Origin of the sequence: Vreelandella sedimenti (assembly GCF_013416325.1) — a bacterium.
Classification (GTDB): domain Bacteria; phylum Pseudomonadota; class Gammaproteobacteria; order Pseudomonadales; family Halomonadaceae; genus Vreelandella; species Vreelandella sedimenti.
In genome coordinates, this window is the sequence record NZ_JACCGK010000011.1 from 112448 (window position 1) to 169351 (window position 56904).

Genomic DNA, 56904 nt, shown 5'->3' on the forward strand with positions numbered 1-56904 from the left:
AGGGTGCATTAGGATACCTTTACGCCTAGCTTGAGTTTTTCAATGGCATTAATCAGTGTCTCGCGCTTTGCCCGACCGTCCACATCTGCACCATGGCGCCCCACTTCGGCACTATCAACGCCATCAAGCATCATGAGCGCCGTGGTGATTTTGTTTACCTGATCGACCGATTTAACACCCTGGAATGTCAATGACTGCTGTGCCATAGCGTTTCCCCTATCTGTTGCCCTGTGCAAAACTGATACAAGAGAAAGAGTCTAGCACGCTAATGGTACCTTGCAATTAGTGTCGGCTGCCCGCACCTAATAGCACTAAAGACACTTTTACTTTTTCGCACTGAATGCATCACTATCAAACGCTTTCCCACTTTTGCAGGAGTTTTTATGGCGACCGTTACCGTTAGCACCCCCGCCCTTGGCAGCGTCCGCCTTAACCACTTAGCCGCGCTGGATGTGAAGGGGGCGGATGCAGAAAAGTTCCTTCAGGGTCAGACCAGCGCCCAGGTCAGTTTGGCCGACGGACACTTTGCGCCGCTCACCTGTTTCTGTACGCCTAAGGGCCGCATGCTGGCCAACGCCCAGTTAATGCGCTTGGGCGAAGAGCACTATCGGCTACTGCTCAGTAACACCTTGTTGGATAGCCTAGAGAGTCATCTTAAAAAATTCGCCGCTTTTTATCGTGCTGAACTAACCAGCCAACGCGACTTGGTATTCATTGGTGCCAGCGATGAGGCCCAATCGCTGGCGGAGCAGCTGGGCCTGACGCTAGCTGATCAAGTAGGCACCCACACCAGCAACGACCAGGCCTGCGTAATCCGCTACCCCGGTGAGACACCCCGGTGGCTGCTGTGTTTCGACAACGACATTCAAGTCGATATAGCGTCGGCTCAGGATGACCAAGCGAGCCGTAACGCTTGGCAGCTCGAGGATATTCGTAGTGGGCTGGCGTGGCTAACCGATACCCAGCAGGATCACTTCCTGCCCCAAATGCTGAACTGGGAAGCGCTGGGTGGCATTAGCTTTAAAAAGGGCTGTTATACCGGCCAGGAAGTCGTCGCACGAGCGCACTTTCGTGGTCAGGTGAAAAAGCGCTTGATGCTTATCAGCATAGAAGCCGCCTCACTGCCCGAAGCAGGTACTAACGTGGTTAATAGTGACGATAAAGCAGTAGGCGAAGTGGTGGTCAGCGCTTTTAATCATCAAGGCGGCGTTGAATTGCTGGCAGTCATGAGCACCAAAGTCGCCGAAGAAACTATTCAGCTCTATTTAGATGGGGCGCCAGCCACCCTTCTCCCCTTGCCCTATGCCATTGAGCGCGTTGACCCGGAACAGCTAGCGGTTAGCCTTAACGGCTAGGCTTTCTCTAGGGCTAGCGTTTCTTGCTAGGTTAAAGACAGTCCAAACAGTGTCGCGGCGGTATCACTGCTCTGAGCCGCGACCTGCTCCTTCGTTTGCCCGCGCAGTGCGGCAACAACGTTGCATACCTCTGCTACTCTACAAGGTTCGTTACGCATGCCCTGATAGCCGCTAAGCGGCATATCGGGGCTGTCGGTTTCCAGCACAAAAGCATCGTCAGGTAGTGCCTTAACGGTTCGCCGTAACCGCTTGGCACGCTCATAGGTGACTGCGCCGCCCAACCCCAGCTTGAAGCCCAGGTCGAGAAACTTGGTCGCTTGCTCAATGGAGCCTGAGAAGGCGTGAATCAGTCCTGCCTCTGGAAGCGCAAGCTGGCGAAGCCGCTTGGCGACCTTATCGTTGGCGTGGACACAGTGCACCACCACCGGCAGCGAATGCTGTTTCGCTAGCGTCAGCTGAGCATCAAAGTAGTGCCACTGCGCTTCAAGCGTGTCGGTAAAGCGGCCATCAATACCGCATTCGCCCACTGCGACTATCTCAGGGTGCTCAGCGAGCCAATGATCAAGCGCGTTAATATCCGACGCTTGATGCTCATCGACAAAGTAAGGGTGCAAGCCCAAGCATACCGACGTATCCGCCCGCTTGCCGAGCGCCAGCACCTGCTGCCAGCGCGAACGGGTCGTGCCCGGTACCATAAAGTGCGCGACACCCACTGCCTTAGCGGACTCGAATACCTCAGCCCGATCATCATCGAACTGGGTAAAATCGAGGTGGCAGTGGGCATCAATCAGCATTTGCATGCCTAACTATCAAAAATTTAGTGTTCGCGGGTAGGCTGGAAGCGAATATCCGGCCAACGCTCCTGAGTCATCTGCAGGTTCACCCGGGTAGGCGCGATGTAGGTGAGATAACCACCACCATCGATTGCCAGGTTGGCGCTGGCTTTACGCTTAAACTCTTCGAGCTTTTTGGCATCTTCACAGTAAACCCAGCGGGCGGTCTGTACATTGACGCCTTCGTACAAGCAGTCGACCTTGTACTCCTCCTTGAGGCGGTGGGCGACCACATCGAACTGCAGAGTTCCTACGGCGCCGAGAATCAGGTCGTTGCTATCCATCGGCATAAAGACCTGGGTAGCCCCCTCTTCGGAAAGCTGCTGCAGGCCTTTTTGTAGCGCCTTCATCTTAAGTGGGTCTTTAAGCCGTACGCGCTTAAATAGCTCGGGGGCAAAGTGGGGTATGCCGGTAAAGCGCATATCTTCACCCACGGTAAAGGTATCGCCGATCTGAATCGTACCGTGATTATGGAGACCGATAATATCGCCTGGCCAAGCCTCCTCCACTTGGGAGCGGTCTGAGGCCATAAAAGTCAATGCATCGGCAATCTTAACGTCCTTGCCAATACGCACATGGCGCATCTTCATGTTCTTTTCGTACTTGCCTGAACAGACCCGTAAAAAGGCGATGCGGTCACGGTGGTTGGGATCCATGTTGGCCTGGATTTTAAAAACGAAGCCGGTGAAACGATCATCATCGGAAGTGACTACACGAGTATTAGTTTCGTGGGCCTTGGGCGGCGGCGCGTACTCGACAAAGCCATCCATCATCTCGCGCACCCCAAAGTTACCCATAGCGGTACCGAAATAGACCGGCGAAAGCTCACCCCGGCGATAAGCCTCCAGATCAAATTCATGGGAGGCGCCACGCACAAGTTCTACTTCCATACGCAGCTCTTCGGCCTGATCTTCCCCAAGCACAGCATCCACTTTGGGACTATCCAACCCCTCAATGCGCTTATCCTCGGGAATACGGCTACCCTGCCCCTGGGTATAAAGATGAATAACGTCGTTATAGAGATGATAAACGCCCTTAAAGTGGCGACCCATGCCAATCGGCCAGGTCATCGGCGCACACTGGATATTCAGTACCGTTTCAACTTCATCCATCACCTCAATGGGGTCACGGATATCGCGATCCATTTTGTTGATGAAAGTGAGGATCGGTGTGGTGCGCAGACGACACACTTCCATCAATTTAATGGTGCGATCCTCAACACCTTTGGCGCCATCGATCACCATCAAGGCAGAGTCAACCGCCGTAAGCGTGCGGTAGGTATCTTCAGAGAAGTCTTCGTGACCGGGCGTATCCAGCAGATTGACGATGCGTCCGCCATAGGGGAACTGCATCACCGAGGTCGTTACTGAGATACCCCGCTCTTGCTCCATCTTCATCCAGTCTGACGTTGCATGGCGATCGTTACGCTTGCTCTTCACCGAGCCGGCTAACTGGATGGCATTGCCAAACAGCAACATTTTTTCGGTAATGGTGGTTTTACCGGCGTCGGGGTGCGAAATAATAGCGAATGTCCTGCGAAGCTCGGCTTCACGGGCTAATTGAGTCTCTTTCATTGTGCCTCTTCAATATAGGGTCCCATTCGCAGCACTCACTCAGCAGCTCTCGCTAACTGGCTACCGCGCGTTGAGCCATGTCCATTACGACAATTGTAACGCTTGGAGGTGGCTGTTGTCGCGGGTGGCGTCAAAGGTGACGCTCTTGAAAAAGACCAATAAAAAACGCTGAGCAAGTCAGCGTTTTAATCTTACAAAGTGGCACAAGGTCGATTTTAACCACACCAAAGCCGGGGGCTAGGCGAAGGTGTTGACCTGCGTACCGAGGGTGCCCTCTTTCGCTAGGTCTGGCTGCGCACCAGTATCGGCAGAAGCCATTATTTCAGTTACTTGATCAGCTTGCGTATCCAAAGCTTCTTTGAAAACCTGCATTTGAGCCTGTTCGGCGGTTTGCGCCTGATTCATATACAGCGATGCACTGACTGAACTGCTGATGCCTACATCCATATATCCACCTCATGGTGTGCAAATGTACTTATAAACTAGCAAAGCATTAGATCACGCGCAAAGATACCGTCTCTATTACTGGTGCTAGCGTATACTACTATCGGCTTAACTCGCCTGATCATTAATAAATAAAGCGCTAGTTAAAACCTATCGGCACGAAATGGTGCCATATCGATCGCCGTGGGCTGTCCTTCCATCATATCCGCCATTAGATGACCAGTAGCAGGCCCCAGAGTGAACCCCTGATGGCCATGGCCAAAGGCAAGCCACAACCCTGGATGCCTTGGCGCAGGTCCAATCACTGGCTTCATATCGGGCAAACAGGGGCGCGCGCCTTTCCAAGGGGCATCATCGCGTCGCTCGCCCAAAGGGAACACGCTACGTGCTACTTTCTCGGCGGCGCCCAATTGATTGACATCAGCAGGCGCATCCAAGCGATCCAGCTCAGCGCCGGTTGTCAAGCGAACCCCTGCGTTCATCGGCGCCAGCAGGTAGCCCACCTCGGCATCCATAACCCAGAAATTTAGCTTGGCTGGCGCATGAGGCGCGTAGTGCATGTGGTAGCCACGTTTTACAAAGGTAGGAAAGTGGTAACCCAGCTCTTTTAGCCAGCTCCCCGCCCAGGGCCCTAGCGCCACGACGACGTCATCTACTTCTAACGCTTCACCAGCGGTATTGACCTGCCAGCGCTCACCCATTTGCTGAACCGACTTGATATCCGACTGCAAAATACGCCCGCCATCATTACTAAACGCTTGGGCGTAAGCTGCGACCAACCCGCCTGGATCAGCAACCGTCCAGGGATCAAGCCAGTGAATTGCGCCGATAATGGTGTCACTCAAAGCAGGTTCTTTCTGCGCAAGAGCCGCCCTATCCAGTTGTTCAAACTGCACGCCATAAAGGCGCCGTGCCTCTTCGGCCTCTTTTACCCGTGCGGTAAGTTTTTCAGGGGTGCGGTATAGCTCAAGCCACCCCTGTCTGCGCACCAAGTGTTCAGCGCCCGCGGCATCAATCATCGGGCCGTGGGTTTTTAGCGAAAGCTGAATCAGTGAGGCGTATTCCGGCACGATTTTCTGGTAAGTCTTCGGTGCTGAGTTCATCCAGTAGCGCAATAGCGGGGAGGCGGCGTTGACCATACCCGCGGGGCGATAACGAATGTCTACCCGACGGTTAGGTAAAACGCTGAGGAGCGTTTTAACGTCGCGGGGAAAAGGGTAAGGCCTGACCGCTTCCCGCTGAATGATACCCGCATTGCCAAACGAGGTTTCGCGGCCAGGCTGAAGGCGATCTACCAGGGTGACTTCATGCCCACGCTGGCGCAGATGCCAGGCAATGCTGACACCGACCATGCCTGCTCCCAAAACTACCGTTTGACGCGCCATTTTGATGCACTCCCTTTTCAGCGTTTATGAACCACAATTGAAGACCTATAACTAATTGAAAAATATCACCAATCAATGCGCATTAACACAGTAGAAAACGCTATTTTATTTCTATAAATCAGTAATTAATACTGCCATAAGCATTAAAAAGGATGACTTCACTATTAGCGGCATAACAATTGCTTAGTTTCTATTAGGAAACCTGAATAGCAGTCGGTTAGCACCGGTGCAACGGCTCCCCCTCCCTCCGCTTAAAAAAAACAAAGCACCAAAAAGAAGCGCACTTGCACCAAAAGATACTAAGGAAAACACCATGCCTGCCACGCTAAATTTGGACAGCTCGTTGCTTGATATGCTCTGGGTGCTCTGGGCCGCTGCCCTGGTATTTGTGATGCAAGCTGGCTTTCTCTGCCTGGAAGCGGGCACTACGCGAACCAAGAACGCTATCAACGTCGCTATGAAAAACGTAGCGGACTTTGCCATTGCCGTCAGTGTTTTTTGGTTAGTCGGTTTTGGTCTCATGTTTGGCGACTCTCGCCACGGCTTAATCGGCACAACGCTGTTTGGTTGGCAGTTAGAAGCTTCCAGTCACTGGGTGATTACCGTTTTTATTTTCCAAGCAATGTTCTGCGCCACCGCCGCCACCATTGTGTCGGGCGCAGTGGCAGAACGTATGCCCTTTTTAGCCTATACCTGGACGGCCCTCTGGATAGCTTTGGTTATCTATCCGGTTTTTGGTCACTGGGCATGGGGTGGGCTTTTGGATGGCGCAGAAGGCTGGTTAGGGGCACTTGGATTTGTCGACTTTGCGGGCTCCACGGTCGTGCATAGCGTAGGCGGATGGGTCGCCCTGGCAGCGGTACTCTGTATTGGCCCACGCAAAGGACGCTTCAACCACGGTAAACCGCCAAATGCCTTCCCTTCAGGCAACTTACCACTCGCCATGCTAGGCGCGCTGTTTATGATCTTAGGCTGGTTTGGCTTTAACGGTGGGAGCACCCTGGCCGTTACCGAGCAAATACCCAGCATAATAGCCAATACTGTTTTGGGCGCCGTCGGCGGCATCCTTTCGGGCATGCTGATGGGGCTACGCACTCGGCGCTACGCCGACGTTATGTATGCGATTAATGGCGCCATTGCAGGCTTGGTCGCCGTCACCGCCAGCGCTCATGTGATCTCTTTATCGGCGGCATTTGGGCTGGGTGCGGTTAGCGGCGTACTGATGGTACTGACCAGCGAATGGCTACTAAGTAAACATATTGATGATGCAGTCAGCGCCATACCTGCGCACCTCGTCGCGGGCGTATGGGGTACGCTAGCACTGCCCTGGGTCGCTGACTTAACACTGATGGATAGTGGCTTGTCTCGATCAGCTCAGTTTGGCGTTCAGTTGATCGGCGTTGTGGTGTGCGGCGTTTGGAGCTTTGGCAGCGCCTGGCTACTGTTCCGCATTACCCGGCGCTTCCTACCCATACGCGTCTCACCTGACGCAGAAAAGATGGGCCTCAATCTCGCCGAGCATGGCGCCAAGAATGAGTTGAACCAGTTGCTTGAGCATATGCGCCAGCATGAACAGCAGGGTGATATGCGCCAGCGAATTGAAGCCGACCCGTTTACCGAAGTAGGCGAAATAGCGGCGAGCTATAATCGCGTAACTGCTGCCCTTGAAAGCGCCGTTGGACATACCCGCGTGATGCTTCGCAATCTCCGCGATGGCGTGATTACTTGGCAGGCAGACGGCACCCTGACCAGTCTTAACCCTGGGGCGGAGCAACTCTTCGAGGTCGACGCCAAACAGATTATTGGCCAACCTGTCTCTCAGCTATTGTCAACCCGCTCCCTCAGCCCCGGAGCACGCCATGAAGTTAAACGCCGCTGCGCAGATATGCAAGTGCGCTACCTGGAAGTACAAGTCAGCGAAGGAGCCAGCGGTTCCGCGTCAGAGCGTTCGGGTATGGTGCGCGATATTACCGAGCGCAAACAGCTGCAGGAGCAGTTAAACCGCGAACGCGATCTTGCCCGCACTACCCTGGCATCGATCGGCGATGGCGTTATTACCTGTGACGCTAGTGGCAACGTAACGTTTATCAATGCGGAAGCCAAACGCTTGACCGGATGGACACTCGAAGAGGCCATGGATAAACCCATTTACATGGTGTATCAATTACTCGAGGAAGCCAGTGGTCAACCGCTAAACAACCCAGCCCGGCAAGTGCTCACTCAGCTAACTCCGGTGCACTCCACCGAGCACTGCCTACTGGTGAATCGCGAGCACTCGCATACTCCCATCCAACACAGTGCTTCACCAATACGCTCGCGCAGCGGCATCACCTTAGGTGCAGTGGTCGTTTTTCAGGATGTTAGCCTCACTCGCCAGTTGACCGAACAGCTGAGCTATCAGGTCAGCCATGACAACCTGACCGACCTGCTCAACCGCCGCGCCTTCGAATCAGCACTGACTGCGTTACTTAATCGCGACGATGGCCACCATGTGCTGTGTTACCTGGATCTCGATCAGTTCAAAATCGTCAATGACACCTGCGGCCATCTCGCTGGAGACGAACTGCTGCGACAAGTGGCGTTAAAACTGAAGAACCATGTTCGCAGCAGCGATATCGCCGCCCGCCTGGGTGGCGATGAATTCGCTTTGTTGCTACCCGATTGCGGTATAGAGCGAGCATTGACGATTGCGGAAGCGCTTCGCTGCGATATTGAGCAGTATCGTTTTTCTTGGCAGGGCCATACCTTTGGTATCGGCGTAAGCATTGGTTTGGTTGAACTCAACGCCACTCAGCCCATGCAGTTGAGCCAGGCTCTCCACGCCTCTGACGCTGCGTGCTACGCTGCTAAAGAGGCAGGCCGCAATCGCATCCACTGCTATCAGCCTGACGATCATGCATTACTGGAGAAACACGGCGAACTCCAGTGGGTGCAACGCTTGCAAAATGGCTTGGATAACGACACCTTCCGCCTTTTCGCCCAGCCCATTACAGCCATTTGTGCCGATGGCCCTGGCTACCGGGAAATTTTGCTGCGACTTGAAGAGCAGGGAGAGATCGTCGCGCCCGGGAGCTTTCTACCCGCCGCCGAGCGTTATCATTTTATGGTGCGCATTGACCGCTGGGTGATTCGTAACACCCTAGCCTGGTTAGGTGATCAAAATCACCACACGACGCTTCCGTCTTATAGCTTGTGGGGGATCAATCTTTCAGGAGCATCACTTTCCGATGCTGATTTCTGCCGCGATCTGATTACACAAGTCGCCATGGCTAACCTACCCCACGGCACGCTCTGTTTTGAAATCACTGAAAGCACCGCCATTGCCCAACTCTCAAGGGTTAGCGAATTAATTGCCACCCTAAAGGAGTACGGCTGCCGCTTTGCACTGGATGACTTTGGCACCGGCCTCTCCTCTTTTAGTTATTTGAAGCAGCTACCCGTCGATTATTTGAAAATTGACGGTAATTTTATCCGCAATGTACATCAAGATCCGATTGATCGGGCGATGGTTGAGGCGATTCATGCCGTCGGCAAGGCGTTAGGGATTGAAACCATTGCTGAATGTGTGGAAACCCAGTCAACGCTGGATACTTTGCACCACATGGGGATCAACTACGCGCAAGGGTTTTTGCTTGGCAGGCCTGAGCCGCTCACCCATATGGCGGGTAACCGCATTAAGGTGATGCCGCGCTAGCTACGACAAGGGGAGTCTAAAAGCCGGAAACACAAAAACCCCAGTTAAGGGCATACTCTCTAAAAGAAAGGGTCAACTAAAAGGAAATTAAAAATAGCAGAAACGATATATGCTGGGGTAATGGGGTGGATGATGGGACTTGAACCCACGACCACCGGAGTCACAATCCGGGGCTCTACCACTGAGCTACACCCACCACAACCTAGGCTTTGCCGAAAATTGTCTTCGCTCAACGATTTTTCGTACAAATCCAAAAAACTGGAAACGCAAATATTGTCACTGGGGTGGATGATGGGATTTGAACCCACGACCACCGGAGTCACAATCCGGGGCTCTACCCCTGAGCTACACCCACCAAAGACAATCTTACGTAGAACAAATAGCATGCGCTTGAAGATATGATTCTGACAGGTTGTCACCACTGAATTAGGTGGCACGCCCAGCAGGAATCGAACCCGCAACCTACGGCTTAGAAGGCCGTTGCTCTATCCGGTTGAGCTATGGGCGCACATATAGTATTCATAAAATACGAATACCGATGAGCACTAGACCACAACTGCAGCTTGGAAAAGCAAACTACTACCTTTCATGCTAAGTGAATGGTCGGGATGGAGGGATTCGAACCCCCGACATCCTGCTCCCAAAGCAGGCGCGCTACCAGACTGCGCTACATCCCGATTTTTATCACCTTAGACGCTACCGTGCTGCCCGTCTCAAGCGAGGCATATATTACTATTTTTAATTTTAAAGTCAACCATTAAAGTGATTGTTCGTGAAGGCGCTTTGCCTGGATGCTCCAGCGTGCGAAAATTACCGCCTTTAAAGCGCTGTGGCTTGAGCGCTTTAATGCCTAGGCTATTTTTAACATTCACAGGGACTCCATTACATGACCGCCCAACTAATCGATGGCAAAGCCATCGCTGCCACTGTCCGCCAACAGGTTGCCGAAAAGATCGCTACACGCCGTCAAACCGGCGGGCGGGCACCGGGACTAGCCGTGGTTGTGGTCGGGGACGATCCCGCCTCTCATGTATATGTCAGCAATAAGCACCGCGCCTGCGAACAAGCTGGCATTCTCTCCTTTCAGCATGCCCTACCCGGCACAACCTCACAGCATGAACTGGAAGCCCTGGTTGATCAGCTCAACAGCGACCCGACCGTTGATGGCATCTTGGTTCAACTGCCACTGCCCAAGCATCTCGATGCCGAGCCCATTTTAGAGCGTATTCTGCCTGGCAAAGATGTCGATGGGTTTCACCCCTACAACATTGGCCGCTTAGCGCAGCGTATGCCCGCCCTACGCCCCTGCACGCCGAAAGGAATCATGACCCTACTGGCACAGAGCGATATTGCGCTACGCGGCTTAGACGCCACCGTTGTGGGCGCTTCTAACATTGTAGGCCGCCCTATGGCGCTGGAGCTGATGCTGGCAGGGTGTACCACCACCGTATGTCACCGCTTTACCCGCAACCTTGAAGATCACGTAAGCCGCGCCGACATTCTGGTCGTGGCCGTCGGCAAGCCGGGTATCGTGAAAGGCGAATGGATTAAGCCGGGCGCTATCGTGATCGACGTAGGCATCAATCGTCAGGAGGATGGCACGTTAAAAGGCGACCTTGATTTTGCCACCGCTGCCGAACGCGCCAGCTTTATCACCCCCGTACCTGGAGGCGTGGGGCCGATGACCGTAGCTACTCTGCTTGAAAATACCCTTGAAGCCGCCGAGAAGCACGATTTAGCTCCCCTAGAGCACGCCTGAGTTAAACACCACTTTTAATGTAGGAGCATGGCGCAGTGAAGCGTATTGGTATTATTGGCGCAATGGCGCAGGAAGTGAGCACCTTGGTGAGTCAGTTGGACAACCCCCAACGCTACGAGCACGCGGGTTTTGTCTTCCATACCGGCACGCGTTACGGCCTTGAGGTCATTGTGCTGCAGTCGGGGATTGGCAAGGTCAATGCCGCAGTAGGCACGGCTATTTTATTAGAGCGCCATCAGCCCGATGCCATTATCAACACTGGTTCCGCCGGTGGCTTTGCCGCCGATTTAGCCATTGGCGATGTAATCATTTCAGATGAAGTACGCCATCACGACGTCGACGCCGTGGTATTTGGCTACGAGATAGGCCAAGTGCCGGGAATGCCCGCCGCCTACTTGGCCGACAAATCGCTGCGAGAAGTGGCGCGCAATGCCATCGCCTCGTTAGGTGAAGTCCAGGTACGCGAAGGCTTGATCGCCACCGGTGACGCCTTTATGGCTGACCCTGTAAGGGTAGACGCTACCCGTGCCCAGTTCCCTAGCATGCTTGCGGTCGAGATGGAGGGCGCCGCCATTGCTCAAACGTGCCACCTCTACCAGTGCCCCTTCGTTGTGATCCGCGCGCTCTCTGACATTCCGGGCAGTGGCGACAACCACCTCTCCTTCGATGAGTTTCTGGAAGTGGCCGCCGACCACTCATCGCGCATGGTTGACCAAATGCTTAAGCAACTTGGCAACGTCTAACAAAGCTTACTAAGCGTTTGGAGCCGTCGACCGTTAAAGCGTCGACGGCGCTTGTTAAGACCTGACTTGTTAAGACCTAACCGCCCAGTTAAGCGTCTCCCCCGCCAGCAATGGAATAATTTTCTCTCCCTGGGCGTAAGAATAACTCTCCGGCAGTGTCCAACCCCGTCGCTCTAGCGTAATGGTATCTGCATTAGCCGATAACCCATAAAAACGAGGCCCATTCAGGCTGGCGAAGGCTTCCAACTTATCCAAGGCATCCATTTCATCGAAGGCGGTGGCGTAGAGCTCAATGGCCGCGGGGGCAGTATAGGCACCGGCACAGCCGCAGCTTGACTCTTTAGCCCTCTGGGAGTGGGGCGCGCTATCGGTGCCCAAAAAGAACTTATGGCTACCGCTGGTGGCTGCTTTAAGCAGCGCCTGGCGATGCTGCTCACGCTTTAGAATGGGCAGGCAGTAGTAGTGAGGACGAATCCCACCCACCAGCATCTTATTGCGGTTAAACAGCAGGTGATGCGCAGTAATGGTGGCAGCCACGTTATCCGGCGCCTGGGCAACAAACTCTGCGGCTTGCTGGGTGGTGATATGCTCACACACCACTCTCAGTGCTGGATGGCGTTCAAGCAGCGGTTTTAGCACTGTGTCAATAAACACCGCTTCGCGATCAAAAATATCGATCTCAGCATGGGTGACTTCACCGTGCACCAAAAGTGGCATGCCAACCTTAGCCATCATTTCGATAGTTGCGTCACAGTGGGCCAAATTGGTCACCCCTGAATCGGAGTTAGTCGTGGCACCCGCCGGGTAAAGCTTCACTGCTTTGACAATGCCACTTTGTGCCGCGCGCTCGATCTCTTCCGGTGGAGTTGTATCGGTGAGATAGAGCACCATTAAGGGCTCGAAGGTACTGCCCGCTGGCAAGGCAGCAAGGATACGCTGACGATACTCAAGTGCCTGAGCCGTAGTGGTTACCGGCGGGGTGAGGTTGGGCATAATGATCGCCCGCCCCATCTGCGCTGCGGTATGGCCTACCACCGCTTTGAGCGCCTCATCGTCGCGCAAGTGAAGGTGCCAGTCATCGGGGCGGGTCAGTGTTACAGTATCCACGGCATGTCCTGTAGTGGTGTTAAGTCGGGTAAAATACGCCATGTACAGTATACGCAATTGCGCGATGGGATAAATCCGCTCCTCAAGCGCCCACACCCCAGCCCAAGTATCGTATTATGGCGGCGCTGTTTTAGAGACACGGCTCTTTCAAGACCCAGATCTAACGGTTAGTTTTTGCAGTCGTTTATAAAAGTTAGTTTTTGACGCTAAGGATTCGGTTGTTTATGCAGAACGTGCGCCGCTATGCGGATATTATTGCCAGCCTGGAAGGATTGATGTGGCTAAGCCTCGCTTGGTCGATTTCGCTCTCCGTTCATATCGGCAGCACAGAACCCACTCTTGCTAGCTTATTGGTGATTGGTGCTCTAGTGGTTTTCTGCTGGGCTCATAGGCCACTGCGTTACCTGTTGCGCCGCTACCATATTCGCAAACGACGCACCGATATGTGGATCCATACCCTGGCCCTGCCGTTGCTGCTGGCGATGTTCTTCCACATCATGCTTGAAGCGTTATTGGGTAGCGCCTGGCTGCCGCCTAAAATGCTGCTGTTCAATATATTGGCGTCGGCTGGCTGGACAACCTACGTGATGACCCTGTTCATTAAATTTGTCATTCATGGCTTTAAAGCCAAAACCAAGTAAGCCCATCATGCCAACTGCCCTCCCCCTCCCGCTTTCTACACCCAACCGTAACTTGGTGCGACTGACTATCGTGCGCGGCATCACCTGGACGGGTTTTTTACTGGCTATTGTGGTGGGCGTTGAACTGCTCGCCTTCGATTTACCGGTTACCGCCGTGGTGAGCGTGGTCATTTCAATGGGCGTACTCAATATTGCCACTTGGTGGCGTCTGGGCCGTCCCCGTGCGGTGACGCACCTTGAGTATTTGCTGCATTTACTTGCCGATATCACCGGTTTAACACTACTGTTCTATTTCTCGGGCGGCTCCACCAACCCTTTTATTACCTACTACCTGGTGCCGGTTACCATCGCCGCCGCCACCCTGCCCTGGCGCCATGCCTGGATCATCGCCGCATGCTCCATGGCGGGTTACACCTTTTTAATGTTCTCCTACCACCCCATCCCGCAACTGGGCCATATCAATAGCGATAGCCCCTTGAGCCTGCATATACTAGGCATGTGGCTTAACTTTGGCCTCTCTGCAGGGCTGGTAACCTTTTTTATCTACAAAATGGCTCACGCGCTGCGTAGCCGTGATCAGGCACTCTCCCGAACTCGGGAAGCGGCCCTGCGCAATGAGCAGGTGTTGGCGGTCGCAACCCAGGCTGCGGGCACTGCTCACGAACTGGGCACACCACTCTCTACCATGGCAGTCCTCCTCAAAGAGATGCAGGCCGACACCCCCGCCGATTCGACGCTGGATCAGGACATTAACTTATTGCGCCAGCAGGTCGACGTATGCAAATCACGTCTACAAAATTTGGTCTCCAACGCTGACCGGCGGCGTATGGCAGAACCCGAAGTGCTCGACGCCGAAGTGTGGTTAGCGGGTGTTGTTCAGCGCTGGTTGGTGCTTCGTCCTGATGTGAGCCATCAGTTCGATGTGGCAGAAAAACGCGGTAGGCCTTGGCTGGCCGTCGATGCCACGCTCGACCAAGCATTGACCAATTTGCTCAATAACGCCGCTGACGCTAACCCTGAGCACATTGCCATACGCTTAGACTGGCAGAGCGAGAGCGTGGTGATCGATATTCGTGACCATGGCCCAGGTGTCGCCATGTCGATCGCCGACCAGTTGGGTGAGACGTTCATTTCGACTAAAAGCAAGGGCATGGGCATCGGCTTGTTTTTAACCCATGCCACCATCAATCGCTTTGGTGGTGGTGTAAGCCTGTATAATCACCCGGAAGGGGGTACGCTAACGGAAGTCACGCTGCCCCGCTGCGCAGCGCCAACTTAATCGCGCCCGCCCCAAGCACCGCCAGTTATGGATTGAGGACAACATGCAAACGCGAGAGCAACGCCTACTGATCATAGATGACGATGAAATGTTTTGTCATGTGCTGAACCGTGCCCTTACGCGCCGCGGTTACGACGTTATCGTTGCCCACGATGCCGAGCAGGCCCTGACCATGGCCGCGCAGCATTCACCCACCATGGCGACCCTTGATTTAAAACTGGAAAACAGCTCAGGCTTAAAACTACTTCCCGAGCTACTTGCCACCGTACCCCAGTGTCGCATTGTGGTGCTGACCGGCTACTCCAGTATCGCCACCGCAGTGGAGGCGATTAAACTCGGCGCGGTTAATTACCTGTGTAAACCGGTGGATGCCGACGATGTATTAACCGCATTCGAGCGCCAGAGCGGCGACCCGGATATTGAGCTTGCAGACAATCCGCCATCGATTAACCGCATCACCTGGGAGCATATTCAGAAAGTGCTGCAGGAGCACGACGGCAATATATCCGCCACCGCACGGGCACTAGGCATGCACCGCCGCACCCTGCAGCGCAAACTACAAAAACGCCCCGTACGTCGTTAAGGCCTGCAACAAAGCACCCCGCCAATCACATCAAGGTCACTGGCGGGGCCAAACTGATTAATTAATGCGCTGTCCAACCAAGATCAATATTAAAGCTTGAGCCAGTCACGGCACCGGCTGCGTCGGATGCCAGGTAAGCGACTAATTGCGCCACCTCTTCAGGCTCGATCAAGCGCTTGATGGCCGCCTGTTTGAGCATGACTTTTTCGATGACCTCCTGCTCATCCATACCGTGTAATTTAGCTTGGTCGGCGATTTGGTTATCCACTAACGGGGTTTTCACATAGGCAGGACATACCGCATTCGCAGTGATGCCTTGTTCACCGCCCTCTAGCGCCGCCGTTTTGGTCAAACCAATCATGCCGTGTTTGGCGCTGATGTACGCCGCTTTCCCCGGGGAAGCCACCTGAGCGTGTATCGAGGCCACGTTAACGATGCGTCCCCAGCCCTTTTCACGCATATGTGGCCACGCGGCCTGTGTCAGCAAGAAAGGCGCCGTCAGCATCAAATCCATGATCTGACGCCACTTCTCCTCGGGGAAGGTCTCAATCGAGGCAACGTGCTGAATCCCAGCGTTATTGACCAATATATCAACACCGCCAAAGCGCTTAACCGCATCCGCCACCGCCGCACGGCAGGCGTCAGGATCGGTTAGATCCGCCTGAAAGAAAGCCGCGCCGGATTTTTCAGCGACCGCCTTACCCGCCGGATTAAAATCGACGGCAAGCACTTGATGGCCTAATTCGCAAAAGTGCTTAACCACAGCGGCACCGATCCCGCTGCTAGTACCGGTTACCAGCGCAACTCGTGGCGTTGTAACGGATTGGGAAGTCATGGGCAATTTCCTTTTTCACTGCGTGGATGGAAGATACTGTTGGTAGAAATCCTGACAGTATAGCTGGCTGCGCTTAGGCGTTGAGCTCTTCATCGGGTTGCATTAAACGCGCCATCATTTGCTGCGCCAGCCTCGCAGCTTCCTGCATGCTCTCCAGCTCGCTCAAATCTCGCAAAATGGCGCGCTTATAGAGTCCGTAGCCGCCTGGCAAGCGCTCAAGTGATAGTGGGTATGTGCCTGAAGGCAGAGAAAGCGTAAGCGTATCCGCCAAAGGCTCGGTCAGCCGAGAGTGGTCAGGCACTGCGACCAACCACAGCTCGCAGGGCGTAATCAACGCCCCCACCATGTGCTTAGCGCCATGATGCTGAAAGCATAGCGCATCAACCCCTAAACGCGGGTTCCAGTCACTTTCGCGTTTAATGGATGGCAAGTGCCTATCTCGGTACGCCTTCGCCAGATCAGTAAGAAAGGTGTATTCGTCAGCGGTAAGCATGTGCATAGGCTTGTTGGTTTTCCCAGGTGATAACGGGCATTAATGGTTCGTGTAGCGAGCTGCTATTGGCGAAACGAGCTCTGCTCAGCCACAATGGGCGCGAATTTATCGCTAAGCCAAACGGCTATTTACCCTTCAGCTACTGTCTACCTGATAACTTACTCAGTTTATCGTAAAGGAGCACCACCTATGTTTGTGGTTATTTTTGGTCGGATGTCATGTCCCTTCTGCGTACGCGCAAAACAGCTTGCCGAGCATTTGGAAAAAGTCGGAAAAATTGAAGGCTATCGCTATGTGGATATGCCCTCTGAAGGCGTCACTAAAGAAGATATCGCCAAAACGGCGGGCAAACCCATTCACACTGTCCCGCAGGTATTTGTCGATCAAACCCATGTAGGCGGCTTTACTGAATTTGATCAGTTTGTCCGCGATCAACAGCTACTTGCCGTTTAACCGCTCGTTAATAGCCGTTGAACCCTTGCTTACCCCGCTTGCCTATACTGAGCAGTTATTTAATGGCTCACGCTAGGTGTGCCACTTTAGGCAAGGAGTTCACCATGCAGCGTCAGGAGTTCGTTCAGCAGCTGTGGCTTGACTATGTACATACCCATCCCGATATCGGCGCCCTTAGACTTTGGCCACTATCAACGGCGGCTGAGTATTTAACGCTGGTAACGCTCAATTACGGGCCCTTTGCCGCTGCCGCGCTTACCGGCAATTTAGCTCATATGGGCTATCGCGCCATGGGCCATTACGCCATGGCCGATAAAGGTCTATTGGTGCAACTACTCGCGCCAAGCGACGGCAGTAGTTGGCTGGTGCTGGCAGAACTGCAAATAGGCACATTGTCCAAGGCACCCCGGGAAGCCATTGAAGGGCTGGTGCAACAATCTCATCCTCAGGATTGCAAGGGGCATAATTTGCTCTGCCGCGGTCGCCCCTGGCCGATGCCTAGCTGGGCCCTTTATCAACAGCTACAGCAAGCGCACCCCTTGGCGGCCTGGATAGCGGTGATGGGCCCTCGCTTGCATCACGCAGGCTTTGATTGTGGGCAGTTGGGTGAGCCCTTGAAAACGCTGGATCAACGCCTAAGCGAAGTGGGCATGCCAAGCCTTGAGGGCCAGCAAAACGGTGTCTTCACGGTATCATCACTGCTTGATCACCGCTTCTACCCCACCACACCACAGAAAACAGTCTTCGCCAATGGCGATGAACATCGCCTCTGCCTAGGCGGCTTGGCGTTAGCCCAAAAGCACGTTGAAGATAATCACGAGCGTATTGCCGATTTACTGCTACCCCATCATACGCGCTGTGAAATGGCCTGAGACGCTAGCAGCAATGTCGCTAGCGTCTCACTGTGCACTTTATTTAACCCTCTAAACTTTGGCTGTTTATCATTCGTGCTAATGGGAGCGTGATTACTCGGCATCAAATGTCATTTCGGGTACATGGTCAGGCACAATCAGCTTGCCCGCCGTCTTCTCGACGATTTCCTCAACGCTTACGCCCGGAGCGCGCTCCTTGAGAATAAAAGCACCGTCTTTGATTTCAAGATAAGCTAAATCTGTCAACACGCGGTTAATGCAGCCTGCGCCGGTCAGCGGCAGTGCGCATTTTTCCAATAGCTTGGATTCGCCGTGCTTAGAGGCGTGCGTCATAGTGCAAATGATGTTGTCGGCACCGGCAACGAGATCCATGGCACCGCCCATGCCTTTGATCAACTTCCCTGGAATCATCCAGGAAGCGATATTGCCCTGCTGATCCACCTCGAAAGCCCCCAGCACGGTAAGATCCACGTGACCACCGCGAATCATTGCAAACGATTCTGCTGAAGAAAAAATCGCTGCGCCTGGGCGCGCCGTCACCGTCTCTTTACCCGCATTAATCATATCTGGATCAAGTTCGTCTTCGCTGGGGTAGCGGCCCATCCCCAGCAGCCCATTCTCGGATTGCAGCATGACATCGATGCCATCCGGGATGTAGTTGGCAACCAGGGTGGGAATACCAATGCCCAGGTTGACGTAAAAACCATCTTGAAGTTCGCGGGCGACACGCTGAGCCATCTGTTCTCGTGTTAAAGCCATGGTGACTTCCTCTTGTTGAATCGTTAAATGAGAAGCAAGTGTTGCGTTTGAAGGCGCGGCGTATTAGCTGCGCACCGTGCGTTTCTCTATCCGCTTTTCAAACGTGCCTTGAATAATCCGATCCACATAAATTCCTGGGGTATGGATCTGGCTAGGCTCAAGCTCACCTGGCTCAACAATCTCTTCAACTTCCACCACGGTAATTTTCCCCGCCGTGGCGGCCATGGGGTTAAAATTCTGCGCCGTATGGCGATATATTACGTTGCCATAGCGATCCGCCTTCCAGCCTTTCACTATGGCAAAATCACCTACAATGGCTTCTTCTAAAATACAGTGTCGGCCATTAAACTCGCGAACCTCTTTCCCCTCACCAATCGGCGTGCCGTAACCGGTAGCAGTATAAAAGGCGGGAATACCAGCGCCGCCTGCGCGCATTTTTTCCGCCAATGTGCCTTGAGGCGTTAACACCACTTCAATCTCATCGTTGAGCATTTGCTTCTCAAACAAGGCATTTTCACCTACGTAAGAGGCCAGAATTTTACTGATTTGGCGGTCTTCAAGCAGTATTCCCAAGCCAAAACCATCGACACCGCAATTATTGGACACCACGGTAAGGTCATTGACGCCGCGACGCTTGATCTCGGCAATCAGGTTTTCGGGGATACCGCAGAGTCCGAAGCCACCGGCGATGACGGTCATACCGCTCTCGATGCCTTCCATAGCCTCTTCGTAGGAAGCTACACGCTTATCGAATCCTGCCATTGTTGTGCCTCACATTGTTGTTGATGATCAGTATTATCGTAGATGAGTGCTGTCAAAAATTCGCGAACTGAAGCTTACGATAGTGCCAGTGTTGTGCGAGATGATATATTTGTTAAGTTTGTTTTTCTTATCAATTTATTTTTTAAACTTATAAAAGGCACTTTATGACCGTCAAACAGCTGCGCGCCTTTCTGGCGGTCGCCCAAACCCTCAGCTTTACTCAAGCCTGCGAGCGCCTGCATTTATCCCAACCAGCACTAAGTCTTGCGATTAAAGGCCTGGAAGAGTCCCTGGGTGGCAAACTGCTTATTCGGAGCACCCGCAACGTCAGATTAACCCCAGAAGGCGAGTCGCTACTACCGCTAGCCAAACACTTGCTGGCTCAGTGGGACAATACCGAGGAGCGCTTACGCCAACGTTTCACCCTTCAACTTGGGCGGCTGAGCGTCGCGGCGATGCCCGCCTTTGCTTGTAACTTACTCCCTGCGGCGCTGGTTAAATTTCGCCATGAACACCCCAAAGTCAATATTACCGTACACGATGTTATCAACGAGGAGGTTACCGCCATGGTGCGCTCTCGTCAGGTTGAGATGGGGATTGCTTTTTCACCGGAGGGAACCGGCAGCCTGCTCTTTACACCGCTGTTTGAAGACCACTTTGTGGCTGTCGTGCCACCTGACTCTTCGTTAATCCAGGCCTCTCAGTTGACCTGGTCAACGCTGCTCCACCACGATTTCATTACCCTTCAACGCCCCTCCATGGTGCGTCGCTTATTGGAACAGGAACTGGGCAAGCAAAATATGGAGCTAACGGTAGCCTTTGAAAGCCACCAGCTCTCAACAGTGGGGAGAATGGTCGCTGACGGCCTGGGCGTCAGTGCGGTGCCTTCCATGTGCATTCGTCAAATGCATGAATTGGGCGCTCGCTGCATACCGCTGACAGCGCCCGCTATCTCCTGCCGCGTCGGCATTTTGACCCACCAAGAGCTCTCCGTAGCCGCCCACGCACTGCGCACCGTTCTCTTGAACACCGTCCAAGCCCCTTCACTGCCGCTCGTATAAAACATCATCAAGCTAATGAATTGCTGTAGGTTTCTGCTGGGCAGCGTGGCTAGGATCCTTTAGCATTCAGTATTACGTTATTGGTCTGACGGCAAGGAAACGCGGTATGCCTATTTTAAAGGGGCTGATTAGCGCGCTGCTGCTAACGCTCAACACACTGTTCTGGGGCGTACCTCTCATTCTGCTGACGCTACTTAAAGTCATTGCCCCAGGGCAGCGGCTTAAGCAGTTAGTGTTGCAGGGGCTGAATGGCGTTGCGCTTAACTGGATAGGCGTTAACCTTTGGTGGATGCGGCATTGGCTCAAACCCGTGCTACACGCCAGCGTACCTGATAATTTGAGCCCACAGCAGTGGTGGTTGGTGATATCCAACCATCGCAGTTGGACGGATATCTTTATGCTGTTGATGGCGTTGCATCGGCGTATCCCCATGCCACGTTTTTTCTTAAAACGTCAATTAATCTGGATCCCCATCGTAGGGTTGGCTTTTTGGGCGCTAGAATTTCCTTTTATGCGCCGCTTTAGCCGCGAACAAGTCGCTAAAAATCCTAAACTGGCCACCATTGATCGAGCGGCTACCGAACGGATGTGTCAGCAGGCAAGGCTCTCGCCCATTGCGATTTTTAATTTTGTCGAGGGCACCCGTTTTTCGGTTGCCAAACGCGATGCCCAGCAGAGCCCCTACCGCCACTTATTACGCCCTAAAGCGGGCGGCATTGCTCAAGTACTTAGTCTGCTAGGCAACCAATTGGATGGTATCCTGGATGTGACGATCAGCTACGCTAACCCCTCGCCGACGTTTTGGGGCTTTTTATGCGGCAGAGAGGCACCCATAACATTACAGGCACGGCAACTCAGCATTCCTGAGTGGATGTACGCATCAGAAAACCACGAAGAAAAGCAGCATAAGGAACGCTTCCACACATGGATCAATGCACTCTGGTTGGAAAAAGATGGCATGCTGGACAGCCGAACCGATCACGCCTAGTCGGCTGGCTCATTGCTTGGCTGTTAGCGGGACTACTGACCGGCTGTTCCAGCGCTCCTCCATCGTCATCCCAGCGAGCGGCCGCTCCTAGCGCCAGCCAGATCAGTGGCGACTGGGTGCAGGTGCAGCGTGGCGACACGCTGGGTAAGCTGGCGGCCCGGGCTAACGTGCCACTGGAACGCCTGGAGCGCTTTAACCCAGGTGCCGATACGCGGCGCCTGGAAATTGGGCAACGTCTATTAATTCCTACCCAGCAGGAGCGGGCACCTTCCGGCGGCCCCTACCGCTATCAAATCCGTCCTGGTGATACGTTCTCGAGCATCGCCCGACATTTTGGCACTACCAGTGGCCGCATTCAGAGTGCCAACCCTAGCGCCTCCCCCACTAATTTGAGAATTGGCCAAATAGTCAGCCTACCCCTTAGCGGTTCAGCGGCGCGAAGTTCACCTAGAAGCTCAGCAAACAACAGCAGCTCTTCAAGCGCTAACAAGCCTGCCGCTGCACCTGCCAGCAGCGCACCCAGTCAGGCGCTACCCTCATCAGCCAGGCGCTGGCCCTGGCCGCTGGAAGACTATCGAGTGGTTCGCCGCTTCGGGCCAGACAGCCGTGGCACCCTGCAGCCCATGCTGCTGGCTACTCAAGCCGGGGCTCAGGCTAAAGCCGTTGCCCCTGGCGAGGTACGCTTTGCCGACGGTATGCGTCAGCTAGGTGAAGTGGTGATTGTGCACCATGCCGATAACCTCCAGACCGTATACGCGCTTTGCGAGCGCATTTTGGTCGAGGTAGGCAAACAGGTTAGCGCCGGAGACCCGCTTTGTGAGGTAGGTCAAAGCAGTGCCACCCAACGCTATGATCTACTCTTTGATCTGCGCCAAGGCGGTAAACCCATCGATCCCAAGCAGGTTCTGCGCTAAAACACTTGCTTGATAAACCGCCCTTCGTAATACTCTCCTTTATAAAGCAACGGCCCCTAGCTAAGCAGGGGCCGCGGGTAGATGGGCGCGCTTCTAGCCGCGATAGTAGCCCGGCTTTACAAACGGCGTGGGAGTTACCACCATAGGTAACTGTTTACCGCGTACCACCGCGAATACAGTACTTTGCGGTGCTTCCAGCTCGCGAGTGACATAACCCATCGCCACAGGCTTACCGACGCTGGGACCAAAGCTGCCGGAGGTAACGATTCCAACCTCATTGCCTGCCTCATCCACAAGCGGCGCGCCCTCACGCACCGGCGCACGGCCTTCAGCTAACAGCCCAACACGCTTGCGGGTGTGATCTTTGGCATCGACCTGATGAAGAATCACATTGGCGCCTGGAAAACCTCCGGGCCGATCACCACCACGGCGACGTGGTTTGCCAATCGCCCAGATTAGACCTGCTTCTACCGGGGTGGTTTGCTCATCCATATCGTGGCCATAGAGGCATAAACCCGTTTCCAAACGCAGCGAATCCCGCGCTCCCAGGCCAATCGCTTCGACTTCGGGCTCAGCTATCAGCTGCTCAGCAAAGGCTTCGCAAGCATCGGCGGCGACGGAAATTTCAAAACCATCTTCACCGGTATAGCCGCTGCGGCTCACCCACACCTCCTGCCCGGCAATGGTAAAGCGTCCATGCTGCATAAACACAAGCTCACAGGCTTCAGGGCAAAGCCGCTGCATGACATCCCGCGCCTGAGGCCCTTGCAGCGCCAGTAAGCCACGATCCAAGGGTTCAATTGTATGGGTTGACGCCAAATTGAGGCGTAGGTGAGCCAAGTCCTGTTCTTTGCAGGCTGCGTTCACTACCAAATAGAAGTGATCACCCGCATTGACCACCATTAGGTCGTCAATAATGCCGCCTTCTGTGTTGGTGAACAGTCCGTAACGTTGGCCACCTTTCTCGAGGCCCACCAAATCGGCAGGAATCAAGGTTTCCAGGGCTTCAGCCACGCCGTCACCGGAAACGCTGATTTGCCCCATATGGGAGACATCGAACAGCCCGCACTTTTGACGGGTGTGCTCATGCTCTTTTTTGACCCCCAGCGGATACTGCACCGGCATATCGTAGCCAGCAAAAGGTACCATCTTGGCGCCTAGCTTGAGGTGCAACGCATGCAGAGGCGTTTGCTTTAATTCAGACATAGGGGCTTTCCTTACTCAAAAGTGTTCGCTCAAAAAAGAGAACGGGAAGCCACTAAGTAAGTGTCTTCCCGACTCTCCTGTTATTCACGTTCACCTACAGCGCCGATGAACGCGCTGCGGGTATTATTGGTCGTGATCCAGTTCTTCACCCGGCAATACGTCTTTGCCGTCGAAATAGTCCTTGGTTAGCTTAAAGACTACCGGCGAAAGCAGTGCCAAGGCAATCAAGTTCGGGATCGCCATCATGGCGTTGAAGGTATCCGCCATGAGCCAGATAAAGCCCAGTTGAGCGATGGCGCCCAGCGGTATAGCCAGAACGAACAGCACCCGATAGATCATAATGGAGCGAGTACCAAACAGGAACTGGCAGCACTTCTCACCGTAAAATGACCAGCCTAGGATGGTGGTAAAAGCAAAAATCGCCAACGCAATGGCGACGATCTGATTACCAAAGCCAGGCAGCGCAGCATCAAACGAAAGCGCGGTCAGCGACGCCCCCGCTTCGCCCTCTTGCCAAACTGTTGAGGTCAAAATCACCAGCGCGGTAATCGTGCACACAATAATGGTATCGATAAAGGTGCCCAGCATTGCGATTAAGCCCTGGCGCACCGGATTTTTGGTTTTGGCCGCCGCGTGGGCGATAGGCGCACTTCCCAAACCCGCTTCATTGGAGAAGATACCGCGTGCCACACCAAAACGAATCGCCGCCATGACGGCAGCACCCGCGAAACCACCTGCGGCCGCCATGGGGTTGAAGGCATAGTAGAAGATCATACCAAAGGCTTCACCGATCTGCCCGGCATTGACGATCAATACCAACAAGCCAGCCACTACGTAGGCAATGCCCATAACCGGCACCAACTTGCCCGCCACTTTAGCAATACGCTTGATACCACCCAGAATCACCGCGCCAGCCAGCACCATAATGACCACACCCGTGAGCCAGTGCGGCACGCCGAAGGTGGCGTCCATGGCGTCAGCAACGGAGTTGGACTGAACGGTATTGCCGATCCCAAAGGCAGCGACAGCGCCAAAAAACGAGAACAGGCCGCCCAACCATAACCACTTTTTACCCAGGCCATTCTTAATGTAAAACATCGGCCCGCCCACGTGGTAACCGGTGCTATCGGTTTCACGATAGCGCACGGCCAGCACCGCTTCGGCAAATTTAGTGGCCATACCCACCAGTGCAGTAATCCACATCCAAAACACAGCGCCAGGGCCACCTAACGCAATGGCTGTAGCGACACCGGCAATATTACCGGTACCGATGGTCGCTGAGAGTGCGGTCATCAAGGCATCAAAAGGAGATATTTCCCCTTCGTCTCCTTCTTTGGCAACTGCCGCTTTACCCACCTCTGGTTTCGCGTCACGCCCCGCCCACATTAGCTTGAAACCCATGCCGAGCTTTCTAATCGGCATCAGTTTCAAGCCAAGCTGCAGGTAAATCCCCACACCGAGTAGCAGAATCAACATGACGGGCCCCCAGACCACGCCGTTGATCGCCCCTAAGAGGCTAGTTAATGCTTCCATGTTCATCTCCTCGCTTTGTTGGTATGCAATGTTGGTGTGTATTATTGGCTTGTTGCGATTAGGGCTAGTCCTAACGTCGCTATTGTTGGTTAGCGCACGATTTGAATGTTTTACACCATAAACTTAGCTAGCATCTAGGGTGATGTCGCTTGTGCATAGAGGATACCGCTTTTTTCATAACCCGATCTTCCGCACAAACCCGGCAAAAAATACCTGAACCGATAACGCTACTAAGCAAGCTTTGAAGCAACGAAGAAATTTGTTTCCGATTGGAAACACGTTAACATGCTTGCTTATTCGCTCGATCTACCCCAGTCACTAGTCGCCAAGGTGAACGACAACCGCTAGTATGCTCGGGCCCAGAAAACTGTTTCATATAGGAAAACACCATGAGCAATCTTCCTACCAATCTTCGTTACGCGGAAAGCCACGAGTGGGTGCTGGATAATAAAGACGGCACTGTGACCGTAGGCATAACCGATCACGCCCAGCAGGCGCTCGGCGATGTCGTGTTTGTTGAACTGCCTGAAGTGGGAACAGCGCTGAGCAAAGGGCAAGAGTTTGGCGTTATCGAATCGGTAAAAGCTGCTTCTGATCTCTACTCGCCGGTTGTTGGCGAAGTCATTGAGGTCAATGACGCGCTTGAAGACGCCCCTGAAACAGTCAATGAAGCGCCTTACGAAGGCGGCTGGATTATGAAAGTGCGCTTAGACAGCGATTCACTTGATGGCCTGCTCGACGCAGATGCCTACCAAGCAACGCTTAGCGCTGACGATTAAAGGCTGTAGCTGAATCATATACATATATTAGGGCCTGCCTTTATCCTTTATGGCAGGCTCTTCGTTTAACGCCCTGCACGGTTCTCTCTTAACGTCCGGAATCTTCTTCATGTCTCTTGAAACACGCCGTCTGGCCGAGCTGGCCGATCACGATGCTTTTATCAAACGTCATAATGGTCCAAGTCAAGATGACGTGGCCACCATGTTAAAAGCGCTCAACATGCAGCACATGGAAGATCTGATTGAACAGACCGTGCCGAGCGATATCCGCCTTGGCCGTGAGCTAGCGCTTGATGAACCGCGCAGCGAATCAGAGGCGCTAGAGTACCTAGCACAGCTAGCGCGGCAGAACCGTGTGACTAAAAGCTATATTGGCCAGGGCTACTACGGCACCCATATGCCCGCGGTGATTCAGCGCAACGTATTGGAAAACCCGGGCTGGTACACGGCTTATACCCCCTACCAACCGGAGATTTCTCAAGGACGCCTGGAAGGCTTGCTCAACTTCCAGCAAGTAGTCATGGATTTAACCGGCATGGAGCTGGCGAATGCGTCACTGCTCGACGAAGCCACCGCTGCCGCAGAAGCCATGGCGCTGTGTAAGCGCGGCAATAAGAAGAGCAAATCCAACGCTTTCTTCGTCGCCGATGACGTTTTCCCGCAAACGCTGGATGTCGTTAAAACCCGTGCCGAGTTCTTTGGCTTTGAGCTTATCACTGGCCCTGCAGAAGAGTTGGCCAGCCACGATGTGTTTGGAGCCCTGGTTCAGTACCCGTCGGCCAGCGGTGAGGTTCGTGATTTATCACCGCTGTTAAAGTCGGCCACCGACCGCAACATCATGACCTGTGTGGCCACCGACCTTTTGAGCCTTGTGCTTCTGAAAGAGCCCGGCAGACTGGGCGCTGACATTGTGGTAGGCAACTCCCAACGCTTTGGCGTGCCCATGGGCTTTGGTGGCCCTCACGCGGCGTTCTTTGCTACATCCGACAAGCTCAAGCGCTCGATTCCAGGACGCATTATCGGCGTCTCCAAAGATAGCCGTGGCAATACGGCGCTGCGTATGGCGATGCAGACCCGCGAGCAGCATATCCGCCGCGAGAAAGCGACCTCCAACATCTGTACCGCCCAGGCGCTTCTGGCCAACATCGCAGGCTTTTATGCCACCTATCACGGTGCAGAAGGGTTGCGCAAAATTGCCGGCCGCGTTCATCGCCTAGCCTGCCTGCTTGCCGAAGGCCTTAAGCAGGCAGGCGTATCGCTCGCTCATGACAGCTGGTTTGATACGCTACGCCTGACGGGCGTTGATGCAGGTAAGATCCATGGCCGAGCCATGACCCATGATATTAATCTGCACTACTTCGGCAATGGCGATGTCGGTATTAGCCTGGATGAAACCACCACCGCCCACGATGTAGCCACATTGTTTGATGTGCTGCTGGGCGATGAGCACGGCCTTGCCGTTGCAGTATTGGACGAGCAAGTGGTAGCTAGCGGCGCTTCCGGCATTCCGGCTTCATGCCAGCGCGAAAGCGACTTCTTGAGCCATCCCACCTTTAACCGCTACCGCAGCGAAACCGAAATGCTGCGCTACTTAAAGCGTCTTGAGAATAAGGATCTGTCGCTTGCCCATGCGATGATTCCGCTCGGTTCCTGCACCATGAAGCTCAACGCCACCAGCGAAATGATCCCCGTTTCCTGGCCCTCGTTTGCGCATCTTCACCCCTTTGCACCTCGCGACCAGGTGGCTGGCTATCATCAAATGATCGACGAGCTCTCGGCCTTCCTGGTCGAAGTCACTGGTTACGATCACCTATCGATGCAGCCTAACTCCGGCGCTCAGGGTGAATATGCGGGCCTTGTGGCAATTCGTCGTTACCAAGCGGCCCAAGGCGAAGGCCATCGCGATGTCTGCTTGATTCCAAGCTCTGCCCACGGCACCAACCCTGCCTCGGCAGCCATGGTGCAAATGAAGGTGGTGGTGGTTGAGTGCGATCAAAACGGCAATATCGACATAGCGGATTTACGCGCTAAAGCTGAACAGCATAGCGATAAGCTCTCCGCCATTATGCTGACCTACCCATCCACTCACGGGGTGTTTGAAACCAGCGTACGCGAAGCGTGCAAGATCGTTCACGACAACGGTGGTCAGGTGTATATCGATGGCGCCAATATGAACGCCCAGGTAGGGCTAACCCGTCCTGGCGATTTTGGCGGCGATGTGTCTCACCTTAACCTGCACAAAACGTTCTGTATTCCCCACGGCGGCGGCGGCCCGGGCATGGGCCCTATTGGCGTTAAAGCCCACCTGGTGCCCTACGTTTCAAACCACGTGGTAACGCCCATCAACGGCGTCAACACTGATAGCGGCGCGGTATCCGCAGCCGCGTTTGGCAGTGCCTCAATCCTGCCCATTTCCTGGGCCTACATTAAGATGATGGGCGCGCGGGGGCTGCGGGAAGCTACCGAGCTTGCCATTCTAAACGCCAACTACATTGCCAAACGATTGGAAGCGGCATACCCGATTCTCTACCGCGGTCAGAACGGTACCGTTGCCCACGAATGCATAATCGATATTCGTCCGCTCAAAGCGGCCTCTGGGATTAGCGAGGAGGATATCGCCAAACGTTTGATGGATTATGGTTTTCACGCACCAACCATGTCGTTCCCAGTGCCGGGCACGCTGATGATCGAGCCGACTGAGTCTGAGTCGCTGTATGAAATTGACCGTTTCTGCGATGCAATGATTGCCATTCGTGACGAGATCGCCCGAGTGGAGAGCGGCGAATGGCCGCTGGATAATAATCCGCTGGTCAACGCGCCACATACCCAGGCGGATCTAATGGATAGCGACTGGCAGCGGCCTTATGACCGCCAGTTGGCCGCCTTCCCGACCGCGGCTGTTCAAGCCGCTAAATACTGGCCCGCGGTTAACCGCGTCGATAACGTTTTCGGTGACCGTCAGTTAATTTGCTCCTGCCCTAGCATCGACGAATATCGCAACTAGCGGCAAAACTGGCAAGATGTAAAGCGATAGCGCTCTAAGTAACGAAAACGCCCTTGGTGCCTAATCAATTAGACGGCATCAAGGGCGTTTTTTCTTGCAGGCGCTGAGCGTGAAAACCGTCTAGCAGCTTCGCGTAGCGCTTAGGCAGCACCGAGTCTCGGCGGCGCAGTAAATAGAGCACTTCATTGACCCCATTGGGCAAGTTCAACGCTTTTACCTGGCGCTGCCAAGGTGAAGTTTCCAATACCAATCGCGATACCACGCTAAAGCCCAACCCCCTGGCCACCGCATCCAGTACCATGCTGACTTCATTGGTAAAGCCTTGATGGCGGAAATGGGTCATTGAGCGAAACTCGTCGGGGTAATTGGCTCGCAGCAGTGCATTGGCGTGGTTAATGCCGTCGTAATAATTGAGAAAGCCGATGCCCATTAAATCTGATAACGTGCTGCCGGCAAAATCTGCAGGTACCACCAAGCAGAGCGGCTCTTCATGCCAGATGCTGCAGCTAAGCTCAGGGTGTCGCATTGCCTCGGTGACTATCCCGATGTCATAACGCCCTTCAAGCAGGTCATTGACGATTTCGTGGTTGAACGCAAAGCTATAGTTGACCGTTAAATTGGGGTGCATTTGCTGCTGCCCCAATATATACGGATAGAACATCAAGCCAACGCTGCCCGGCGAGGCAATGCGGCAGTCACCGCTATCCAAAGAGTCATCGTCTAGCCCGTGACGGAACTGCTCATGCTCAGCAAATAACTTTAAAGCGTAATCGTAAGCACGCCGCCCCGATTCGGTTAATGTAAAGCTGCGCCCCTTGCGCTCTAACAGCTCTTTATTTAAATAGTCTTCTAACTTGCGTACATGCTGGCTTACGCCCGGCTGGGTCATTTCTAAACGTTGCGCCGTACGGGTAAAACTGCCTGTTTCAACAAGCGTAATAAAGGTACGAAAATAGTGGGCATTGAACATAGTGAAGCGCCATGGTCTTTGATAACGGTCTTTAGCAGCTCTCTTTGAGAACACGCTTTAGGCAACAGTTTAGTAACTAACAAAAAACGCTATTGCCGCCGCCCTATAAAATAGACCTCATAATAGCACACCCCGGCGAGCCAGCCGCCGCGCTGTACCCACCGCTTGGGCGTGGTAATATGCAAAGAGACATCAAACGATTAGGGACAGCCCCGCTAATGACCGAAAACGTTCAACCTCGCGCCACCCTTTCCAGCATCATTTCCCCCGAGGGGAGCCTCGAAGTACTCTCTCAGCATGAAGTTAATCGACTGCATAAAACTTCTCAAAGCGGTCTACACGACCTTCTTCGGCGCTGTGCGTTGGCAGTACTCAATTGCGGTAATCCCAGCGACGATAGCCTGGCGATTTTAGAAGCCTATAAAGATTTCGATATTGAAGTGCTGCAGCAAGACCGCGGCATTCGCTTAAAGCTCACTAACGCCCCCGCCGAAGCCTTTGTAGATGGCCGCATGATTCGCGGTATCCGCGAGCATCTTTCCTCGATCATTCGCGATATCGTTTACGTCTACAATGAGATTCAGCATCACAATCGTTTTGATCTTAGCACGGGAGAAGGCACCACCAATGCGGTCTTCCATATTCTGCGCAAAGCGGGCACGCTCAAACCCGGCCGCGACCCTAGCTTGGTGGTGTGCTGGGGCGGCCACTCTATCTCCCGGGAAGAGTACGAATATACCAAAGATGTGGGCTATCACTTAGGTCTGCGCGATTTAGATATTTGTACCGGCTGTGGCCCTGGCGCAATGAAAGGCCCCATGAAAGGCGCTAACGTTGCCCATGCCAAGCAGCGACGTAAAGAAGGTCGCTATTTGGGTGTTTCAGAGCCCGGCATTATCGCTGCCGAAGCGCCTAACCCCATCGTCAATGAACTGGTTGTCATGCCAGACATTGAAAAACGCTTGGAAGCCTTTGTTCGCCTGGGCCATGGCATTATTGTGTTTCCTGGCGGGGTGGGCACCGCAGAAGAGATTCTCTATCTACTGGGCATTCTGCTGCACCCCAGCAACCAGGATATTCCTTTTCCGTTAATTTTCACTGGCCCTGCCGATTCTGCGGCCTACTTTCAGAAAATTGATGAATTTCTGGTCTATACCCTCGGTGAGGATATCCGCCGTTACTACACCATCATTACCGGCGATCCGGTCTCGGTTGCACGCACCATGCGCCACGGCATCGATGAGATCGCTGAATTCCGGCGCACCCATCAGGATGCTTTCTACTACAACTGGCGATTGACTATTGCGCGCGACTTCCAGGCAACCTTTGAACCGACACACGACGCCATGCGTGGCTTAGCGCTGCACCGCCAGCAACCCACCCATGAGCTTGCCGCCAATCTGCGCCGCGCTTTCTCGGGGATAGTCGCGGGCAACGTCAAAGAGGCTGGCATTCGAGCCATTGAAGCTCATGGCCCCTTTGTACTGACCGCAGAGCCCGAACTAATGCAACGCCTTGACGAGCTACTCACCTCTTTTGTAGCCCAAGGGCGCATGAAACTCGATGGCCAGCACTATGTGCCCTGCTATGTGCTGAAATAACAGCGGCGCTTAATCCTGAAGGGCATCAATACACACAGCTGCCGTTTGCGTGGCGGCTGTGCGCTAAAAGGGGCCGGGTAACCTTATGCTGTTCATTGCGTTTATAGCGCTACTCGTCGCAGGTATCGTCAAAGGCGCCATCGGTTCAGGTGTCCCGGTTATTGTCGTACCCATTCTCACCATGCTGTACGACGTTCAACTCGCTATCGCTCTATTAGTCGCGCCTAACCTATTTAGCAATGCTTTACAGGTATGGCAATATCGGCGTCACCTACTACCCTTGCGCTTCTTGGCAGCTTTTTCCATCGCAGGCGGGCTAGGCATCGTTCTGGGCACTTGGGGATTAGTCATTTTATCTCCCGAAATACTGTCGCTGGGTGTCGCGGGTGTGATCGTGCTTTACCTGATCATCAAAGTGCTAAAACGTCGTATCGCCCTGCCTTTTAATATCGCTGCGCGACTAGTGATCCCTATTGGCCTACTCGCTGGCGTGCTTCAAGGCGCTGCAGGCATGTCGGCGCCAGCCTCGGTGACGTTTCTCAATGCGATGCAGTTGAAACGAAGCGTATTTATTGGCTCCATCTCGGTGTTCTTCGTCGCCATTACCAGTGTTCAAATACCGGCGCTTTTAAACGCGGGCATTTTAACCCTGGATCGCTTTTTGTTTAGTATTCTTGCCCTTGTGGTAATACTGGCTGCCATGCCGCTAGGCGCTCGCCTGGGTAATCGGCTGCCCCACCGCTGGTTTGATAATTTGGTCATGCTGCTGCTAGCAAGTATCGCCGGTAAAATTCTTATCGATACGCTGATGGCTGGCTAGCCTCACGAAAGCCTTCTCTACTCTTTCTTTCTCACTTCAGCTAAACAGTGTTGGGAACCAAGTCAGGTAAAAGTGGCCAGAATAGCTACACTGAGTGGGCATTACCTCACTATTGACCTTGAAAGGAACTCAATATGTCGATGATTAACCAGCTAAAAGATGTCAAAACCAAAGATTTCGCCAAGCACTGCTATGAAAGCAGCAGCGTCGATAAACTGCGCGAGGCGTCGGCAGGCAGCGCCGATCAGTCAGAAATGGAGCATTGGGGGTTAACCGAAGGGCAGTGGGAAGAGGCAATTGTTGCCGCCCTCGCCGACCATGAAGCCAAAGAGTAAGTAACCCGGCTTAGCGAAAAGATAATTGGTAGAGATGTTTGCGCCCTATCGGATAACCGCTAGGGCGCTGTGGTTTTTGCATCGCTCACTCCACAAAAGGCCTAGTCCACACGAGGCTCACTCCAAACGGGAGAAAGCAATGCCACCATACTCCTTCTGCAGTCGCTCAAGCCTGGCCAACTCGTGTTCCGTTAGCTCAGGAGAGTCCCATAATGGCTGCTCATCAAGCCCTTTCAACCCTTGCAAGGTGACCGTCAGCTCTGCATCGCTGGGTATTTGAGCATTCCCCCATGGGCCAAAGCGGTTAGGCGCAAGACTCCACTCCTGTGTTTCGCCAGGCTTAATGCCACCAGGAACAACGTAGTAAAACGTTTCGTCTACCCAAGGTGCTGAGTGATCAGGGCTCGCCACCACGCCCCTCAACAGAAGTTCAGAAATGGCCTGATCCGTGTCATTCGTCACTGTAAGATCAATCACAGGTTCCGGAGCACCATAGGGACTTGCTCCCATATAATAGCGAGCACTATCAATGGTAAACCGAGCTAACTGCTGCTGGTCACTTGCGGCTTTTGCACGCTTCTCTTCTAGCCGCTTTAAGGTTCGAATAGACTGCTCACGTTCACGTGCCCGACGCTCGCGCAGAATTTGATCGGCACGCTGAATCACCTGATCCCCCGTTAACCCATGCATTTGCACATTGGCAGTTTCGGCGATCTCTGCGGCATTCATACGGTGGGGGTTGAGAATATCGATACCACTAAACGACGTCGACGTGGCGATAATGATCAACCCTTGATCAAACTCATCGCGCTTGTAGGTAGGCAACGAGTTACGCACTTCCTCAACCGAGACAACCGACGCAGGCATGGAGCTAGTATCAATTTTGGGATCTGAGCAACCAGCTATCATGAGTACTGATAGTGATATTGCAGACAGCCTCAGCAGGCTCCACATACAATCACCTCAACGCAAACAAAAATAAAAAATTGTCGAGGAGCTTAACGGAAAGCGCTATTCACCACTAGCCCTCGTTGCACTTAGTATGTAATACAGCCTCTGCTATCCTGCCCTTAGCAGTAGGATTAGGCAAACATGTAACAGGATCGACTCTGTTGTCTCTCGCTCCCGCTAGTTAATCTTCTCCAGGTATTTTTTATTGTGAGGATTAACACATGACAGTTTCAACTAACTTCGTATCAAACGTTGTTTTATTAACCGGTGCAAGCAGCGGTATCGGCGAAGCCACCGCTCTCTGGCTGGCAGGCCAAGGGCACCGTCTCATCATCGGCGCACGCCGTACGGATAGATTAAAAGCATTGGCCGAGCGCATTCGTGCCAAAGGTGGCACTGTGGATTATCGGACACTGGATGTTACAGATTTAGACGACATGCGGGCATTCGCGGATTTCGCCATCAAGTTGCATGGGCGCGTTGATGTCATCATCAACAACGCTGGTGTCATGCCACTCTCACCACTGGACTCTCTTAAAGTTGACGAGTGGAACCGTATGATTGACGTCAACATTCGTGGCGTCCTCAATGGTATCGCAGCCGTCCTACCCACCATGCAGTCTCAGGAAGGTGGCCAAGTAATTAACGTATCCTCTATTGGCGGATTCACGGTCGTCCCGACCGCTGCGGTTTACTGTGCCACTAAATATGCAGTACGTGCTATTTCGGATGGGTTACGTCAGGAAACAGACAAAATCCGCGTTACCTGCGTTTATCCCGGCGTAGTGGAATCAGAATTAGCCAACACCATCACAGACCCCGAAGCGGCTAAAGCAATGGTAACTTATCGTCAGATTGCACTTAAACCTGAAGCAATCGCTTCGGCTATAGCGCACGCCATTAATCAACCGGATGACGTTGATACCAGCGACATAGTGGTACGACCTACGGCGAGCCTGTAACTCCGTATCGATACATGTCCGAGCTATTTAAGCAAATGTGGCATTTAAAGCGAGCAACTTTACATGCAAGACACCAAGCTTCCTATCTACTGGCAACGTGCTTTAGTCGTTGCTGGCATTATCACTATTTTCCCCGCCACCACTACGGCTCAAACAGCCCCGAACATAGGAGATAACGCTATGGCAGAACACCCGTATGTTGGCATGTGGGTAACTAAAGATGGCCTAATACGCCACGAACTTTTGCCCAACAATCGTTACGATGAAGCCCGTGGTGAGCGTAAAAGCGCTTATCAGGGCCGCTATCAAGTGACAGGAAACTATATCGAATACTGGGACGACACCGGTTTTACCGCTGATGGCGAGTTTATTGATGGCGTACTCTATCACGGTGGTATGGTGTTATACCGTAATAAAGAGTAGCGCTAAAAACGAATCACTTTAGAACGGGTGGATAAACATACAAAAATGCTAACAAGGTGAGCTATTTTCCTTAGCGTTTGTTCATCCGCCTACCAACGATAGGCGTATTCTTAGCCATCAAATCTGCAACCCAATTAATAAATACGCGCAGTTTAGCGCTGACGTGCAGGTTCGATGGAAATGCTACGTACATTGGCATCGGGTCGAGGTGCCAATCATCAAACAAGCGCACCAGTTCCCCGCGCGCAACATGCTCACTGGCCATGTAGTCAGGAAGCCACACTACGCCGAGCCCCGCTAGGCCCGCCGCAAGACCGGCATTTCCATCGTCAACCGAGATCACATAGCGCCCTTGTACGTTGATGCGCTCTCCGCTGCGGTACATGGCGTAGGGAGAGGATACGCCGGCACGAGCCCATCTGAAGCCTACAATATAATGAGGGGGAGCTGACAGTTCTTGCGGGTGCGAAGGCAAACCAGTACTTTCCAGATAGCTCGGTGCGGCGTAAATACCACTTTTTAGATCGCCTACATGGCGCGCTACCAACGATAAATCAGTGGGCTCTCCACCGCGCACAACGCAATCCACGCTTTCACCGATCAGATCCACCATGCGATCACTCACGCCCATATCGATTTGAATATCGGGATATTGAGTGAGAAATGCAGGCAAGGCCGGAATCAGGATCATGCGAGCAAAAGGGCTGGGTACGTCCACTCTCAGTCGGCCGCGGGGCAACACCGAGGCATTGGACAAGCTGGTTTCGGCGTCATCCATATCGGCCAAAAGCTTTATAACGCGCTCGTAATAAACGGCACCGTCTGCCGTGACGTTAACCTTGCGTGTGGTGCGGTTAAGTAGCTTAACACGCAGCCGTGCCTCTAATTGTTGCACGAGTTGCGTCACACTGGTCTTGCTCATGTGTAGCGTTTCAGCTGCCTTGGTAAAGCTACCCGTTTCCACTACTCGAGCAAATGCCTGCATTGCGTTAAAACGATCCATGGCTGTGCCAAACACCTCATGATTGTTTGAAATATACAAACAATGTTGAACAGAATTCGCTGTTTATCCACCACTATTGCAGGCTTAAAGTGACTACATCGTAAACAAAGGGTCGGCTTCGACCTACTGATGGAGTATATATGGCTAAGCGTGATGTCGTTTTTCCCTCGGGCCGCCAGGCGCTCTATGACCAGAACACCTATTCTGCTGCTATTCGTTCTGGCGGTTTTCTGTTTGTGTCAGGCCAAGTCGGTAGCCGTGAAGACGGCTCACCCGAGCCGGACTTCGGCGCTCAGGTGCAGCTTGCCTTCGACAACCTGCAGAGTGTTCTGGAAGCAGCGGGCGCAAGTTTCGAAGATATCGTTGATGTGACAAGCTTCCATACCGACCCCGAAGCCCAGTTCGCCACCGTGATGGAAGCCAAGTCACGTGCATTTCCGGAAAAACCCTATCCGAATTGGACAGCGGTCGGAGTGACATGGCTAGCGGGTTTCGATTTTGAAATAAAGGTCATTGCAAGACTCCCCGAGTAATCGGGAAGATTACTAAAGAGCGGCACAAGGGTATAGCACCTTATTTTCATCGACACCTTGCGCCGCTCAAGTGTTTACTCTTCCAACCTACGTCTTGTACTAAGTAATCCCAAGAGCATCGCTGGAAGGCTGTAGGCCACTCTCCAAGAAGCATCCTGCGGATCGACCGCGCTTGTTACCCACTTTTAGGCGCCCAGAGCCGCCGAGCTGATCAAACGCCTTTTGAGTAGGCCATAAAGCTGGATCACTCAGTACAGCTGATTCATCAAGCAGCATAGGCGCTGAGCTCAGCAACAAAACCGTTCCATGGCGTTGCTGCCCCTTCCAATTGCTGACAGCCGCTCGGTCATCTCAGCATCAATCTGCACATTTAGCGCCCTCCTACTTGCTGCCTAAATGATGGTAGAGGGCGCCCCGCGAGCCCCGCCTCTGCCGTAGATCTTCCATAGCTGCATTGGCATTCCATATAAAAAACGCACTTAACTTGACATACGCTGCGTATGCACTTAAATTCCACATACACTCCGTATGCTAGAGGCACTTAGTCGAGGAAATTTTCCTCACCTGGCCTGCATACCATTTCTATAAACATTTATTAGGAATTTCTTCAATGACTGACTTTACTAATCATCGTGGTTACTCCGCGATGTTTAAGGAAGGAAAAATGACCCTCGGTCTTTTCTTCCCCATAGAATCGTACTCAGGCGCGATCCCTGTGATGGAAGTGGAACAACAGATCAGCACGGCTAAGCTGGCAGAGATGCATGGTTTTTCAGCGCTTTACTTTAGAGACGTTTTTCTAAATGTGCCGTCGTTCGGTGATACAGGTCATATCTATGACCCATGGGTCTTTATGGGATATGTGATGGCCCATACCTCCCGAATTGCCCTTGCCACAGGCAGTATTGTCAGTACGCTTCGTCACCCGCTACACATCGCTAAGGCAGCAGCGTCAGCTGATCGCCTGTCGGGTCAACGTTTGGTATTAGGACTGGCAACCGGTGACAGGCCCTCCGAATTTGCAGCTTATGCGGCTTCTCTTGACAAGCGCTCAGAGCTTTTTCGCGAAACTCTCGCGGTATCTCGTCAAGTCTGGAAGGAGGACTTCCCCACAATTTCCACAGAACGAGTGGATATGTCGGGTGGCGACGTATTGCCAAAACCGATGCTAAACGACATTCCCGTCATGGTGACGGGCAATTCACGACAGTCGGTGGAATGGATCGCAGAGCACGGCGATGGCTGGCTCTATTATCCCCAAAACCTCGGTCTGCAAGCACATACGATCCGTCAGTGGCGGTCACTTACGAAAGGCTTCAAACCTTTCTCACAATCTTTGTATGTTGATTTAGCTGAGAACCCGGATGAACCGGCAACATCTATTCACCTTGGGCTTCGCACAGGCCATCGCTTTCTTATTGATTATCTTAGTGATTTGCAAAAGATCGGCGTCAATCACGTTGGCCTAAACCTGAAATATGGAAAACGGCCAGCACACGAGGTGGTGCAAGAACTGGGAGAATTTGTCGTTCCACACTTTGCGGCAAATTGAAGCAGCTATACACACCAACACTTTTGGATGTCGGCAAGTTCACAGTATGAGCAGGAAATCACTCTTTCCAACGAGCCCATGCCGGCTGTTTTCCATCAAACTTTCTTTGCAGGAGTTAACATGGCTAGGATTAGTGTCGATAACTACAAGCGCGTGCTGGGATCATTTCCCAGCGGGGTCACCGTTGTCACAGCTCTCACTGCTGACGGCAAAATGGTTGGATTCACGGCCAGTGCATTTTCAGCAGTCTCTCTGGATCCTCCCCTGATCTTGGTATGCCCGAGCCTTGCTTCAGAAACCTATCAAGCTATCTGCCAGAGCGGGAGGTTCACTGTCCACATTCTTGGCTACGAACAAGAAAAGATGGCTTACCAATTCGCCTCGAAGATGACCGATAAGAGTGCTGGAATAGAATGGCAACGCTCGTCACGAGGCAATGCCATTATCAATGGTGCAGCGGCCTACCTGGAATGCCGTCTATGGGAGAACTATCCGGGTGGCGACCACGCTATTGTCGTCGGCGAAGTCGAGCATCTCCAGGTAGAGGAAAACGATCCTGAGCCTCTGCTCTACTACCGAGGCGCAATGAGCAGAGTGCCCAAAACGTTAGTTGATGCGGCTATCCTGCAGGCATAGACACTGTTACTGTTCCAAAAGCGGTAGTGGATTAACTATTTTTTAACAACCCCAATAGACGACCGGTCTACTCAGAGCTATAATCTGTTTATGAACACTGAAACCACACATGAAACAAACGATGTCCGTGAGAACATTCTTGCTACAGGCCAGCGAATTATGGCGGGCAAAGGTTTTTCAGCCGTTGGTTTAAATGAAATTCTGGCGACTGCTGGCGTACCCAAGGGCTCCTTCTACCACTATTTTGGCTCGAAGGATGCTTTTGGCGAGGCACTGTTGGAGAGCTATTTCGAGCATTATCTCGCTGAGCTCGACGAGACGCTTGGTCAACCTGATCAGGCGATGGCCGAACGTCTGATGGCGTATTGGCAGAACTGGCAAGAGAATCAATCCTTTTACGATTGCCAGGGCAAATGCCTCGCGGTCAAATTAGGCGCTGAAGTAGCCGACTTGTCGGAAACAATGCGTTTAGCGCTCAAGCGCGGTACTACGGGCATCATTGAGCGCCTTGCGAACGCCATTGAATCTGGCGTGGCAGATGGTTCGCTGTCAATCGAGGGATCAGCTCACGACAATGCTGAAAGCCTTTATCAGCTATGGCTGGGAGCCAGTGTGATGGTGAAAATTGCGCGCACGACGCGCCCCTTTGAAACAGCCATGAAGACGACTCGCCAGATTCTTCATCTTTCTACCTGACCGGGGAGAGATGTTGAGGCACTGATACAGTGCTTTTTTACGCCTCTTTTCGAGACGACCGGTCTAATATATCCACCTTAAACCTTGGAGGAAGACATGAAAATTTTGATGGTTCTTACGTCGCACGACCAACTTGGCAACACGGGCCGCAAAACCGGCTTCTGGCTCGAAGAGCTGGCAGCACCCTACTACGCGTTCAAGGAAGCCGGTGCCGAGATCGTACTGGCATCGCCTAAGGGCGGTCAGCCACCACTCGATCCGAAGAGCAACGAGCCAGACTTCCAGACTGATCTGACTCGCCGCTTTGAGGCGGATGCAGACGCCCAGGCTCAACTCACTAACACTGTGCGCCTGGATAGCGTTTCGCAAGATGATTTCGATACTGTGTTCTACCCCGGTGGCCACGGCCCTCTTTGGGATCTCGCCGAAGACACAAATTCGATTACGCTGATCGGATCGTTTCTCACTGCCGAAAAGCCCGTGGCACTCGTTTGCCATGCGCCTGGCTTGCTTCGTCATGTTAAAACGCCAAGTGGCCGTCCGCTGGTAGAGGGCAAAAAAGTCACTGGGTTCGCCAACAGCGAAGAAGCCGCTGTCGGTCTGACCGACATCGTGCCTTTTCTGGTCGAAGACGAACTCAAAGCCAAGGGCGGTATCTTTTCGAAAGGCGACGACTGGGGTCCCTACGTCATCACTGATGGCCTGCTGATCACCGGTCAGAACCCAGCCTCTTCGGCACCGGCCGCGACCGTTCTCCTCGAACAGCTCGCCAATAGCTTGAAGGCATAATCGTCTAGGTGATGATGCTGCCTTCGCTTTACTGCCCCAAGAGAGAAAAGTGCGCACACAGCAAAGTCAAAGCCGCAGGTCGGCTGTAACGATCCGCGGCTTTTTTTAACGTTCGACGCACTCATTCAGCGTGGCGTGCAAACGAGGCAACTGTTGCAATATCAATCCTCTAGTTCAACCATCCACTGGCCTTGGCCGCCTACTCACTGAACGGCTGTTCGAACGCGGCGACCGCGTGGTAGCCACGCTTCGACGCAAAGGGGCACTGGACGACTTGCAGGCCTTGCATGGTGATCGTTTGCAACAGCTCACTTTTGACGTAACAGACACGTCAGCGATGCGAACGTCCGTTTCACAAGCGTTCATGACATCCGGTCGAATCGATTTGGTTGTCAGTAATGCGGGGTATGGACTCTTTGGTACGGCTGAAGAAGCCAGCGACGAACAGATCGAGCAGCAGATCGCGACGAATCTTACGGGTTCCATTCAGTTTATTCGTGCAGTACTACCGCATTTACGCAAACAAGGAGGAGGACGGATTGTTCAGGTATCCTCAGAAGGCGGCCAAATAGCCTATCCAAGCTTCAGCCTTTATCATGCTACAAAGTGGGGTATCGAGGGGTTCGTCGAATCAGTGGCGAAGGAAGTTGCACCTTTTGGTATTGTTTTCATAATTGCCGAGCCGGGCCCCACTGCCACCCAGTTTGCCGAGGGGCTGGATCGCACTGCAACGATGCCGATCTATGAAGATTCCCCAGCAGGAGAGCTGCGCAGGGCACTGGCTTCAGGTGACTTGGCTATTAAAGGCGATGCTGGAAACACCGTTAAAGCCATCATTAAAGTGGCAGATATGACCGCACCACCATTACGCTTAACGTTGGGAAGTACCGCCTATGAATCCATTAGCCATGCGCTAAAAGAGCGGAGTGAGTCACTCGAAACGTATAAAGACATGGCCCTGTCTGCCGACAGGAAAGAAGTGGCTTAGGGCTGCTTTCGCCTAATACTGCCTCTGCCTTAAGCGCCTATTTGTTGCGATGCCACTGTACCTCCATTAGCAACCTCTAGAGGTTTTTGGTAGCGCAGAGCATCGCGCTTCGGCGATACCTGAAAAAGGCGTCCGTATTCGCGAGTGAATTGAGAAACACTTTCGTAACCCACCTCGAAAGCAGCATTGCTAGCAGAATACCCTTCGTCGAGCATCAGGCGCCGCGCTTCGATCAATCGCAGCCGCTGCTGATATTGACCCGGCGTGAGCGATGTCATGTGCTTGAAGTGCTTGTGGAACGAACTGGGACTCATGCCAGCCTTAGACGCAAGATGCTCTACCGACACCCGCGATGTGTATTCGGCCCGAAGAATGGCAATGGCATCGGCAAGACGGCTTGCATAGCTACCCGGATCTGCAATGTCCCGCAAGGCGGTGCCATGAGGCCCCGCCAGCAGCCAATAATGCAACTCCTGCATGATGCCAGGGCGAAGGAGCAGCGCAGAACTGGGGTGATCCAGAAGTTTCATTAGCCGGGAAGCGCAGTCAATCACTTCCGCTTCGGTGTCTTGAGCGAATAGCGTCTGCATCTCGGATGGTGACTGGGCAGGAGCATTTCCTATGTGAGCGGTAAGCTCGCGCAAAATTACCATGTCTATTTCGACCGCAATCGCTAGGTAAGGCTCGCTCTGGCTCGCTTGCACAATCCTACCAACAACAGGCATATCAGCGCTCACGATCGCTGACTGTCCTGCAGATAAAACCTTCTGTTGATTTCCAACGAGAATCCGCTTTGCACCCTGCAGGACTAGACAAACCAAGGGTTTATAGACCGAATGCAGATCGCCAGCAGGCGCTTCAAGGCACATCATTCTCAGGCCCTGCACGGGTGTTAACACCAAGCCATCGCTGTTGGCATGGCGCCTAGCATAGGTCTGAACAGCTTGCTTGAGCGAGTTCATAGGCTCTCCTCCCATATTTCCTCTCAAATCTAGTATGGCGGTAAAGCGATTTCCCCGCCCCTGCAGGATAAGGCAAGTTTAGCGGAGCTATTGGCAAGCCCCGCCAACCTTAAATTGTTAAAACTAACGTCACGCAGTTATTACCGAGGCCATCTGCCGGGAAGAAACCAATTGAGCAGAACTGGCAGGGGCATCCTCATTAATGGCATTGCGCTCTACAGATGACTTCATACAGATAGCGAGAGGATGTAACAGTGAAAACATCAGGAAATACTATTCTCATTACTGGCGGTGGCTCCGGCATTGGTCGTGAACTTGCCCTTCGCTTCAATGCTCTGGGCAACACCATCATCATCGCCGGACGTCGCATGGAAACGTTGGAGGAGACCATTGCTGGTCAGCCAAACATGTACGCGATGGTCGTCGATGTCGAAGACCCAACAGCCATTACTGCCTTTGCAGAGCGAGTCGTCGCCGAGCATCCCAACCTCAATGTACTGATCAACAATGCTGGCATTATGCGGCGCGAGGATTTGTCCAGTACGCGGGATCTGAGCGATGCCGAGCAGACGATTGTCGCCAATTTGCTCGGGCCAATCCGGCTGACGAATGCGCTGACCGACCATCTGGTAAGCCAGCCAGAAGCGGCGATCGTCAACGTCTCATCCGGGTTGGCTTTTGTACCGTTAAGCGGCACGCCCACCTATAACGCCACCAAGGCAGCCATCCACTCCTATACGATCTCCCTTCGCGAACAGCTCAAGGGCAAGGTCGAGCTTATCGAGCTTGCTCCCCCCGCCGTGCAAACGGAACTGACACCAGGCCAGTCGGCCCGCGAAGGCTATATGCCGCTCAATGACTATATCGAAGAGGTCATGACGTTGTTTAGCCAACAGCCCACACCCAAGGAAATTCTGGTGGAGAAGGTAAATTTCCTTCGCTGGGCAGAGCGTGAAGGTCGCTTCGATCAGGCGGTCGAGATACTCAGCAAGATGTGAGGAGCTCGACTGCTTACCCAGGCACCTTTGCTATACGATAGAGCCGCTCTCCGCTGAACTTCCGGGTTCAGCGGGTGACATCCTGCCGCGCGGAGTATCCCGAGCATAGCGGGCTGGCGGCACTCCTACATGGCGAGTGAAGGCGACGCTAAACGTACTGGCTGAACTGTAGCCTACTCGACTTGCTACCTCAGCGATGCTGGCTTTTTCTCTGCGTAGTAAGTTTTTTGCTAATGCCATGCGCCAAGTGAGTAAATACTCCATTGGCGCCATTCCCATCGCGTGACCAAACCGCTCGTAAAACACGGAGCGAGAGAGCGTCGCCTGACTGGCTAGCTGTGTAACCGTCCACGACTGACTGGGACTCTCATGCATCCGGCGGATCACTACCGCAAGCCGCCCATCCATCAGGGTACGCAGCAACCCAGGGGCTGCATCCGTCTTTCCACCCGATCGAAGGGCTTCGATGAGCAGGACTTCTAGCAGCCGCTCCAGCACAACATCACGCGCGGGTCGTTGCGCCCGCGTTTCATCGCTGACGAGTTGCATCAGTGTCGCCAGCCGACTCACTCCCCGTACGTGTACAAGCTTGGGGAGCAGCGACGCCAGCAGAGCCGCATCCGGGGAGCGAAAAACACAGTAACCCAACAGCAGGCGGACATCGGGAGGATCGTCTGCGCTGCCAAGTCTGTGCTCACCATTAGGCAGCAAGATAGGAGTCGAAACGATGTCCTTGGCGCCCGCTGGCAGAAGACTCGACATTGCGAAGTTCTGCGCCGAGGGGATAAGCACAAAATCTCCTTCCATGAGGACAATCTCGTCATGCCCTTCTGCTTCGAGACGGCATCCTCCCTCAAGAATAGCGCAGTAGAAGGGCCCCCCAACGTCTGAGCGGTGGACACGCCAACGACCTGCCCCGCTGCCCCGTTTTGAGAACGGGGCAGCGGGTTGAAGCAGCGCAACTACTTGGGTGAACGGATCAAGCAAATCAGGACACCTGCAAACAAAATACGGACATTACACTGTAGATCATCCGGAGCTGGGTAGCCATACTCTCACGTGCAAAATCCTTTTCCGAGGTGACACCATCCGCAATTTTTATCGCAGTATCTCACCGGATATCGCTACCAAACTACAAGGTAAACTACCATGCAATACCGTAATCTTGGCCGTACCGGCATCAAGGTCAGCCCCTACTGCCTGGGCACAATGATGTTTGGTGCAATTGCCAATGCAGATCACGATGAATGTGTCGGTATGATCCACAAAGCACTGGATTTCGGCATTAACTTCATCGATACCGCCGATGCTTACAGTCAGGGCGAATCTGAAGAGATCGTCGGTAAGGCACTCAAGGGGCGCCGGGACGAGGTCGTGCTTGCCACTAAGGCGTCTCTACCGATGAGCGATGATCCCAATCATCGTGGCGGATCACGGCGCTGGCTGACCCGCGCGATTGAAGATTCGCTAAGGCGCCTTCAAACCGACTATATCGACCTTTATCAGCTTCAACGGCTGGATACAGAGACTGACATTGAGGAAACTTTGTCAGTTCTCACCGACTTGATGCGCGAAGGTAAAGTACGCGCCATCGGCACCTCAACCGCTCCTGCCTCCGACATTGTGGAAGCGCAGTGGGCCGCCGACCGCCGTGGGCTTGCCCGCTTCCGCACAGAGCAGCCGCCCTACTCTATTCTCAACCGCTCAATCGAGCGGGAAGTGCTGCCCACTTGCCAACGTTACGGCATGGGGGTGTTGACATGGAGCCCGCTAGCCAAAGGGATGTTGACTGGCAAGTACCGCAAGGGCGGAGAGCTGCCGGACTCGCTGCGCGTGAAATATTTCCCGAAGGCTATGACCGACGAGGGTAGCCTCGACGCGGTGGAACAGCTCATCCCTCTGGCTGAGAATGCAGGCTTGTCGTTGATTCACATGGCATTGGCCTTTGCGGTGACGCATCCTGCGATCACATCCGCCATAATCGGGCCCCGCACCCCCGAGCAACTCGACCATCTGCTCGTCGGCGCGGAGGTCCAACTGAGCGACGAGCTTCTCGACCAGATCGATCAAATTGTTCCGCCGGGCGTTGACGTGGCACCGCTGGAGAGGGCGGCCTACATACCGCCGGCGATCGCACAGACCTCCCTGCGTCGTCGTGCACTGATGGAGCGAGCGGTCATTTGAAGTTGTTTTCGGTGCTCAAGACGTAATATCGGGGCGGATGTGGAGACCTAAGCAGCACCCTTTAGCTTCAATGGGATGGTCTCATTAAAGGGTGTTGCGTAAAGCATTACCGCTGGGAATATATTACTTAAAGCTCAAAACCTAGTCGCCTATCGACGGAATATCTGCCGCCGCCACGAATGACGAACAGGAGCGACACGAACCCCAGCATGATCGGATATTCGATACCGCGGTCGATCCAAGGATAAGTCGGCCCGATCGCAAAGCAGATAACGATCATCTGCACCGTAAACACCAGCCCAAGAAGACGCGTGCCGAAGCCCATAGCAATGGCGATGGCGCCAAATGTCTCAAGTAGAGCAACAAATATCGCCAATTGCGGCGCGAAAGGTAGCCCCAAAACGTTGCCTATCAGGTTTGTCGTCCCAGCCATCGGATCGGCCATTGATCCATGCGGCATACCCAGTAGCTTAGGAATACCATGCGTCAAGATTGACAGGCCGAACGCTATACGAAGCAGTGCATAAGTGATCGGCTCTCCTCGCGTGTAAAACTGCGCGAGAAAAGGAAAGAGCAAGCGGGGGTGGCCACTCGTGGATTGGTCAACTGCGGTTTGGTTTTTGATAGACATCATTGACTCCATTGACTTGAGATTTCACGACCATCAGGGCGTGAGGAACGTAGCATCCCCACTTGTTTGACGTAGTAGTGGTGAGACCCAGGTTCAGGTTCGGCATCACATGGCAGTAGCTTCTATTGCTCATGTCTCTTAAAGCAGATCTTCGATCCGAATCGGCAGATGCCGAATCCGCTTACCGGTCGCATGAAAAACCGCATTGGCGACCGCGGCTGAGGCACCGACCATGGCGACCTCGCCGACCCCCTTAACACCGGAGGCGTTAAGCTGTAAGTCAGGGATATCGAGCAGTTCGACGGTTATGTCACCGATATCAGCGTTCACCGGCACGACATAGTCAGCAAGATCGTTATTTTGGATAAATCCGTAACGCGGATCGACTTCAGCGGCTTCTTGCAACGCTGCCCCGATTCCCCACACCACGCCGCCCTGAACCTGGCTGGTCGCTGTGCGGCGGTTCATCACGCGTCCGCAGTCGGCGACAGAGACGACGCGCGGTACTCGTACGCGCATCGTTGTTGGGTCAACACGCACCTCAACGAAATGGGCGATCCAACTAAACGCAACCAGTTCATCATAGATGGGCCCAGCCGTTGCCGGTGCGCCCTGCCGCATTCGGTCTAGGGCGGCCTGGGTCTGATCCAAGCCCAACTGCTCAATCTCCACCTCGAGCATGGGACGCTTTGTGGACATAAGCTTGCGATGCACGTCATCCCCTTCGCGTAGCTCTCCGACAAGTTCCGTCAACGCCGCCTTCATCTTTTCTGCCACTGCACGAGTGGCAGGCACCGCACTTCCCGTTCCCCAAGAACCCGCGGTGAGGTGCTGGGCAGCGGCTCTCGTGTCGCCCATCTGGATATCTAGCTTGTCCAAGTTGACTGGGAGCACCTCCATCAGCTCGGCGGCGATAGCGCTACGCATTCCCTGACCCATCTCATGCCCTGTAATGAACAGGCGTGTTACGCCATTTGCCTGAATACGCAACCGCGCGATGGCCGGGCACATGGATCCTTTATAAGCACCGGCGGCAACTCCCCAACCGATCAGCGTTCCATCCTCGGCCGTCATTGTGCGCGGCGCCGGGTTGCGTCGATTCCATCCAAAAAGTTCGGCGCCCCGCTCCAAGCAGCGGGCCAGTGTCCGGCTGGAATAAGGCTTTCCGGTTATCGGATCGCGGTCTGTGTCATTGACAAGACGCAGTACAACAGGGTCCATCTCAAGCAAATAAGCCAGTTCATCAATGGCACTTTCGAAGGCAAAGCTCGCCGGGTGCTCATGTGGAGCTCGCATATAGCCTGGAGGGGACGTATCAACGCGAATCAACCGTTCACGGCCAAGCCAGTTGGCAATGCCATAAAGATGGCTCACCATTTCATTGTGAGAGGTTCCATAAAAATGGTCGTAACGAGCATTTTGCTGATCACTTTCGTAGATCGTCGCCACTAGCCGTCCATCTCTTGAGGCGCCAAGCTGTATGCGGTGATTGCTGCGTGGGCGATAGGCGGCAGTATGGAAGAGTTGGGCGCGAGGCATTACCAACTTAACCGGTCTGCCGAGTAAAACAGCTGCCCGTGAGACCAACGCTGATTGAAGTTGGAGAACAGTTTTCTGACCGAAAGCTCCTCCTACATAGGGACTGATCGCATCGACAGTGGAGGGGGCGAACCCAAGAGCACCGGCGGTACCGAACTTAATCGCGCTGGTATTCTGGGTGCCTTCAAGGATGGTCAGCTTACCGGCCCCCCAATACGCCGTCGTGGAGATGAGCTCTAACGGGTTGTGATGATTCTGCGCCTGGGCGTAGACAGCATCGACCGTCACCTCTGCCGCCTGAAGCGCAGCGTGGGCATCGCCTACCTCAGCCGTTATCTCGTAGGGTTCTGCTTCGGAGCCCAGCTCGTCCATTGTTGCGGTGAACGGTTCCACACGGTAGCTGACGCGTACCAAACGAGCCGCTTCACAGGCCGCCTCCAGCGTCTCGGCAACCACGAGCGCCACGGGTTGACCGCGAAAGCGGATCATGGTGTCCGTCATCGGCTGCAGACCGGGCTGATTGCCGCCTAACGTGGCAGGCGTCACTGCTATATCATCAGCGAAATCCTCATGGGTATAGACACGCACAACGCCCGGCTCTGCGATGGCTAACGCGGTGTCGATCGCGGTAACGCGCCCTTTGGCAATGGTGGCCGGTACTGTTATGGCGTGTAGCAGCCCATCGAGCGCTATATCGGCAGCATACAGTGCGCGACCTAATACTTTTTCACGGGCATCGATACGTGGCCGGTCAGGGGTAGTCTGCAGTGTCATCATGCAATCCTCTTGGCTGCGATCATTAGAGCATCGGCGATTACTTCAGGCCCGAGCGTAAGCTTGAAAGCGTTGTGCTGCCCCGGCCGCGCATTTGCAAAGGCAGCTCGGCCGGCAGCGAGTGCACGAGTTCGGGTGAGAGGATGGCCGACCAGCGCTGTCTCAGCTTCCGTTGCGCGCCAAGGTATGGACGCCACGCCACCCAAGGCGACGCGAGCTTGAAGGACGGTATTACCCTGCATCTCCAGAACAACCGCTGCAGACACTAGTGCAAAGGCATAAGACTCACGATCGCGGATCTTGTGATAGGTCGAACGCCTGGCAGGCCACTTGGGAACGGTGATAGCGGTAACGATCTCATCCGACGTGAGGGAAAACTCAATATGAGGCGTATCACCCGGTAAGCGATAAAGCTCGGCGACGGGAATCGTTCGGCGCCCATTAAGACCTAAGACATCCACCGAAGCGCCGAGCGCAATAAGGGCGACCGGCCAATCGCCAGGGAAAACGGCCGTACAGGCACTGGAGGCCCCCAGCAAAGCCTGCCCGCGATCCAAGCCCCCAATGGCGGCACACCCAGAGCCCGGCTCGCGTTTGTTACACGGTGAAATACCACCTGCACCATTACGGAAGTAGATGCAGCGGGTGCGCTGGAGTAAATTGCCCCCTACCATTGCCATGTTACGAATCTGTTGCGAGGCGGCCTTCAAAAGTGACTCCGCCAGTACCGGGTATTCATCTCGAATCACGGGATGCACAGCGACATCCGCCATCCGGGCCATGGCACCAATGCGCAGTGTGTCGCCCTCCGTCTCAATAGCATCAAATCCGTCGATATCGCTGACATCGATGATATGCGCTGGCGTTTCAATACCTAGCTTCATCAAATCGTAGAGTGTGGTGCCCCCGGCGATGAAACGTGCCCCTTCTCCGGCATTAGAGAAAGCGGCCAAGGCGGCTTCGGGCGTGTCTGTACACGTATAGGTAATCGACTGCATCAGCTCTCTCCCATCTCTCTAGCGGCATCCTCAATCGCTCTCACAATGCCGACATAAGCGCCACAGCGGCAGATATTACCGCTCATATACTCACGGATTAGCTCAGGACTCATCGCATTACCTTCATTGACACACGCAATACCCGCCATGATCTGCCCCGGCGTGCAATATCCACACTGCAAGGCATCGTGATCAATAAAGGCCTGCTGCATCGGGTGCAGGATCTCCCCATCAGATAGGCCTTCAACCGTCGTTACCTCATGCCCATCAACCTTAGCGGCGAGTGTTAGGCAGGACACCACACGGCGACCGTCGACGTGAACGGTGCAAGCACCGCACTGGCCGTGATCACATCCCTTCTTCGCGCCCACCAGTTCCAACCGTTCACGCAACATGTCGAGAAGAGAGGCGCGGGTGTCGATATTGATATTGACCGGCACGCCATTCACTCTTGTTGCAATCCTGGTAGTGGTGCCTGGCTCCCATCGAGTAGGAGACGTCCCAAGTGTTGTGTTCTGCTGCGCCCAACTGGGCATGGGAAGAAACGCGCTAGCCGTTAAGAAAGTCCCAAGCCCTAGGGTTTCGCGGCGAGTCATAGGCAGGAAGGTTGCGCGTTGATCATCGTTCATAACCTCACTCGCCTGTATATCATCGGGCTGAGCTGGTTCTTGCTGGAATTCGTTACTCATTGGGAACCCCGCTTTAGTGGTCAAGAGATAAACCCGTACTCACACTTCAAAAACTTGAATCGACAGCGCTCTTATAAAGAAACAATGAGCCTTAAGCATTGATCTGCTAAAAATCACCAAGCTTAACTATTGATTCTCTGCGTCGAATAAAAAGATGTTAGGCCAGAGTTGTGCCCACGATATGCCGAAGTTTTCGACACTTTGTCGCAAAATGTGCCAATCAAACTAAAGCGCAACAAAAGATGGGATTGACGCGGTTTAAAGCAGGTCTGTAGGGAAAACTAGAGTCAACAAGATGAGAAAGGCAATGGTGAATAACGAGCCAACATTGGCACTTTATATCTCAGCGCCAAAATAAGGACTAGGACGACTCAGTCTTGGCCGTTAACAATTTGGCCAAGACTGTCGTCACATAAAAAGCGTGGGACGAAGCTATTTTGGTAAGTGAGTGCTTTGTGCGGAGCTTAATGTTTTCTTGAGCCTCCAGGGGCGCTCTTTTTTCACCGGCGTTGCGTTTGTACTGCCTTCTCTTGGGAGTGAGATGATGGCTTGCATACCGGTTTCGGTGTTGCACAGTGAGATATCTCCCCCATGCTGCCGAGCGACCGCGCGCACAATTGAGAGGCCGAGGCCGCTGCCGCCTGTCTCCCTGCTTCGAGACGTTTCAAGTCGCACAAAGGGTGCGAACACCTTTTCTACCATGTCGTCAGGTATTCCAGGGCCACGGTCTTCAACGACAATATCAACAGTGGCCGCTGTGTATTGAAGCGAAACCTTTGCCTCTCCCCCATAACGCACCGCGTTCTCAATCAAGTTTCTGATTGCGCGACGGAGGCTATCAGGCCGACAAAGGTATTTCATCTTCATCCCCTCGACATGAGTAACCGGATAACCCAGATCAGATTGATCATCACAAATACTTCCCACCAGGGCTTCGAGATCTATATTACGCGTTTCCTCTCTTACAGCTTCTCCATGGGCGAATGAAATTGCGCCTTCAGTCATCGACTGAAGCTCATCAATCGTGGCTATCATCTTGCGCTGGATCTCTGCATCGGTAACAAATTCTGCTCTTAGTCGAAGTGAGGTTAGCGGCGTACGTAAATCATGACTAATGGCCGCCAACATCTTTGTGCGATCCTCCACAAAACGATGTAGTCGACTCTGCATTTTATTAAAGGATTGAGCAGTCCGCTTGATCTCTTCAGGTCCGTCTTCCAATAACGGTGGCAAATTTTGTCCTCGACCTAAGGCTTCAGCGGCGGTTGCCAGATTTCTCAGTGGTCGAGCAATGCGGCTGGCGATAAAAATACTGATCAAAGCAAGCATGAGGGCTGTGAGCCCAAGCGACATCAATGATCTGGACGTCCATAAGCTGCCTTTATCGTGCTGATAATAGGCCGCGTTCAACCATCGCCCGTCATCAAGTTGCACCGTGAAACCATACCCTTGACTGCCTGAAAACTGGAGCACTTTTGCTGGCTGTGGCATCAGCCATAAATAGGGCTTTGGCGTCATCCATGAATCAGATGCATTAGCAGTGAGCACTTTATTAGCGCTCGGCAATTGCGGGGAAGCAGAGCCGGCCCACCCTAATGTTCCGCTCGGATCGACAGAGCTATCCAATGGCAGCGAAAGCCGAGCGAGCGCTTGCAACCTCCAGTCATTTGGATCCATAGGCTCGATGTCGGTTAACCAGTACCTCAAGTAGCTACCTTCACTTGCGTGGAGAGCCTGCTCCCGCAATTCCGGCGATAGCGACTCCATCAAGCGGGTCACTGATGATGCCCGGCTGATAAACTCTGCTTTCGCTCCCGCATCGAATTTCTTGGTGTACTCATCCAAGGATATGAGGAAGGTGAGTGCCTGAGAGACGATTAGGGCCACGAGCGTCAGACCAATGATTTGTGTTGCGAGCCCCCTTCGCCAAAGACGAGTCATTCGGGCGCGACCTCGGCGCACAGACTGTAGCCACCACCCCAATGCGTTTTAATAATCGTCGGATGTTTAGGGTTTTCCTCAATTTTCTTACGGAGGCGGCTAACTTGGTTGTCAATGCTACGGTCAAATATCTCGGCTGTCCTTCCTGCCGTCAGATCAAGGAGTTGCTCCCGGCTAAGTATCAAACCTGGCCGCTCGATGAAAACCTTGAGCAAGCGAAACTCCGCGGTGCTTAGCGGAATACCGACACCATCGTCGCCGACGATTTCCTGGCGCCCCAAATCGAGCTTCCAGTGATCAATGCGGACGACCCTGCGATCTAGAGTGGCACGCGCTGGAGCCGCGCTGGTGGCACGGCGAAGCACCGCTCTAATCCGCGCAAGAAGCTCACGCGGATTAAATGGCTTCACCAGATAATCATCCGCACCGAGTTCCAGACCAATAATGCGATCGGCATCTTCGGCCATCGCCGTCAGGAATATGATAGGAGTATTGCTGGAAGTTCGAATTTCCTTGCACAGCGAGATGCCGTCCTCGCCGGGCATCATGACATCCAGGATAATCAAGTCGACAGTGTGGCGCTCAAGGAGATGCCGCAAGGCCACACCACTTTCCGCTACGCTGACCTTATACCCCTGCTGCTCGAGATACTCCCGAACCAAGTCACGGATATCGTTATGATCGTCAACCACTACCACATGGGTGGCGTTCTGCATTGCCCTACCCTCTTATGGACTTTTTAAAGAGTAGCAAAGAGTTCTCCCTAGAAATGCGCTAAGTGTGAGGCGTGTTGCCCGAAAGCCACCGCCTCTTGAGGATTAAGCCTCAGAAGCGGCGAACACGCTAGCATTGCTTATAATTGCAAAAAATCCCTTTTTCTGCTCCCATCATAAGCGGCATACCAGCGAAGTAAAACGCTTATGTGCAAGATAGGTTCATTGACGCCGGGCGAGCCTAAAACGATCTAAAGATCCTAGGCCCGCCCAACGATTAGGTATCACAAGCTGTCAGAACCTTTTAAGGATTTCTTTCGGTCAGATCAGCCGGTGAAAGTCCCCGGGTCTCATGGTCTTGATGCATCGTTATCGCGTCGACATAAGTCACCCTGTTATCTTTAGCCGATCCCCGCTCAGCAAGTGCTGCGCTAGAAACAAGCATTAATGTAATCACTAACGTTGCATTTAAAATTTTCATGATTCACTCCTCGTGCCTAAACTGTAGTTTAAGCATCAATAAATTTTGAGCTACCCCAAACATTTAAAGTGACCTTCGAGAATTAAAAGCGCCACTCCTGTTGGCATTAATAACCACCTTATATCCGAACAGAACCGTTTAAGGGTTTCAGTTCTGCAGCGAATAGGGAAATATTAAGGGATAGATATACCTACGTTATGCCAAGTTTTTAGACATTTTGTCGCCAAATGTGACAGCGAAGCTAAACGCAGTTAAATGAGATAGATTTGCCTTTAAATATCCGAGGAAATGTGCTGTTTTAGCGCGGAGACAAACTGATACAAGTACGACACACTATTAAAGCTCAGCCATAGTAAAGTGCTCTCATTGCGTATTAAGAAGGGAGTGTCGACTATGAAAATTCCAGATTTTGACGATAGCGTAGCAGCACAATTTCAGGGGTCTGTCTTCGAAACACTCAACGTGGCGCTGTTTGTTATCACGCCACAACGGTCACACCACCTAATATGGCTAGATCATGCTTAGGGTTAGCGAAGGTGAACATTCATCGTCGAGGTTCACCACGTATCTTGAGCATGCCCAGGATGTCCTTGGGCAATGGATCGATTGGTCTCAAAAAAGCAAGGTGGCGCTTGTTATCGTAACGTCGACAGTAGGCGGCGCGGTGCGCATGCCGGGCGCCTTAATGGCTGTGTCTGAAACAGGCGAAAGTTGCGGCTATATTTCAGGCGGCTGTATCGATGCAGACGTCGTCAATCATGCGCGAGAAGCGCTTCGTTCTGGCCAAGCAGCATGGCTGAGATACGGCAATGGCTCGCCTTTTATGGATTTACCTCTCCCCTGTGGAGGCGCCATTGAGATTTGCGTCCTTCCAAATGCAAAGGACGATATCCTACGTGCGTGCCATTATCGGCTCGCCTCGCGCCTGACAGTGACACTCAACCTCTCGGAAACTGGTGATCTCAGGTTGGGACAATCGACAGTCGCTAGCGAATTGTCTTTTCCATACACACCCAAGCTCCGTCTGCGCATCGCCGGACGTGGTGCCGACAGTTTAGCGCTTGCCCGACTGGCAATGGCCAGTGGTATTCAAACCGAGCTGCAACTCCGTGATGGAATCGACATCCAAGATGCCCAGCAACTGGGAATCGACCAAGTTACCAAGTTGACGGTTCCAACATCGCTTCCGGAACTGAATGACGATCCATGGACAGCCTTTCTCCTCGCCTTCCATGATGTCGATTGGGAGCAGCAGCTCCTGGCCCAGGCCCTAAACGGCCCAGCCTTTTATATCGGCGCGGTTGGTAGCAAAAAAACTCATGCCCGCCGTTGCGAAGGACTCCGCAAGGTCGGTTTTACCGAGAGACAGATCAATAGAGTACGCGGCCCCGTTGGGTTAATTCCATCCATGCGTGACGCATCTATGCTCGCAGTCTCCGTGCTAGCCGAGATCGTTGAAGCCTATCAGAGCAAGGTGCAATTTCATCCAGCCCACTTTTATTGAACCGCAATAAAGCGTTGATGGAGTTCTTAAAGAGTCACCAAGAGTGCCTACACCTTCTTGAGCTCAATGCTTTGAAAGCCATCGGGGCCTATAAGGCCCCGATGGGATCATAATAAGAACCTGCTAACCCTTATCAGAAAGGCGCAGTTTGTATTACGAAGCTGGAGTGAGGATATAACGAATGTTCGGATCTCCGCCCCAGGCCTCTGCCACAGCACTAAGCGGTAAGCATTTATGCGGAGCATGGAAACCAGCTGCCGGTGCAGCGGCAAGCAACTCGCCAGCACCTTGGATGAGTTCATTGACAGCCACACTGCCGATACCGCTTCCGATCAGCTCCAACCCTGAACTACGCAGCATATCGCCGCGAATGGGGATCTCATCTCCCGCCACGGTGCCGAGTTGCACATAGCGGAGACGTGGCTCACCGGCACCCGAGCCACGATTTAGAGTGGCGGCCCTTAAAACATGTACAGCGGGCTCACCCCATAGGAAGTCGAGCACAATATCGACCCGCTCGTTAAACTGCTCACGCAATGCTGCCTCGCTGCCGTCATTGAGGGCGATCTTCACATCAGCGTTGAGGCTTTGAAGTTTTTTCTCATCACGGCCGACGGCGATGATCTTACCTGCGCCACAATATCGAGCGGTATCAAGTGCCATTCCACCAGCTGAGCCTGCCGCACCCAGCACCATCACCGTTTCACCTTTTCGCAGTTTGGCTCGACGTGTAAGCGCGATCCAGGACGCTAGCCCAGCCGTGGCTATGGATGCTGCGTGTATGTCAGGCAACTCATCTGGCACTGGCACCATCATGTGATTGGTAACCAATGACCGCTCTGCCATAGAACCAAACGGTGCCTTGGGGAAAAGAAAGTAGACGCGCCGTCCGCTAGCATCGACTCCTACGCCGTCAACACCCGGTATGAATCCGGCTTCTGCACCACTCGCATAGTGTTTGCCTGACGCTAATCCTTTCACAATAGGGCTTAGCGCAGTGGCATTCACCTTGACCACCGACTCTCCCTCACCGGCCACTGGCCCGCGAAAATCCTCAAACGATGGTGGAGCACCGAATTTATTCACAACAGCTGCTTTCATGATGTTTATTCCTGAATATTGATTCTTCCCACTGAAGAATTGCCGCATTGGCAATGTAGGCAGAATCAACCGAACGATCTATACTTTAAAGTCCGCTTTTTTTACGCATTCGTCCGGGCAATATATGGATCCTCTTTCTGAAGTACTCTCAATGCTAAAGCCCCGTAGCTATATCACCGCTGGCTTCGATGCAGGCGGTGCATGGGCGCTCACACTCGATGATCTAGCTGGTCGAATCAAATGCTATGCCGTCATGCAAGGCGCCTGCTGGCTGTCAATGAAAGATATGGAAGCACCAGTGCTGCTCCAGGCTGGTGACTGTTTTGTCTTGCCCAGCGGCAAAGCCGTACGTATAGGCAGCGACTTGAGCACCGAGCCTAAAAGAGCCAGCGAAGTACTTGATCCCTCTCGTAGCGGCGAAATCGTCACCTATAACGGTGGTGGCGACGTATTTCTGGTGGGCAGCCGTTTCGAAGTCAATGGACGTCACGCAGAGGCACTGCTGCAAACGTTACCACCCCTGATGCGGGTCGAGACCTCGGCTGATCGCGCCAGACTACGATGGTCGATCGAACTGATGATGGAAGAGTTGCAAGAGGCCCGCCCCGGTTCATCCTTAGTGGCACAACAGCTGGCACACATGATGTTAGTACAAGCGTTACGGTTATACCTATCGGAGCAATCTTCTAATGACATTGGTTGGTTTGCCGCGCTTGAAGATCCTCAACTCAGTAAAGCACTCAGAGCGATGCATGCGAACCCTGCACACTCCTGGACAGTTCAGGAGCTAGCGACACAAGCAGGGATGTCACGCTCTACATTTGCCGAGCGCTTTCGCCATAAGGCAGGTGAGACTCCCATCGCCTACCTGACGCGCTGGAGAATGATGCTTGCGGGGGAGCAGCTCACTCACGGTCGTGACACGCTAGCGCGAATAGCCCTGTCAGTCGGCTATGAATCCGAGCATGCGTTTAATACGGCTTTCAAGCGCGTTATGGGCATATCACCAGGGCGTTATATCAAAGCCACGTGGTGAGTCGGACATCGTGATCGCACAACACTTCAGGCGATCAG

56 protein-coding genes and 4 tRNA genes (2 of these 60 only partly in view) are annotated in these 56904 nt (G+C 53.4%); 29 read left to right on the forward strand and 31 right to left on the reverse strand.

Going from position 1 to position 56904, the window contains the following annotated elements:
• A protein-coding gene (locus HZU72_RS13675; protein WP_071693199.1) for an OsmC family protein crosses the window boundary here: on the reverse strand, positions 1–9 show its beginning. The gene continues 399 nt to the left of window position 1, outside the view; the window shows 9 of its 408 coding nt (coding positions 1–9); the start codon lies at positions 7–9; its stop codon lies beyond the left edge, outside the window.
• Complete coding sequence (locus HZU72_RS13680; RefSeq protein WP_007114205.1) at positions 9–206, reverse strand: hypothetical protein; 198 nt, start codon at positions 204–206, stop codon at positions 9–11. Before HZU72_RS13680 ends, HZU72_RS13675 begins: the two co-directional genes overlap by 1 nt.
• 177 nt (positions 207–383) lie before the next feature.
• On the opposite strand from HZU72_RS13680, the gene ygfZ reads away from it, so the two are divergent.
• The gene (gene ygfZ / locus HZU72_RS13685) at positions 384–1355 is read left to right on the forward strand and encodes a CAF17-like 4Fe-4S cluster assembly/insertion protein YgfZ (RefSeq protein ID WP_180093023.1); all 972 of its coding nucleotides are present in this window, start codon (positions 384–386) and stop codon (positions 1353–1355) included.
• 26 nt (positions 1356–1381) lie between these two features.
• On the opposite strand, the gene HZU72_RS13690 is transcribed toward ygfZ, so the two are convergent.
• The 4 genes from HZU72_RS13690 to HZU72_RS13705 all read right to left on the reverse strand — a co-directional run bounded on the left by HZU72_RS13690 (position 1382) and on the right by HZU72_RS13705 (position 5591).
• Positions 1382–2149, reverse strand: a complete 768-nt coding sequence (locus tag HZU72_RS13690) for a TatD family hydrolase (RefSeq protein ID WP_180093156.1) — start codon at positions 2147–2149, stop codon at positions 1382–1384.
• Positions 2150–2172: 23 nt separating this feature from the next.
• The gene (locus tag HZU72_RS13695) at positions 2173–3762 is read right to left on the reverse strand and encodes a peptide chain release factor 3 (protein ID WP_180093025.1); all 1590 of its coding nucleotides are present in this window, start codon (positions 3760–3762) and stop codon (positions 2173–2175) included.
• Positions 3763–3999: 237 nt separating this feature from the next.
• Positions 4000–4209, reverse strand: a complete 210-nt coding sequence (locus HZU72_RS13700; protein WP_022523503.1) for a putative motility protein — start codon at positions 4207–4209, stop codon at positions 4000–4002.
• A gap of 140 nt (positions 4210–4349) precedes the next feature.
• Positions 4350–5591, reverse strand: a complete 1242-nt coding sequence (locus tag HZU72_RS13705) for an NAD(P)/FAD-dependent oxidoreductase (protein WP_180093027.1) — start codon at positions 5589–5591, stop codon at positions 4350–4352.
• Between the two features lie 313 nt (positions 5592–5904).
• Between HZU72_RS13705 and amt the strand changes: the two genes are divergently transcribed.
• Positions 5905–9285: an ammonium transporter gene (amt, locus tag HZU72_RS13710; RefSeq protein ID WP_180093030.1), complete on the forward strand. Its 3381-nt coding sequence runs from the start codon at positions 5905–5907 to the stop codon at positions 9283–9285.
• A 121-nt stretch (positions 9286–9406) separates the two neighbouring features.
• Here amt and HZU72_RS13715 read toward each other — a convergent pair.
• The 4 genes from HZU72_RS13715 to HZU72_RS13730 all read right to left on the reverse strand — a co-directional run bounded on the left by HZU72_RS13715 (position 9407) and on the right by HZU72_RS13730 (position 9962).
• Positions 9407–9481: transfer RNA gene (locus HZU72_RS13715), tRNA-His, on the reverse strand.
• Between the two features lie 84 nt (positions 9482–9565).
• Positions 9566–9640, reverse strand: a tRNA-His gene (locus tag HZU72_RS13720).
• A gap of 76 nt (positions 9641–9716) precedes the next feature.
• Positions 9717–9793: transfer RNA gene (locus HZU72_RS13725), tRNA-Arg, on the reverse strand.
• A gap of 92 nt (positions 9794–9885) precedes the next feature.
• Positions 9886–9962 (reverse strand) — tRNA-Pro (locus tag HZU72_RS13730).
• A gap of 209 nt (positions 9963–10171) precedes the next feature.
• Here HZU72_RS13730 and folD point away from each other — a divergent pair.
• Both folD and mtnN read left to right on the forward strand, forming a co-directional pair.
• Positions 10172–11044, forward strand: coding sequence for a bifunctional methylenetetrahydrofolate dehydrogenase/methenyltetrahydrofolate cyclohydrolase FolD (gene folD / locus HZU72_RS13735; RefSeq protein WP_180093032.1), 873 nt, complete (start codon positions 10172–10174; stop codon positions 11042–11044).
• A gap of 35 nt (positions 11045–11079) precedes the next feature.
• On the forward strand, positions 11080–11787 hold the full coding sequence (mtnN, locus tag HZU72_RS13740) for a 5'-methylthioadenosine/S-adenosylhomocysteine nucleosidase (RefSeq protein ID WP_180093034.1): 708 nt from the start codon (positions 11080–11082) through the stop codon (positions 11785–11787).
• Positions 11788–11856: 69 nt separating this feature from the next.
• On the opposite strand, the gene pyrC is transcribed toward mtnN, so the two are convergent.
• Complete coding sequence (pyrC, locus tag HZU72_RS13745; protein ID WP_180093036.1) at positions 11857–12894, reverse strand: dihydroorotase; 1038 nt, start codon at positions 12892–12894, stop codon at positions 11857–11859.
• A 224-nt stretch (positions 12895–13118) separates the two neighbouring features.
• Here pyrC and HZU72_RS13750 point away from each other — a divergent pair, with 224 nt between their 5' ends.
• Genes HZU72_RS13750 through HZU72_RS13760 form a run of 3 tightly spaced genes read left to right on the forward strand, consistent with a single transcriptional unit; the run spans position 13119 to position 15397 of the window.
• Positions 13119–13535 carry a hypothetical protein gene (locus tag HZU72_RS13750; RefSeq protein ID WP_180093039.1) on the forward strand — a complete coding sequence of 139 codons (417 nt, stop codon included), beginning with the start codon at positions 13119–13121 and terminating at the stop codon, positions 13533–13535.
• A 7-nt stretch (positions 13536–13542) separates the two neighbouring features.
• Positions 13543–14814 (forward strand): ATP-binding protein, encoded by a 1272-nt coding sequence (locus HZU72_RS13755; RefSeq protein WP_180093041.1) that lies wholly within the window; start codon positions 13543–13545, stop codon positions 14812–14814.
• A gap of 43 nt (positions 14815–14857) precedes the next feature.
• Positions 14858–15397 carry a response regulator transcription factor gene (locus HZU72_RS13760; RefSeq protein ID WP_009286672.1) on the forward strand — a complete coding sequence of 180 codons (540 nt, stop codon included), beginning with the start codon at positions 14858–14860 and terminating at the stop codon, positions 15395–15397.
• Positions 15398–15458: 61 nt separating this feature from the next.
• Here HZU72_RS13760 and HZU72_RS13765 read toward each other — a convergent pair whose 3' ends face one another.
• Together HZU72_RS13765 and hybE are read right to left on the reverse strand one after the other, a co-directional pair.
• Positions 15459–16232, reverse strand: a complete 774-nt coding sequence (locus tag HZU72_RS13765) for a 3-hydroxybutyrate dehydrogenase (protein ID WP_180093043.1) — start codon at positions 16230–16232, stop codon at positions 15459–15461.
• A gap of 73 nt (positions 16233–16305) precedes the next feature.
• The gene (gene hybE / locus HZU72_RS13770; protein WP_180093045.1) at positions 16306–16731 is read right to left on the reverse strand and encodes a [NiFe]-hydrogenase assembly chaperone HybE; all 426 of its coding nucleotides are present in this window, start codon (positions 16729–16731) and stop codon (positions 16306–16308) included.
• 183 nt (positions 16732–16914) lie between these two features.
• Here hybE and HZU72_RS13775 point away from each other — a divergent pair, with 183 nt between their 5' ends.
• Positions 16915–17178 (forward strand): GrxA family glutaredoxin, encoded by a 264-nt coding sequence (locus HZU72_RS13775; protein ID WP_022523512.1) that lies wholly within the window; start codon positions 16915–16917, stop codon positions 17176–17178.
• Positions 17179–17282: 104 nt separating this feature from the next.
• Positions 17283–18050: a VOC family protein gene (locus tag HZU72_RS13780; protein ID WP_180093046.1), complete on the forward strand. Its 768-nt coding sequence runs from the start codon at positions 17283–17285 to the stop codon at positions 18048–18050.
• A 93-nt stretch (positions 18051–18143) separates the two neighbouring features.
• Here the strand turns inward: HZU72_RS13780 and HZU72_RS13785 are convergent, their stop codons facing one another.
• A complete protein-coding gene (locus tag HZU72_RS13785) occupies positions 18144–18809 on the reverse strand; it encodes a CoA transferase subunit B (protein WP_180093048.1) in 666 nt (221 codons plus the stop codon).
• A 63-nt stretch (positions 18810–18872) separates the two neighbouring features.
• Positions 18873–19571, reverse strand: a complete 699-nt coding sequence (locus HZU72_RS13790; protein WP_180093050.1) for a CoA transferase subunit A — start codon at positions 19569–19571, stop codon at positions 18873–18875.
• A gap of 164 nt (positions 19572–19735) precedes the next feature.
• Here HZU72_RS13790 and HZU72_RS13795 point away from each other — a divergent pair, with 164 nt between their 5' ends.
• The 3 genes from HZU72_RS13795 (at position 19736) to HZU72_RS13805 (ending at position 22534) form a co-directional block, all read left to right on the forward strand.
• A complete protein-coding gene (locus HZU72_RS13795) occupies positions 19736–20632 on the forward strand; it encodes a LysR family transcriptional regulator (protein WP_180093052.1) in 897 nt (298 codons plus the stop codon).
• Positions 20633–20738: 106 nt separating this feature from the next.
• Positions 20739–21620 (forward strand): 1-acylglycerol-3-phosphate O-acyltransferase, YihG family, encoded by an 882-nt coding sequence (yihG, locus tag HZU72_RS13800; protein WP_027959399.1) that lies wholly within the window; start codon positions 20739–20741, stop codon positions 21618–21620.
• A 116-nt stretch (positions 21621–21736) separates the two neighbouring features.
• Positions 21737–22534 carry a LysM peptidoglycan-binding domain-containing protein gene (locus tag HZU72_RS13805; RefSeq protein ID WP_180093158.1) on the forward strand — a complete coding sequence of 266 codons (798 nt, stop codon included), beginning with the start codon at positions 21737–21739 and terminating at the stop codon, positions 22532–22534.
• Positions 22535–22627: 93 nt separating this feature from the next.
• Here HZU72_RS13805 and gcvT read toward each other — a convergent pair whose 3' ends face one another.
• Positions 22628–23740 (reverse strand): glycine cleavage system aminomethyltransferase GcvT, encoded by a 1113-nt coding sequence (gene gcvT, locus HZU72_RS13810; protein ID WP_180093054.1) that lies wholly within the window; start codon positions 23738–23740, stop codon positions 22628–22630.
• A gap of 123 nt (positions 23741–23863) precedes the next feature.
• Positions 23864–25273 carry an alanine/glycine:cation symporter family protein gene (locus HZU72_RS13815; RefSeq protein ID WP_180093056.1) on the reverse strand — a complete coding sequence of 470 codons (1410 nt, stop codon included), beginning with the start codon at positions 25271–25273 and terminating at the stop codon, positions 23864–23866.
• 389 nt (positions 25274–25662) lie between these two features.
• Here HZU72_RS13815 and gcvH point away from each other — a divergent pair, with 389 nt between their 5' ends.
• Both gcvH and gcvP read left to right on the forward strand, forming a co-directional pair.
• On the forward strand, positions 25663–26052 hold the full coding sequence (gene gcvH / locus HZU72_RS13820) for a glycine cleavage system protein GcvH (protein WP_180093058.1): 390 nt from the start codon (positions 25663–25665) through the stop codon (positions 26050–26052).
• Positions 26053–26161: 109 nt separating this feature from the next.
• Complete coding sequence (gene gcvP, locus HZU72_RS13825; protein WP_180093060.1) at positions 26162–29056, forward strand: aminomethyl-transferring glycine dehydrogenase; 2895 nt, start codon at positions 26162–26164, stop codon at positions 29054–29056.
• 64 nt (positions 29057–29120) lie between these two features.
• On the opposite strand, the gene HZU72_RS13830 is transcribed toward gcvP, so the two are convergent.
• On the reverse strand, positions 29121–30026 hold the full coding sequence (locus tag HZU72_RS13830; protein ID WP_180093062.1) for a LysR family transcriptional regulator: 906 nt from the start codon (positions 30024–30026) through the stop codon (positions 29121–29123).
• 218 nt (positions 30027–30244) lie between these two features.
• Here HZU72_RS13830 and ppnN point away from each other — a divergent pair, with 218 nt between their 5' ends.
• The 3 genes from ppnN (at position 30245) to HZU72_RS13845 (ending at position 32782) form a co-directional block, all read left to right on the forward strand.
• The gene (gene ppnN / locus HZU72_RS13835; RefSeq protein WP_022523522.1) at positions 30245–31627 is read left to right on the forward strand and encodes a nucleotide 5'-monophosphate nucleosidase PpnN; all 1383 of its coding nucleotides are present in this window, start codon (positions 30245–30247) and stop codon (positions 31625–31627) included.
• A gap of 85 nt (positions 31628–31712) precedes the next feature.
• Positions 31713–32447, forward strand: a complete 735-nt coding sequence (locus HZU72_RS13840) for a sulfite exporter TauE/SafE family protein (protein WP_235976114.1) — start codon at positions 31713–31715, stop codon at positions 32445–32447.
• Between the two features lie 134 nt (positions 32448–32581).
• Positions 32582–32782, forward strand: coding sequence for a hypothetical protein (locus HZU72_RS13845; RefSeq protein WP_022523524.1), 201 nt, complete (start codon positions 32582–32584; stop codon positions 32780–32782).
• Between the two features lie 117 nt (positions 32783–32899).
• On the opposite strand, the gene HZU72_RS13850 is transcribed toward HZU72_RS13845, so the two are convergent.
• On the reverse strand, positions 32900–33736 hold the full coding sequence (locus HZU72_RS13850) for a DUF6694 family lipoprotein (protein WP_328737212.1): 837 nt from the start codon (positions 33734–33736) through the stop codon (positions 32900–32902).
• 218 nt (positions 33737–33954) lie between these two features.
• Between HZU72_RS13850 and HZU72_RS13855 the strand changes: the two genes are divergently transcribed.
• Positions 33955–34695, forward strand: a complete 741-nt coding sequence (locus HZU72_RS13855; RefSeq protein ID WP_180093066.1) for an SDR family oxidoreductase — start codon at positions 33955–33957, stop codon at positions 34693–34695.
• Between the two features lie 63 nt (positions 34696–34758).
• A complete protein-coding gene (locus HZU72_RS13860; protein WP_180093068.1) occupies positions 34759–35118 on the forward strand; it encodes an Atu4866 domain-containing protein in 360 nt (119 codons plus the stop codon).
• Between the two features lie 70 nt (positions 35119–35188).
• Here HZU72_RS13860 and HZU72_RS13865 read toward each other — a convergent pair whose 3' ends face one another.
• On the reverse strand, positions 35189–36121 hold the full coding sequence (locus tag HZU72_RS13865) for a LysR family transcriptional regulator (RefSeq protein WP_180093070.1): 933 nt from the start codon (positions 36119–36121) through the stop codon (positions 35189–35191).
• 140 nt (positions 36122–36261) lie between these two features.
• Between HZU72_RS13865 and HZU72_RS13870 the strand changes: the two genes are divergently transcribed.
• The 6 genes from HZU72_RS13870 to HZU72_RS13895 all read left to right on the forward strand — a co-directional run bounded on the left by HZU72_RS13870 (position 36262) and on the right by HZU72_RS13895 (position 41315).
• The gene (locus HZU72_RS13870; protein WP_180093072.1) at positions 36262–36654 is read left to right on the forward strand and encodes a RidA family protein; all 393 of its coding nucleotides are present in this window, start codon (positions 36262–36264) and stop codon (positions 36652–36654) included.
• Positions 36655–37264: 610 nt separating this feature from the next.
• Entirely contained in the window at positions 37265–38206 is a 942-nt protein-coding gene (locus HZU72_RS13875) for an LLM class oxidoreductase (RefSeq protein WP_180093074.1), read from the forward strand.
• 120 nt (positions 38207–38326) lie between these two features.
• Positions 38327–38842, forward strand: coding sequence for a flavin reductase family protein (locus tag HZU72_RS13880; RefSeq protein ID WP_180093076.1), 516 nt, complete (start codon positions 38327–38329; stop codon positions 38840–38842).
• A 90-nt stretch (positions 38843–38932) separates the two neighbouring features.
• The gene (locus HZU72_RS13885; protein ID WP_180093078.1) at positions 38933–39538 is read left to right on the forward strand and encodes a TetR/AcrR family transcriptional regulator; all 606 of its coding nucleotides are present in this window, start codon (positions 38933–38935) and stop codon (positions 39536–39538) included.
• Between the two features lie 96 nt (positions 39539–39634).
• Positions 39635–40327, forward strand: coding sequence for a type 1 glutamine amidotransferase domain-containing protein (locus HZU72_RS13890; protein WP_180093080.1), 693 nt, complete (start codon positions 39635–39637; stop codon positions 40325–40327).
• Between the two features lie 130 nt (positions 40328–40457).
• Complete coding sequence (locus HZU72_RS13895) at positions 40458–41315, forward strand: SDR family oxidoreductase (protein ID WP_286903078.1); 858 nt, start codon at positions 40458–40460, stop codon at positions 41313–41315.
• Positions 41316–41344: 29 nt separating this feature from the next.
• On the opposite strand, the gene HZU72_RS13900 is transcribed toward HZU72_RS13895, so the two are convergent.
• The gene (locus tag HZU72_RS13900) at positions 41345–42277 is read right to left on the reverse strand and encodes an AraC family transcriptional regulator (protein WP_180093082.1); all 933 of its coding nucleotides are present in this window, start codon (positions 42275–42277) and stop codon (positions 41345–41347) included.
• Positions 42278–42531: 254 nt separating this feature from the next.
• Between HZU72_RS13900 and HZU72_RS13905 the strand changes: the two genes are divergently transcribed.
• Positions 42532–43275 (forward strand): SDR family oxidoreductase, encoded by a 744-nt coding sequence (locus HZU72_RS13905; protein ID WP_180093084.1) that lies wholly within the window; start codon positions 42532–42534, stop codon positions 43273–43275.
• Between the two features lie 30 nt (positions 43276–43305).
• Here the strand turns inward: HZU72_RS13905 and HZU72_RS13910 are convergent, their stop codons facing one another.
• Positions 43306–44262, reverse strand: coding sequence for an AraC family transcriptional regulator (locus HZU72_RS13910; protein ID WP_180093086.1), 957 nt, complete (start codon positions 44260–44262; stop codon positions 43306–43308).
• Between the two features lie 162 nt (positions 44263–44424).
• Between HZU72_RS13910 and HZU72_RS13915 the strand changes: the two genes are divergently transcribed.
• Positions 44425–45459 carry an aldo/keto reductase gene (locus tag HZU72_RS13915; RefSeq protein ID WP_180093088.1) on the forward strand — a complete coding sequence of 345 codons (1035 nt, stop codon included), beginning with the start codon at positions 44425–44427 and terminating at the stop codon, positions 45457–45459.
• 127 nt (positions 45460–45586) lie between these two features.
• Here HZU72_RS13915 and HZU72_RS13920 read toward each other — a convergent pair whose 3' ends face one another.
• From HZU72_RS13920 to HZU72_RS13950, 7 genes are all read right to left on the reverse strand, one after another.
• Positions 45587–46090, reverse strand: coding sequence for a DoxX family protein (locus HZU72_RS13920; RefSeq protein WP_180093090.1), 504 nt, complete (start codon positions 46088–46090; stop codon positions 45587–45589).
• Positions 46091–46228: 138 nt separating this feature from the next.
• Complete coding sequence (locus HZU72_RS13925) at positions 46229–48406, reverse strand: xanthine dehydrogenase family protein molybdopterin-binding subunit (protein WP_208458090.1); 2178 nt, start codon at positions 48404–48406, stop codon at positions 46229–46231.
• Positions 48403–49401: an FAD binding domain-containing protein gene (locus HZU72_RS13930; protein ID WP_180093092.1), complete on the reverse strand. Its 999-nt coding sequence runs from the start codon at positions 49399–49401 to the stop codon at positions 48403–48405. Before HZU72_RS13930 ends, HZU72_RS13925 begins: the two co-directional genes overlap by 4 nt.
• Positions 49401–50090 (reverse strand): (2Fe-2S)-binding protein, encoded by a 690-nt coding sequence (locus HZU72_RS13935; protein ID WP_235976115.1) that lies wholly within the window; start codon positions 50088–50090, stop codon positions 49401–49403. Before HZU72_RS13935 ends, HZU72_RS13930 begins: the two co-directional genes overlap by 1 nt.
• A gap of 432 nt (positions 50091–50522) precedes the next feature.
• Positions 50523–52031, reverse strand: a complete 1509-nt coding sequence (locus HZU72_RS13940; protein WP_180093094.1) for an ATP-binding protein — start codon at positions 52029–52031, stop codon at positions 50523–50525.
• A complete protein-coding gene (locus HZU72_RS13945; protein ID WP_180093096.1) occupies positions 52028–52747 on the reverse strand; it encodes a response regulator in 720 nt (239 codons plus the stop codon). The genes HZU72_RS13940 and HZU72_RS13945 overlap by 4 nt, the downstream gene beginning before the upstream one ends.
• Positions 52748–53048: 301 nt before the next feature.
• Positions 53049–53225, reverse strand: a complete 177-nt coding sequence (locus HZU72_RS13950) for a DUF2790 domain-containing protein (RefSeq protein ID WP_180093098.1) — start codon at positions 53223–53225, stop codon at positions 53049–53051.
• Positions 53226–53742: 517 nt separating this feature from the next.
• Between HZU72_RS13950 and HZU72_RS13955 the strand changes: the two genes are divergently transcribed.
• Positions 53743–54729, forward strand: coding sequence for an XdhC family protein (locus tag HZU72_RS13955; protein ID WP_180093100.1), 987 nt, complete (start codon positions 53743–53745; stop codon positions 54727–54729).
• A gap of 153 nt (positions 54730–54882) precedes the next feature.
• Here the strand turns inward: HZU72_RS13955 and HZU72_RS13960 are convergent, their stop codons facing one another.
• On the reverse strand, positions 54883–55830 hold the full coding sequence (locus HZU72_RS13960; protein WP_180093102.1) for a quinone oxidoreductase family protein: 948 nt from the start codon (positions 55828–55830) through the stop codon (positions 54883–54885).
• Positions 55831–55954: 124 nt separating this feature from the next.
• Between HZU72_RS13960 and HZU72_RS13965 the strand changes: the two genes are divergently transcribed.
• Positions 55955–56866, forward strand: a complete 912-nt coding sequence (locus HZU72_RS13965; RefSeq protein ID WP_138799665.1) for an AraC family transcriptional regulator — start codon at positions 55955–55957, stop codon at positions 56864–56866.
• 34 nt (positions 56867–56900) lie between these two features.
• Here the strand turns inward: HZU72_RS13965 and HZU72_RS13970 are convergent, their stop codons facing one another.
• Positions 56901–56904 carry the 3' end of a xanthine dehydrogenase family protein molybdopterin-binding subunit gene (locus tag HZU72_RS13970; RefSeq protein ID WP_180093104.1) on the reverse strand. The gene runs 2216 nt beyond the window's last position, so 4 of the gene's 2220 nt are visible here — the last part of the coding sequence; its start codon lies off the right edge, out of view; its stop codon occupies positions 56901–56903.

Excerpts from the sequence above, each read along its gene's own strand:
- HZU72_RS13680 (WP_007114205.1), bottom strand. The coding sequence starts at position 206 with ATGGCACAGCAGTCATTGACATTCCAGGGTGTTAAATCGGTCGATCAG.
- ygfZ (WP_180093023.1), top strand. The coding sequence starts at position 384 with ATGGCGACCGTTACCGTTAGCACCCCCGCCCTTGGCAGCGTCCGCCTT.
- HZU72_RS13690 (WP_180093156.1), bottom strand. The coding sequence starts at position 2,149 with ATGCTGATTGATGCCCACTGCCACCTCGATTTTACCCAGTTCGATGAT.
- HZU72_RS13695 (WP_180093025.1), bottom strand. The coding sequence starts at position 3,762 with ATGAAAGAGACTCAATTAGCCCGTGAAGCCGAGCTTCGCAGGACATTC.
- HZU72_RS13700 (WP_022523503.1), bottom strand. The coding sequence starts at position 4,209 with ATGGATGTAGGCATCAGCAGTTCAGTCAGTGCATCGCTGTATATGAAT.
- HZU72_RS13705 (WP_180093027.1), bottom strand. The coding sequence starts at position 5,591 with ATGGCGCGTCAAACGGTAGTTTTGGGAGCAGGCATGGTCGGTGTCAGC.
- amt (WP_180093030.1), top strand. The coding sequence starts at position 5,905 with ATGCCTGCCACGCTAAATTTGGACAGCTCGTTGCTTGATATGCTCTGG.
- folD (WP_180093032.1), top strand. The coding sequence starts at position 10,172 with ATGACCGCCCAACTAATCGATGGCAAAGCCATCGCTGCCACTGTCCGC.
- HZU72_RS13750 (WP_180093039.1), top strand. The coding sequence starts at position 13,119 with ATGCAGAACGTGCGCCGCTATGCGGATATTATTGCCAGCCTGGAAGGA.
- HZU72_RS13755 (WP_180093041.1), top strand. The coding sequence starts at position 13,543 with ATGCCAACTGCCCTCCCCCTCCCGCTTTCTACACCCAACCGTAACTTG.
- HZU72_RS13760 (WP_009286672.1), top strand. The coding sequence starts at position 14,858 with ATGCAAACGCGAGAGCAACGCCTACTGATCATAGATGACGATGAAATG.
- HZU72_RS13765 (WP_180093043.1), bottom strand. The coding sequence starts at position 16,232 with ATGACTTCCCAATCCGTTACAACGCCACGAGTTGCGCTGGTAACCGGT.
- hybE (WP_180093045.1), bottom strand. The coding sequence starts at position 16,731 with ATGCACATGCTTACCGCTGACGAATACACCTTTCTTACTGATCTGGCG.
- HZU72_RS13775 (WP_022523512.1), top strand. The coding sequence starts at position 16,915 with ATGTTTGTGGTTATTTTTGGTCGGATGTCATGTCCCTTCTGCGTACGC.
- HZU72_RS13780 (WP_180093046.1), top strand. The coding sequence starts at position 17,283 with ATGCAGCGTCAGGAGTTCGTTCAGCAGCTGTGGCTTGACTATGTACAT.
- HZU72_RS13785 (WP_180093048.1), bottom strand. The coding sequence starts at position 18,809 with ATGGCTTTAACACGAGAACAGATGGCTCAGCGTGTCGCCCGCGAACTT.
- HZU72_RS13790 (WP_180093050.1), bottom strand. The coding sequence starts at position 19,571 with ATGGCAGGATTCGATAAGCGTGTAGCTTCCTACGAAGAGGCTATGGAA.
- HZU72_RS13795 (WP_180093052.1), top strand. The coding sequence starts at position 19,736 with ATGACCGTCAAACAGCTGCGCGCCTTTCTGGCGGTCGCCCAAACCCTC.
- yihG (WP_027959399.1), top strand. The coding sequence starts at position 20,739 with ATGCCTATTTTAAAGGGGCTGATTAGCGCGCTGCTGCTAACGCTCAAC.
- gcvT (WP_180093054.1), bottom strand. The coding sequence starts at position 23,740 with ATGTCTGAATTAAAGCAAACGCCTCTGCATGCGTTGCACCTCAAGCTA.
- HZU72_RS13815 (WP_180093056.1), bottom strand. The coding sequence starts at position 25,273 with ATGGAAGCATTAACTAGCCTCTTAGGGGCGATCAACGGCGTGGTCTGG.
- gcvH (WP_180093058.1), top strand. The coding sequence starts at position 25,663 with ATGAGCAATCTTCCTACCAATCTTCGTTACGCGGAAAGCCACGAGTGG.
- gcvP (WP_180093060.1), top strand. The coding sequence starts at position 26,162 with ATGTCTCTTGAAACACGCCGTCTGGCCGAGCTGGCCGATCACGATGCT.
- HZU72_RS13830 (WP_180093062.1), bottom strand. The coding sequence starts at position 30,026 with ATGTTCAATGCCCACTATTTTCGTACCTTTATTACGCTTGTTGAAACA.
- ppnN (WP_022523522.1), top strand. The coding sequence starts at position 30,245 with ATGACCGAAAACGTTCAACCTCGCGCCACCCTTTCCAGCATCATTTCC.
- HZU72_RS13840 (WP_235976114.1), top strand. The coding sequence starts at position 31,713 with ATGCTGTTCATTGCGTTTATAGCGCTACTCGTCGCAGGTATCGTCAAA.
- HZU72_RS13845 (WP_022523524.1), top strand. The coding sequence starts at position 32,582 with ATGTCGATGATTAACCAGCTAAAAGATGTCAAAACCAAAGATTTCGCC.
- HZU72_RS13850 (WP_328737212.1), bottom strand. The coding sequence starts at position 33,736 with ATGTGGAGCCTGCTGAGGCTGTCTGCAATATCACTATCAGTACTCATG.
- HZU72_RS13855 (WP_180093066.1), top strand. The coding sequence starts at position 33,955 with ATGACAGTTTCAACTAACTTCGTATCAAACGTTGTTTTATTAACCGGT.
- HZU72_RS13860 (WP_180093068.1), top strand. The coding sequence starts at position 34,759 with ATGCAAGACACCAAGCTTCCTATCTACTGGCAACGTGCTTTAGTCGTT.
- HZU72_RS13865 (WP_180093070.1), bottom strand. The coding sequence starts at position 36,121 with ATGGATCGTTTTAACGCAATGCAGGCATTTGCTCGAGTAGTGGAAACG.
- HZU72_RS13870 (WP_180093072.1), top strand. The coding sequence starts at position 36,262 with ATGGCTAAGCGTGATGTCGTTTTTCCCTCGGGCCGCCAGGCGCTCTAT.
- HZU72_RS13875 (WP_180093074.1), top strand. The coding sequence starts at position 37,265 with ATGACTGACTTTACTAATCATCGTGGTTACTCCGCGATGTTTAAGGAA.
- HZU72_RS13880 (WP_180093076.1), top strand. The coding sequence starts at position 38,327 with ATGGCTAGGATTAGTGTCGATAACTACAAGCGCGTGCTGGGATCATTT.
- HZU72_RS13885 (WP_180093078.1), top strand. The coding sequence starts at position 38,933 with ATGAACACTGAAACCACACATGAAACAAACGATGTCCGTGAGAACATT.
- HZU72_RS13890 (WP_180093080.1), top strand. The coding sequence starts at position 39,635 with ATGAAAATTTTGATGGTTCTTACGTCGCACGACCAACTTGGCAACACG.
- HZU72_RS13900 (WP_180093082.1), bottom strand. The coding sequence starts at position 42,277 with ATGAACTCGCTCAAGCAAGCTGTTCAGACCTATGCTAGGCGCCATGCC.
- HZU72_RS13915 (WP_180093088.1), top strand. The coding sequence starts at position 44,425 with ATGCAATACCGTAATCTTGGCCGTACCGGCATCAAGGTCAGCCCCTAC.
- HZU72_RS13920 (WP_180093090.1), bottom strand. The coding sequence starts at position 46,090 with ATGTCTATCAAAAACCAAACCGCAGTTGACCAATCCACGAGTGGCCAC.
- HZU72_RS13925 (WP_208458090.1), bottom strand. The coding sequence starts at position 48,406 with ATGATGACACTGCAGACTACCCCTGACCGGCCACGTATCGATGCCCGT.
- HZU72_RS13930 (WP_180093092.1), bottom strand. The coding sequence starts at position 49,401 with ATGCAGTCGATTACCTATACGTGTACAGACACGCCCGAAGCCGCCTTG.
- HZU72_RS13935 (WP_235976115.1), bottom strand. The coding sequence starts at position 50,090 with ATGAGTAACGAATTCCAGCAAGAACCAGCTCAGCCCGATGATATACAG.
- HZU72_RS13940 (WP_180093094.1), bottom strand. The coding sequence starts at position 52,031 with ATGACTCGTCTTTGGCGAAGGGGGCTCGCAACACAAATCATTGGTCTG.
- HZU72_RS13945 (WP_180093096.1), bottom strand. The coding sequence starts at position 52,747 with ATGCAGAACGCCACCCATGTGGTAGTGGTTGACGATCATAACGATATC.
- HZU72_RS13950 (WP_180093098.1), bottom strand. The coding sequence starts at position 53,225 with ATGAAAATTTTAAATGCAACGTTAGTGATTACATTAATGCTTGTTTCT.
- HZU72_RS13955 (WP_180093100.1), top strand. The coding sequence starts at position 53,743 with ATGCTTAGGGTTAGCGAAGGTGAACATTCATCGTCGAGGTTCACCACG.
- HZU72_RS13960 (WP_180093102.1), bottom strand. The coding sequence starts at position 55,830 with ATGAAAGCAGCTGTTGTGAATAAATTCGGTGCTCCACCATCGTTTGAG.
- HZU72_RS13965 (WP_138799665.1), top strand. The coding sequence starts at position 55,955 with ATGGATCCTCTTTCTGAAGTACTCTCAATGCTAAAGCCCCGTAGCTAT.